Genomic DNA, 54657 nt, shown 5'->3' with positions numbered 1-54657 from the left:
CCAAGCTGATCACTTGGCCATACGCTCGACTTGTACACAATACGAGCGTATGGGTGGCAGTACATGCGACCAGTCGAGGATCTGACAGCCAAGGCCCGGATCAGGGACACGGCCCTGCGACATTTCGCCGAGCACGGGATGAAGGGCGCGACCCTGCGCGCCATCGCCGACGCCGCCGGGGTATCGCTGGGCCTGGTCCAGCACCATTTCGCCTCCAAGGAGGGGCTGCGGGACGCGTGTGACGCGTACGTCGTGGCGTACATCAGGCAGGAGGTGGAGGAGGGGATCGACAAGGGCAGGCTGGACGATCCCGCCTATGTCGAGCAGACCCGGCTCAGCTCGCCTCCCGTGCTGCGGTACCTGGCACGGGCCCTGGTGGACGGCTCGCCCGCGGCGGCCTCCATCTACGACCAGCTCGTCGCGGTCACCGAGGAGTTCCTGGCGGGACGGGAGGACGCGCGCGGCCACGCCGCCGTGTTCACGACCATGCAGCTCGGCATCTACGTGCTGCACGAGCACCTGTCCCGCGCGCTCGGCACCGACATGTTCACGCCCGAGTCGATGTCGCGCGTCGGCTCGGCGCTGCTGAACATCGTCTCCCCCGGCTTCGTCGGAGCCGACCTGATCAACCAGGCCCGTTCAGGGCTCGATCGCTACACCGCCGGGCGGGAGAACGACGATGACTGACGTGCTGCACATCGAGGACCTGCGCAAGTCGTACGGACGGGCGCACGCGCTGGACGGGCTGAGCATGTCCGTCAAGCAGGGAGAGGTCCACGGCTTCCTGGGCCCCAACGGCGCCGGCAAGACCACGACGCTGCGGATCGTGCTCGGGCTGCTCAAGGCCGATTCCGGCGTCGTACGGCTGCTCGGGGGCGATCCCTGGACGGAGGCGGTGACGCTGCACCGGCGGCTGGCGTACGTGCCGGGCGACGTCACGCTCTGGCCCAACCTGACCGGCGGCGAGATCATCGACCTGCTCGGCCGCCTGCGCGGCGGGCTCGACCCGCGCCGCCGCGCGGAGCTGGTCGACGCCTTCGAGCTCGACCCGGCGAAGAAGGGCCGCGCCTACTCCAAGGGCAACCGGCAGAAGGTCGCTCTCGTCGCGGCGCTCTCCTCCGAGGTGGACCTGCTCATCCTCGACGAGCCCACGTCGGGCCTGGACCCGCTGATGGAGTCCGTCTTCCAGGAGCAGGTGGCCGGGGCGCGTGAGCGCGGCGCGACAGTGCTGCTGTCGAGCCACATCCTGGCCGAGGTGGAGACGTTGTGCGACCGGGTGACGATCATCAGGTCCGGGCGGGCCGTGGAGAGCGGCACGCTGGCCGACCTGCGCCACCTGTCCCGCACATCGGTCTCGGCCGAGTTGGCCGCACCGCCCGGCGACGGCCTGGCGCACCTGCGCGGCGTGCACGACCTGCGCGTCGAGGACACGCGCCTGCGCTGCCAGGTGGACGCCGACGGCCTCGACGGGCTGCTCACCACGCTGGCCGGACTCGGCGTACGCGGCCTGACCAGCCGCCCGCCCACCCTGGAAGAGCTGTTCCTGCGCCACTACGAGGGGGCCGCGCGATGACCGGCACCGGCGCGCTGATCCGGCTGATCCTGCGCCGCGACCGGCTGATCCTGCCGGTCTGGATCGTGGTGACCGTGCTCGTCCCGTACGGCGTCGCCTCCGGGGCCGCCTCCCTCTACACCACGCCGGAGTCATTGCTGAAGTACGCCGAGGAGGCCATGGCCAACACCGCGCAGGTCGCCATGCGCGGCGTCGTGTACGCCCCCACCCTCGGCGGCGTCACCGCCTGGGGCGCGGGCATGTCGGGAGCCCTCGTCGCGGCCCTGGCCAGCCTGCTCGTCGTCATCAGGCACACCCGTACCGAGGAGGAGACGGGGCGGCGTGAGCTGCTGGGCTCGACCGTGGTGGGGCGGCACGCGGGGCTGGCGGCGACGCTGGTCGTCGTGCTGGGAGCCAACCTGGTGGCGGCCGTGCTGCTGGCGGGGGCGATGACGGCGCTCGGGCTGCCGGTGGCGGGCTCGTTCATGCTGGGCCTGTCCACGGCGGGCGTGGGGGTGGCCATGGGCGCGGTCGCGGCCGTGGCGGCCCAGTGCACCACGGGCAGCGGGGCCGCGAGAGGGCTGGCGTTCGCGGCGCTGGCCGTGTTGTTCCTGGTGCGGGGGGTTGGGGACGCGCGCGGGTCGTGGTTGTCGTGGGCGTCGCCGTTCGGATGGGCGCGGCTGAGCCTGGCCTACACCGGGGATCGGTGGTGGGTGCTGGTGCTGTTCGCCGGGTTCTCCGTGGCGCTGGTGTGGGTGGCGTACCTGTTGGCGGCGCGGCGGGACCTGGCGGCCGGGCTGCTGCCTGACCGGGCCGGGCCGGGGAGTGCCGCCGCGGCGCTGCGCAGCCCGTTCGCGCTGGCCTGGCGTAGTCATCGGGGCCCGCTCCTGGCCTGGACGGCGGGGTGCGCGGCGGTCGGGGCGCTGCTCGGCAGCGCGGTCGACGGGGCCCAGCAGCAGATCTCCGGGCTGTTCTCGGGGGCGGACGCGTTGTTCACGTTCAGCCTGCTGGTGCTCAGCCAGGCCGTCTCCGGCTACGCGATCTCGGCGGCGCTGCGTCCCAGGGCGGAGGAGCGTGACGGGCTCGCCGAGCTGCTCCTGGCCGCCGCTCCCGCCCGCGTCCGGTGGGCGATGGCGCACCTCGCCTTCGCCGTGGCCGGGCCCGCGCTGATGCTCGCCGTCACGGGGGTCGCGATGGGGCTCACGTACGGGGCCGCCGTCGGCGACGTCGGCGGCGAGCTGCCCGCCCTGCTGGGCACCGCGCTGCTCTGGCTGCCCGCCGTGTGGGTCATGGCGGCCCTGGCCACCGCCCTGCTGGGGCTGCTGCCCCGGGTCTCGGCGGCCGTCGCGTGGGGGCTGCTGGGGGTGTTCCTGCTGGTGGAGCTGGCGTTCGAGTTCGGGCAGGTGAACGAGGGGGTGCTCGGCCTGTCGCCGTTCTCGCACATTCCCAGGACGCTGCTCGGCGCGCCGCTCGACCTTGTGCAGCTCGTCGCCCTCCTGGCGCTCGCGCTCGCGCTGGCGGGGGCCGGGATGATGGGCCTGCGCCGCCGCGACATCACCGCCTGAAAGCCTCAACCTGCCCGAAACCACAAAAAGGCCTCCGGGCGTTCCGGGGGCCTTCTGTGTGGATTTCTAGCGTGGAGCGATCCAGGTGGCGCTCGCGGCGGCCACCAGGGTGCCGTCCATCTCGTAGATGCCGCTCGTCCCGTACATCTTGCGGCCGTCGCGGCCGGTCGGGCGGGCCACCACCGAGTAACGCCCGCCGGGCGTGACCGGGCCGTTGATCTGCACGACCAGCCGCCCGAGCAGCGCGCTCTCACCGGGACCGAAATGGGCCCAGCCGGTGATGCAGTCGAGCACCGCGCCCACGATCGAGGCGGGCACACCGTCCTCGCCCGACACCGTGAACGGCACCCGCCATCCGGCCGCCACCAGCTCCGAGCCCTCCACGGGACCGGGGAAGATGCGCAGGCCGTCGCCGGGCTCGCGCAGGCCGCAGGCGAAGCACTCGGCGAACGGGTGCGCCGTCAGGCCCGCGAAGCCGGCCTCGGCGCGGGCCGCGTCGTTGAACGGCACGAACCCGGGCCCCTCCAGGTCCTTGGCCACGGGAATGGCCTCGACCAGCAGCTTGTCGCCGTGCGACAGGGACACGGAGTTGGCCACGTGCTCCAGCCGCAGCTCGGTCTCCAGTGGCGTCGGCGCATGCAGCGTGACCTCGACGGCTGATCGACCACCGTTCAGCGCCTCCGCCATGGTGCCCGCGATCCAGCCGCCGTTGGCGACGCCCACGGGACCACGGAAACGCTCGGGAACGGTCAACACGGTCTGCAGGGCAGCCGTCGTCATGCCACACCCTCCTATATCGCCACACAAGGCGAGAAGTCCGGAAATATCATAAAGAGCGGGCCAATTTTACTGGACGCCCGGTTTGCCAAGATGCTGGGGGTCCTGATCGGTCGCTCCGTACCACTCCATAACGCCTCAAGGGGGCCCGAAACTTCCCTGCCCCCCGGGTATTGCGACACTAGGCGTCGCACATCGCTGAGATGTGACTCGGGGGTCAGAAGCAACGAAAATCGGCCTCACTCCGAACTGCGTGTGGGAGTGAGGCCGATCAAGGCGTTGGCAGTACCTTAACGGGGTTTCCGGTCTCCCGCGACCAATACCCCGATTCCGGCGGGCAGGGGTGCGCGTTCTCGCCCAACCTCGGAGAGTCTGGTACCACGCGGCCTATGCTGGCCGCGGCAGAGGAAGTGTCGGCGATCTTGCGGGGTGGGGTTTGTGGGGGAAGCGAGGGTGCGGTTTCCGCCGGGGTCTCTGGTGATCCTGACCGGGTTGCCGGGCGCGGGCAAGACGACGCTGCTGCGCCGCCTGTACGGCATGCACGGCACGGAGACCCTGCCCGTCACGGCGGGGACGGTCGTGGTGATCGACTCCTCGCAGGCCAAACAGCACTGGTACGGCAGGCTCGGCTGGGCCCCCTATCCGGTGCGCCGCGCCGTGGTGTTCGTCACCCACCTGACCCGCATCCGCCGCGCCCTGTCCCTGGGCCACTCGGTCGTCGCCCACAACCGCGGCTGCGCCCCGTACGTGCTGCGTGGTTTCGCCTGGCTGGCCCGCCGACACGGCGCGGGCTTCCATCTCCTCCTGCTGGACGCGCCGCCGGAGGCGGCGGTGGCGGGGCAGCACGCCAGGGGCCGGGTGGTGGCCGCCAGGACGTTCGCGCGGCACCAGCGACGGTGGGACAGCCTCATGACGCGGGTCAAGGACGGCGACCCGGCCCCGGCCATCGGCGCGCTCGTCGTGGACCGCGTGGAGGCCGGCCTGCTGGAGGCCATCGTTTTCGACGAGGCCCACGTCAGTAATTAGCGGTGCCATCGTGTCGATCCGGGCGAGTCGCGTTCGTGTAGATGGTGAGAGGCCACGAAAGGAAAAGCTCATGAAGCAGTACGTGCTCACCATGTTCCAGCCCGACGGCGACCCGCCGGGACCCGAGGTCCTCGGCCCGGTCATGCGCGACCTCCACGCCCTGGAGGAGGAGATGAAGGCCGCCGGGGCGTGGGTCTTCTCCGGCGCCCTGCGGCCGGCCGGCCAGGCCGCCGTGACGCGGCTGCGGGAGGGCGAGGTGCTGACCGTCGACGGCCCCTACACCGAGGGCAAGGAGCACATCGGCGGCTTCACCGTCATCCGGGCGCGGGACATGGACGCCGCGCTGGAGTGGGCCCGCAAGATGGCAAGGGCGGTGGCCCTGCTGCCGATCGAGGTCCGCGAGTTCCAGGGCTGAGCGGAGACCGGAGACCCGGCCGCGAACGGCGGCCGGGCCCCGTCACGCTCAGAGCACCGGCAGGTAGCGGTCGAGCTCGAACTCGGTGACGGTGCGGCGGTAGTCGCGCCACTCGCTGCGCTTGTTGCGCAGGAAGAAGTCGAAGACGTGCTCGCCCAGCGTCTCGGCCACCAGCTCGCTGCGCTCCATGACCTCGATCGCGTCGTTGAGCGAGCCGGGCAGCGGCTGGATGCCCAGGGCGCGGCGCTCGGCGCTGGTCAGCGTCCAGACGTTGTCCTCGGCGGCGGCGGGCAGCTCGTAGCTCTCCTCGATGCCCTTCAGCCCGGCCGCCAGGATCAGCGCGAAGGCCAGGTAGGGGTTGCACGCCGAGTCGAGCGAGCGGAACTCGATGCGCGTCGAGCCGCCCTTGTGCGGCTTGTACATCGGCACCCGGACCAGGGCGGAGCGGTTGTTGTGGCCCCAGCACACGTAGCAGGGGGCCTCGCCGCCCTGCCCGGCGATGGCCTCGGCGCCGCCCCAGAGCCGCTTGTAGGAGTTGACCCACTGATTGGTGATGGCGGTGATCTCGGCGGCGTGCCTGAGCAGCCCGGCGATGAACGAGCGCCCGATCTTGGACAGCCGGTAGTCGGAGCCGGCCTCGTAGAAGGCGTTCCTGTCGCCCTCGAACAGCGACATGTGCGTGTGCATGCCGGAGCCCGGGTGCTCGGTGAACGGCTTGGGCATGAACGAGGCCCAGATGCCCTGCTCCAGCGCGACCTCCTTCATGACCAGGCGGAAGGTCATGATGTTGTCGGCCGTGGTGAGCGCGTCGGCGTAGCGCAGGTCGATCTCCTGCTGGCCGGGCGCGCCCTCGTGGTGGCTGAACTCCACCGAGATGCCCATCGACTCCAGCATCATGATCGCCTGGCGCCGGAAGTCGTGGCCGGAGCTGTGCGGCGTGTGGTCGAAGTAGCCGCCGGAGTCGATCGGCTCGGGCCGCTGGCCCGGCTCGGGACGGTTCTTCAGCAGGAAGAACTCGATCTCCGGGTGGGTGTAGAACGTGAAGCCCATGTCGGCGCACTTGGCGAGGGTGCGCTTGAGGACCCAGCGCGGGTCGGCGTGGGACGGCGAACCGTCGGGCATGAGGATGTCGCAGAAGATGCGCGCCGCGCCCGGGGTCTCGCTGCGCCAGGGCAGGATCTGGAAGGTGGCCGGATCGGGCTTGGCGAGCATGTCGGATTCGTAGACGCGGGCGAAGCCCTCGATGGCCGAGCCGTCGAACCCGATGCCTTCGGCGAAGGCCCCTTCGAGCTCGGCAGGCGCGATCGCCACGGACTTGAGGGTGCCGAGCACGTCCGTGAACCACAGCCGGATGAACCGGATGTCGCGTTCCTCGAGCGTGCGGAGCACGAACTCCTGCTGGCGGTCCACAGCATCCCCTCGTTCGACAGGTAGTACAGGTTATGTACCAGCATGCCGTGTCCGTGTTTCGCACACGTTACGGGGGGTGCCGGTGCGAGCCTCGCTGACAAAGGGCCCGCCCAGACTTACTGTGATCACGCAGTCAGTCTCGGGGGAGGCATTGGTGGCTATCGACCTGCTCAATCACAAGCTCGATCGGGCGTTCGACCACATCGACGCGAGCGGCAACGGCGTCGTCGAGCGTGAGGATCTGCTGGGGCTGGGCGCCCGCATCCTGGTGGGCTTCGGGGAGTCCCCCACCTCGGTCACCGGGGCGAGTCTCGTGGACGGCTTCGACGGCATCTGGGCGACCCTGTCGCAGGCGCTGGAGCGCGACGGCGACTCGGGCCTGGCGCGGCCGGACTTCCGCAGGGGGATGACGGCGGCGTTCGTCAGAGGTGACCTGTACGACCCGGTGTTCAGGCCGGCCACGGTCGCGGTGGCGGAGCTGTGCGACGCCGACGGCGACGGGAAGATCGGGCCGGCCGAGTTCCGGACCATGTTGTGCGCGTTCGGGGTGGCCTACGACGACGTGGACGAGGCGTTCGACCGGCTGGACCGGACGGGGAGAGGCTCGCTCACCGTGGACGAGCTGGTCCTGGCCGCCGCCGACTACTACCGCAGCGAGGACCCCAACGCCGCCGGCAACTGGCTCTACGGGCCCCTGTGAAAAGCCCAGTGAAGAGCACCGTGAAAAGCACCGTGAAGACTCCGGTGGAGAGCCCGGCCGAGAGCCCTGCGAAGAGCCCGGCGAAGAGCCCGGCCAAGAGCGCTGTGAGCGGCGCCGCGACCACGACCGTGCTGGCCACGGTACGCACCGCGCTGCGCTCGGCCCTGACGTCCGTGCTGCCCAGGCCGCGCAGGGGCGCCCCGGCCGCGCTCGCGCTGCTGCCGCTGACCGAGCGGGTGCCCGCGATGGCGGCGCCGTGCCGGATGCACCCCGCCGTGTACGCGATCGAGGCCGCGGTCATCGACTGGGCCAGGAGGACGGGCCTGCGCGCCGATCCCGAGGTGGGCTACCACCGGATGGCCGGCCGGGCGTTCGCCGAGTTCGACGCGGCCGCCGCGGCGCTGTTCGCGCAGTGGCTGACCTGGCTGTTCCACCTCGACGACGAGCTGGACGAGCGGTCGGGCCCGCTGGACATCTTCCACGGCATGCTCAAGGGCGCCGCGCGCCATCCTCTGGAGGCGGCCTTCGCCGACCTGTGGCGGGTGACGAGCGTGCGGATGAGCGACGGGTGGCGGGCCAGGTTCGCGGTCGGGCTGCAGCGTCAGTACGACGCCTGCCGTACCGAGGCGGAGAACCGGGCGGCGGGGCGGATGCCGACGCTGGAGGAGTACCCGGCGCTGCGCAGGGGCACGGTGGGCCCCTACCTGTACGACCTGGTGGAGCCGTGCCTGCGGGTGGAGGTGCCTGTCTGGATGCACGAGTCGGAGCCGTGGCAGCTGCTGGTGAACGCCTGCAGCGACGTCACCGCGTGGTGCAACGACGTGGCCTCGCGGCCGAAGGAGCGCGGCGACGCGCACAACTTCGTCGTCCTGGCGATGCGCCAGCTCGGGCTGAGCGAGCGGGAGGCGACGGCCTGGGTGCTCGACCGCATCGCCGCGCGCTGCCAGGACATGCGCAAGGCCGCCAGGCGGCTGCCGCTGGACGACCTGGAGCCGAAGACGGCCAGGGACGTCAGCAAGGTCGCCTGCGCGTACCTGGCCGCGCCCAGGGCCCACCTGGACTGGCTGCTGGAGTCGAAGCGCTACGCCTGAGCGAGCGTGTCCCCTCAGGCGTAGGTGGCGCTACGCCTGAGCGAGCATGTCCCCGGCGGGGGTGCGGCGGTAGACGACCTGTTTGCCGAGCCGCATCCCCACGGCCAGCCCGCCGCCGCTGAGCACGCCGAGGTGCTGGCTGACCGCGCCCGGCGTGAGCGCCATGCGGGCGGCCAGGGCGGAGGTGGTGGCGGGCTCGGCGAGCGCGAGCAGGATCTGCGCCCGGCTCCTGCCGATCAGCGCGGCGAGCGCGCCAGGCGCGGGCGGCGGGCCCTGCTCCCACAACGTGCCGACGCCCTGCACGGGGTAGACGAGCGTCGACTGGTACGGCGCCGTCATCACGGCCACGGCGGGCCAGTAGAACGCGCTCGGCACGAGCACGAGCCCGTCGCCGTGCAGCCCGCCCGACTCGCACCAGGGCCGGTCGATGAGCAGCCGCTCCCCCGTCCACACCACGGCGGGGCCGAGCCCGGCGAACAACTCGTGGGCGCCGCCCTGGGCGAGCTGGCGCGAGCGGCGCAGGACGTCGCGTTCGAGCAGGGCGTACACGCGGGGCCAGAACTCGGCGAAGCACGCCTCCCAGTACGCCTCCAGCGCGTCGGCGACCCTGGCCACACCCGCCGCGGGGTCGGCCGTGAACCGTTCGATCACGGCCGGGTCCGTGCCCAGCACCATCGCGGCCTCCTGCCCGGCACGGAGAGGGTCGCTGCGCCTGACGCGGTCGAGCTCGGCGGCGAAGTCGGGCATCGGCGTGTCGGGCGGCGGGGTGATGAAGTCGGCCAGGTAGCCGGCCGGCGGCACGAGCGCGAACAGTTCGGCCAGGTCGAGCCCGGCCAGCCGGGATCGTACGGCCTTGAGCCAGGGCAGGTGGATCGACTGCCTGGCGGGCTGCTGGAGGGTGCGCAGGCTGGCCACGAGCTCCCACATCGGCGAGAACGCGAACCGGATGCGCGCCACGTCCTCCGGCCTCATCGCCCAGGTTATGGACATCCTTTTAGTGTGCGCTAAATCGTTCGCGCGGCGAAAGCGGAAATCTCACTCTTTATCGCGTGTCGAGCGCAACGATCGAGAAGCCGTCCTTCCTCAAGTCCAGGCTGGGCGGGCTGCCCCGCCCCTTCTGGGCCCTGTGGGGCGGCACGCTGGTGAACCGTCTGGGCACCATGGTCATGCCCTTCACCGGCGTCTACCTGACCCAGAGCCGCGGCCTGTCCGTCACCGCCGCCGGCCTGGTGATGGGGGTGTTCGGGGCAGGCTCGCTGCTGTCGCAGTTCGTGGCGGGCGTGCTCACGGACCGGATCGGACGGCGGGCCACGCTGTCCGGCGGCATGCTGGCCACGGCCGCGGCCATGCTGGCGCTCGGCTACAGCGCCTCGCTGCCGGCGATCCTGGCCTCGATGTTCGTGCTCGGCCTGGTGATCGACGTCTACCGACCGGCCTCGAACGCCCTGGTCGCCGACCTGGTCTCGCCCGAGGAGCGGCCCAGGGCGTACGGGCTGCTGTTCTGGGGGATCAACCTCGGCTACGCGGTCGGCATGACGGCGGGGGGCTGGCTGGCGGGGCTCGGGTTCGTCTGGTTGTTCTGGATCGACGCGCTGTCGAGCGTGGTCTTCGCCGTGCTGGTGTGGCGGGCGGTGCCCGAGACCAGGCCGGCGGGCAGCCACAAGTCCGGCGGCTTCGGGGTGGTGCTGCGCGACCGCGTGATGGTCGGGTTCACGCTGGTCGCGCTGGGCAACGCGCTCGTCTACTCGCAGACGATGACCATGCTGCCGGTGGCGATGACCCAGGTCGTGAAGCTGTCCCCCGGGGAGTTCGGGCTGGCCATGGCGCTGAACGGGGTGCTGATCGTCATCGTGCAGCCGCTGGTTTCGGAGTGGCTGGGGCGCAGGGACCCGGCCCGTACGTTCGCGCTGGGGCTGGCCGTCATGGGGGCCGGGTTCGCGATGACGGCGTTCGTCACCAGCACGCTCGGCCTGGCGGTGACGATCGCGGTGTGGACGGCGGGTGAGATCGTCACGGCGGGCATCCCGGGCGCGGTCGTGGCCGCGCTGGCGCCGGCCGAGCTGCGGGGGCGGTACGCGGGGCTGTTCGGGTTCGCGTGGTCGTTGTCGGCGGTGCTGGCGCCGCTGCTCGGCGGGCCGCTGCTGGAGCTGGGGGCGGGAGTGCTCTGGTTCACGATCGGCGGGGTCGGGGTGGCCTCTGCCGCCGGGATGTTGCTGCTCGGGCCGGCGATCAGACGCCGCTGACCGCCGCCGGCCTGTTCCTGGCGGAGGCGGACCGGGTCGCGGGGATCACCGACCCCGCGCACGGGCTGCCGGCGACGCTGGACACGCTGCGCGAGGGGCTGGCGGTGACGGGCGTGGCGGTCGGGCTGCGGCTGGTTTCCCCTGTGAAATTTCGCCATATACCCGAACTCGATCTCCCTCTACAGTTACGCCTGACATGTTGACCTTCACCGCTCTGGGACCGTTCCAGGCCTGGGCCGGCGGCACCCTCCTCGACCTCGGCGGCCAGCGGCAACGGGCGGTGCTCGCGCGCCTGCTCGTCGCCGGCGGCCGCGCCGTGCCCGTGGGCACGCTCATCGACGAACTGTGGCCGGGCGGCCCGCCGGCGCAGGCCCTGTCCACGATCCAGGGCTACGTCTCCCGGCTGCGCCGCGCGCTCGAACCCTCCCGCGCGCCCCGCGAGGAGGCCGGGGTGCTGGTGTCCGCGCCGCCTGGATACGCCCTGCGGGCCCGTACCGAGCAGGTGGACGCCTGGCACTTCGAGGGCCTGGTGAAGACGGAGGGCTCGCCCGCGCGGGTGTGGGCCGCCATGGAGAGCGCGCTGGGGTTGTGGCGGGGGCCCGCGCTGGCCGAGTTCGGGGAGCTGAGCTGGGCCGCGACCGAGGCGGGGCGGCTGGAGGAGCTGCGGCTGATCGCGGTCGAGCGGCGGGCGGGGGCCGGGCTGGCGCTGGGCAGGGAGACGTCGCTGGCGGCGGACCTGGAGGCGCACGCGTCGGCGTACCCGCTGCGGGAGGAGGCGTGGCGGCTGCTGGCCGTCGCGCTCTACCGGACGGGGCGCCAGGGAGACGCGCTGGCGGCGCTGCGCAGGGCGCGCGCCGTGTGGCGGGAGGAGCTGGGCCTGGACCTGTCGGCCGGGCTGCGGCGCCTGGAGGCCGACATGCTGGCCCAGCGCCTGGAGGAGCGCCCCGTGGCGGTCTCCGGGGAGCTGCGGGTGCTGGTGGCCGACGACCAGGCGCTTGTTCGGGCGGGGCTGCGGGCCATGCTGGAGAGCGAGCCCGGGGTGGCGCTGGCGGGCGAGGCCGCCGACGGCGAGCAGGCGATCGCGGGCGTCCGCGACACGAGGCCCGACGTGGTGCTGCTCGACATCCAGATGCCGCACCTGGACGGCCTGGCCGCCGCCCGCAGGATCCTTGCCGGGGAACGACCGCCGAAGGTCGTGATGATGACCACGTTCGGCAGCGACGAGAACCTGTACGCGGCGCTGCGGGCCGGGGTGAGCGGGTTCGTGCTGAAGACGTCGGCGCCCGAGCAGTTCGTGGCCGCGATCAGGGCGGCGGCGGCCGGTGACGCGCTCATCGACCCGGCGGTCACCACGCGGCTGATCTCGGCGTTCGCCGGGCGCGCCGACCCGGCCTCTCCCCCGGCGCTGGCCGGGCTCTCCGACGACCGTCTCGACGTGCTCAAGCTCGTCGCCAGGGGGCTGAGCGACCGGCAGATCGGGCAGAGGTTGTCGTTGCCGGAGGAGGAGGTGAGTCTCGTGGTCAAGTCGTTGCTGGAGCATCTGGGGTTGTTCGACCGGGCGCAGCTCGTGATGGCGGCGTACGAGACGGGGTTGGTCACTCCGGGAGCGAAATAAATCACTTTTCGTCGCTTTGACGATAAAAATCCCGCCGTACTAGGCTGGTCGCGTGGCCCAACTGCGCATTGCCCTGGCACAGACGAACCCCATTGTCGGCGACCTGAGCGCCAACGCGGACCAGCTGGTCGCGTGGACCCGCGACGCCGCCGACCGCGACGCCCACCTCATCGTCTTCACCGAGATGTTCCTCACCGGCTACCCGGTGGAGGACCTGGTGCTGCGCACGTCCTTCGTGGACGCCAGCATCAGGACGCTGGAGGAGGTGGCGCGCAGGCTGGAGCGGGAGGGCCTCGGCGACCTGCCGGTGGTCGTCGGCTACGTGGACCGCGCCGGACTGGCGCCCCGGGTGGGGCAGCCGAAGGGCGCGCCGCTGGACGCCGCCGCGCTGCTCCACAAGGGCGAGGTGGTCATCCGCACGGCCAAGCACCACCTGCCGAACTACGGGGTGTTCGACGAATACCGCTATTTCGTGCGCGGCGACCGGCTTCCCGTCTTCCGGCTGCACGGGGTCGACGTGGCCATCGCGGTGTGCGAGGACCTCTGGCAGGAGGGCGGCCCCGTGTCCGTCGTGGGGCAGGCGGGGGCCGGACTGCTGGTGGTGCCGAACGCCTCGCCGTACGAGAAGGAGAAGGACGACGTACGGCTGGAGCTGTGCGCGCGGCGGGCCAGGGAGGCCGGGTGCGCGCTCGTGTACGTCAACCAGGTCGGCGGGCAGGACGAACTCGTCTTCGACGGCGACTCGATCGTGGTGAACGGTGAGGGCGAGCCGGTGGCGCGGGCGGGGCAGTTCAAGGAGGAGCTCCTGGTCGTGGACCTGGACCTGCCCGTCTCGGAGGCCCCGGCAGGCACCTTCCCGTACGACGCGGGCGACGGCTCCACCATCACCGTCGAGCGCCTGGTGTTGTCGTCCGAGCCGGTCGAGCCCTATCCGGCCGTCGCCGCCAGGGTCGCCGAGCGGCTGGACCCGCACGCCGAGGTCTACTCGGCGCTGGTGCTCGCGGTGCGCGACTACGTGGCCAAGAACGGCTTCCAGTCCGTCATCCTGGGCCTTTCCGGCGGGATCGACTCGGCGCTGACCGCCACGATCGCCTCCGACGCCATCGGCCCCTCGCGGGTCAACGTGGCCCTCATGCCCTCCCGCTACTCCTCCGAGCACTCGCTGGCCGACGCCGAGGACCTGGTGGCCAGGCAGGGGGTCACCTCGCAGGTGGTGCCGATCGCGGAGATCGTCAACGCCTACGAGAAGGAGATCGACCTGTCCGGCCTGGCCTCCGAGAACCTCCAGGCCCGCGTGCGCGGCATGATCCTCATGGGCCTGTCCAACGAACACGGCCACCTAGTGCTGACCACCGGGAACAAGAGCGAGCTCGCGACCGGCTACTCCACCCTGTACGGCGACTCGGCCGGCGGCTTCGCGCCCATCAAGGATGTGCCGAAGACGATGGTGTGGGAGCTGGCCAGGTGGCGCAACGGCCACTCCGGGTCCGGGTTCCTGCTGGAGGCCGAGCGGCCGATCCCGGAGAACTCCATCACCAAGGAGCCGAGCGCCGAACTGCGGCCCGACCAGCGCGACACCGACTCGCTGCCTCCGTACGAGGTGCTGGACCGGCTGCTGGACGACTACGTGGAGAAGGACATGGGGTCGCAGGAGCTCATCGCGGCCGGGCATGATCCGGCGCTGGTGACGCGGGTGATCCGGCTGGTGGACCTGGCCGAGTACAAGCGCAGGCAGTATCCGCCCGGCCCCAAGATCACCCCGAAGAACTTCGGGCGCGACCGGCGCCTGCCCATCACCAACCGCTGGCGGGAGACCACCGGCTGAGCTCTTTACGGCCAGGGCTCTTTACGGTCAGAGCTCTTTACGGCCAGGACCCTTTGCGATCAGGACCCTTTGCGGTCAGGCTCTTTGCGGTCAGAACCCTTTGCGATCAGGGCTCTTTGCGTCAGGGCTCTTTGCGTCAGGGCTGGGCGGCCGTGAAAGCGAGCGAGGCGATCGCCAGCGCGAGGAAGACGCCCGGGTAGACCATGTTGTGGAACACCCGGGCGCGGATGTGCACGATGACCGCGCCCAGGAAGAACACGACCAGTCCTGCCGCCGCCGCCAGTCCGATGAACCGCACGCCCAGGAGGCCGAGGAACAGCCCGGCGACTCCGGCGGCCTTCAACGCGCCCAGCAACGGCACCCAGGACGGCGCGATGCCCAGTTCGCCCGAGTTCGCCAGGACGAACCTGGCCCGGGCGAAGTCGGCGATGGCGGCCCCGAGATTGGCCACGATCGTGATGACGATGACGTACATCCTGGTTCGACCCCTTTAGTCGGCTTCTGGGGAAAGCCTCGCCGAGTGCCGTCTTGGTCGTCCAATACCTGCATCTATAACCTGATGGAATGGATGTGGACACCCGGTTGCTGCGCTACTTCGCCGCCGTGGCCGAGGAGGGCAGCCTGACCCGCGCCGCCCAGCGCCTCTACGTGTCCCAGCCGGCCCTGACCAAGCAGATCAAGCAGCTTGAGGGCCTGCTCGGGGTGGCGCTGTTCACACGGTCGCGGGCGGGGATGGCCCTCACCGAGCCGGGCCGGGCACTGGCCGAGCGCGTACCCGGCCTGCTGACCGCCTGGGACGGGGCACTGCGCGAGACCAGGCGCGCGGCCGGGCGGGCGGCCCGGGTGCTGCGGGTCGGCTTCCTGGCCAGCGCCGCCAACGAGGCGACGCAGGACATCGTCACGGAGTTCGCCCGGCGGCGGCCGGGGTGGCGGGCCGACATGCGCCAGGCGTCCTGGTCGAACCCGACCGCCGGTCTGGCCGGCGGCGACGTCGAGGTCGCCCTGCTGCGCCTGCCCTTCCCCGGCCAGGACGCGCTGCGGGTGGAGGTGCTGTTCACCGAGCCCCGCTGGATCGCGCTGCCCTCCTCGCACCCGTTCGCCGCGCGGGACCTGATCCCGTTCCGCGACCTGTGGGACGAGCCGTTCGTCGCGGCCCCGGCCGAGACGGGCTCGTGGCGGGACTTCTGGGTGGGCGCCGACGAGCGCGACGGCCGCCCGGTCCGCATCGGCGCCGTGGCGGACCAGCCCGACGAATGGCTCAGCGCGATCGCCAACGGGTACGGCATCGCCCTGGCGCCCGAGTCGGCGGCCCGCTTCTACGCGCGGCCGGGCATCACGTACCGGCGGGTCAGCGGCGTCACGCCCACTCAGGTCGGGGTCGCCTGGGCGCCCGCCGACGATACCAACCCGATCGTCCAGGACTTCGTCCGCTGCTGCCTCGAACACCGCCCCTGAAGCTTGCCGGCCGCTGCTGCCTCGGGCACCGGCCCTGAAGCTTGCCGGCCGCTGCGCCGTGGGGGGCACCGGCCCTGAAGCTTGCCAGCCGCTGCTGCCTGAGGCGCAGATCCTCAAGTTTTGCCGGTCGCTGCCGCCTCAGGCGCAGATCCTCAAGTTTTGCCGGTCGCTGCCGCCTCAGGCGCAGGTCCTGAAGTTTGTCGGTCGCTTCTGGCACAGTTGCCGCGTGGCTCAACCCCTGAAAGAAATGATCAACGTCGACTCCGTGTCGGTGCTGGCCGACGGGCTGGCCGCCGCCTGGGCGCCCTTCCCCCGCGCCCGCTTCGTCGCCCAGGCGCTGGCCGGGCTCGACGGGCTCGAACTCAAGGCCCGCGTCGCCCACGTCGCCGCGGCCCTGCACGACGCGCTGCCGATGCCGTATCCGCAGGCGGCCGGGCTTGTGCGCGAGTGCGCCTCGCGGGTGACACTGGACATGTGGAGCGGCTGGCCGGCCACCGAACACACCGCCACCCGGGGGCTCGACCATTTGGCCGACGCGATGGACACGCTGGCGGTGCTGACTCCGTACGCGACGGGCGAGTTCGCCGTACGCCCCTATCTGGAGCGTCACCGCGACGACGCATTCAAGATCATGTACGGCTGGACGGAGTCCCCCGACGAGCACCTGCGCCGCCTGGCCTCGGAGGGTTCGCGCCCGCGGCTGCCGTGGGCCGGGCGGGTCGGCTGGCTGATGACGCCAGGCCCGACGCTCCCCCTGCTCGACCGGCTGCGCGACGACCCGAGCGAATATGTCCGCCGCTCGGTCGCCAACCACGTCAACGACCTGGCCAAAGACCATCCCGCGACGGCCCTCGACCTGCTGGCGCGCTGGCGGTCCGACGGCGGCTCACACGTGGAGAAGGTGCTCCGGCACGCGATCCGCGGCCTGCTCAGGGCCGGCCATCCTGAGGCGCTGGCCCTGCTGGGCGCCACCCCGGGCAGCGGCACGGCCGACGCGCTGACCTTGGAGTCCGAGACCGTCGCCGTGGGCGGAAAGCTGACCTTCACGGTGACCGTCACGGCGGGGGCGGCGGGGCCCGTACTGCTGAAATACGCGGTGCGGCGGGCGGGCTCGCGTCGCGTCTTCCACCTGGGGCAGCGAGACGCGGTCGGGTCCGGGGAGACGTTCACCGTACGCAAGAGCCATTCGTTCCGGCCGGTCACGACCCGCGACGAGCCGCCTGGTGCGAGGGAGCTCGATGTGATCGTCAACGGGCGGGTGGCGGCGACCATCCCGTTCACTCTGGTGCTCGGGCGCGACGACGACCAGTCCGACAGCGGGGTTCGCACAGACAGCCAGCTTGCAACCGGCACCCAAGGCACTTCCGCACACGACGGCCGGGCCAGACACACCACTCCAGTGGACGACGGCGTGGCAGGAATCGGCACCCACCTAGGGACCAGCCAGTCCTATGACCGTACTGACGCAGGTGACGACAAGACCCGAGACGCCGCTCGCGCAGGCGACAACAAGACCCCAGACACCGCTCGCGCAGGTGGCGGCAGGACCCGAGACGGCGCTCGCGCAGGTGACGGCAAGACCCCAGACGGCGCTCGCGCGGAGGAGGGGCTGCTCCGGTGACGCGAGACGTCGACCTGCTCCGAATCGAACTCGGCGTCATCTGGCGGCTCGACGAGCGTGGCCGCCTGCCCGGCCCTGAGGACATGGTGTTCGGCGTGGCGGCAGACGGCATCGTCGCCGCCGTGTCGGCCGGAGTGCCCGACCCACTCGCCGATCGCCTCCTCGACCTCGCCGCCCGGGGCAAGCCCTCTCCCTTCGGCACGCCCCCGGACGTACTGGAAGACTGCCGCGCACTCCTGGGCGGTGACTCGGTCTCGGTGTCAGGCGGGCCGAGCTACGCGGTGAACCCGCCCGTCCGGTACGACGTCCCGGTTGAGGTCCTCAGGTCGGACGATCCCGCGCATGTCCGGCGCGTACGCCCCTTGCGGCCCGACAACTGGGAGCCCGGGGAGTGGGACGAGCTGTGCGACGGCGGCGAAGGAGCGCCATGGGCGATGATCGTGGAACACGGCCAAACGACCAGGCACGCGGAACCAGCCACGCACCGGGAAACAGCCAGACAGAGGGAACCGGCCAGGCACGAACAGGCACCCGAGGGCGGGCACGGGGAACCAGCCACGCACGGGGAACCAGCCAGACAGGGGGAACCGGCCAGGTACGGGGAACCGGCCAGGCACGAGCAGGCACCCGAGGGCGGGCACATAGCCGGACACGAACAGGCGGCCCGGGTCAGCGGCTTGGCCGGAGGCAGGCAGGTGGTGGCCATCTGCCACAGCGCCCGCAACACCCCGGCCGGAGCCGAGGCGGGCACCTGGACCTCTCCTGCGTACCGGGGCCGCGGATACGCCGCCATCACCACGGCCGCCTGGGCAGAGCTGCTGCCCGGGATCCAGCTGTTCTACAGCACGAGCGCGGACAACCACTCCTCCCAGCGGGTGGCCGCACGGCTGGGGTTGCGAGGCATCGGCTGGCTATGGAAACTCACCGTCTAACTGAGGAGCCGCACCCTGACCAGAGAACCGAACCCTAACTGAGGAGCCGCACCGCTTGTCGCCCCGCTGCAGACCTGGCTCCGCAGCGGGGCAGCCCCACCCGGGAGAAGGCCCATCCGGGACAAGGCCCTCACGGGTGAGGCTGCCCCGCCGGGCCAGCGTCACGGGCGGATGACGAAGGGGCGGTGGACTGGGATGCTTGGGCGCCGTTCGGTGAGCACCACGCCTCTCAGCACCACGCCCATGAGTAGCCATGAGCGCCGTGCCCGTCAGCACCACGGCCGTCAGCGCCACGCCCATGAGCACCCATGAGCACCTATGAGCACCTATGAGCGCCGTGCCCCTCAACACCACGCCCCTCAGCGGTTGGCGAGGGTCATAGTGTCGTGCCGATCAGGAGGCGTCCGTGTGGAGGGCTTCCAGTTCCCACTGGTCGCGCGGTTGGGTGTGCAGGCGCCAGTAGTGGTCGGCTATGTCGTCCGGGTCGAAGGCGGTGCCCGGCGCGACGGGTCCCGCCACGGTGACGCTGGCCGCGTGGACGCCGGACGGCCCGTATTCCTCGTCCAGCATCGCCACCAGCGTCCGCACGCCGGCCTTGCCCAGTGACAGGCTGACGTACTGGGCCTTGGGCTCGGGCATGCCGCCGGTGACGATGAACGTGCCGCCGCCGCGCCGGGCCATCGCGGGCGCCACGTGGGCGGCGGCGATGAGGGCGCCCACCACGTTGACGGCCCAGGCGTCGAGTTGCGCCCGTACGTTCGCCTCCCCTGGCGAGTCCGGGCGGATGATCGCGGCGTTGTACACCACGGCGTCCGGCGTCCCGAACTCGCCCGCCGCCGCGTCCAGCGCCGCGCGCAGTTCGTCCTCGTCGGCGCAGTCGGCCCGGTACGTGCGCACCCCCTCCAGGCCGAGGTCGTCGCCGGTACGCGAGACGAGGCCCACCGCCAGGCCCTCCTTCGCGAACCGGCGGGCGACGGACCGCCCGATCCCCGGCCCCGCCCCGATGATCACAGCTCCCGGCATCGATCCGCTCCTTCACGTTGTTGCGACTGACAGTCCGGACGTTAAGGCGTCACATCGATGTGAAGGTCAAGGGAACGCATGAGGATCGGTGACCTGGCGCGGGAATCAGGCGTGAGCAGGCGCTTGCTCCGCTACTACGAGGAGCAGGGCCTGCTGCGGCCCCGCCGGCTGCCCAACGGCTACCGTGAGTACGCCGACGCGGACGTGGCCGCCGTGCGCCACATCCGTACGATGCTCGCCGCCGGCCTCCCCACGACCGTCATCGGACGGCTGCTGCACTGCGTCCACGACGACGGCGAGCGGATGGTGCCCACGGCCTGCCCCGGCATGGTCACCAACCTGCGCAGGGAGCACCGCCGCATCACGGAGACCATCGAACGGCTCCAGACCTCCCAGCAGGCCCTCGACACCATGCTCACCACGGTGCTCACCACCGGCCTGGACCAGCGCTGACGCCTGACCCCACACCGCCACCGCCACCGCCACCGCCGACGCCACCGCCGACGCCACCGCCGACGCCGAGACGCCGAGACGCCGAGACGCCGAGACGCCGACGACGCCAACGAGGCCAAGCGCCTCAAACGTCACGCAAGGCCAAGAGCCTCAGACATCCCACCGGGAGGCCGGGATCCGGCCGGACGGGAGCGATCTGGCGGCGGTTCACCATGCCAGGAACGTGTTGTGGAGCGTGCGGGGGAACGCGGCGTTCCTGGCGGCGCAGGGGCGGGGTGAGGCGGAGGTGGGCGCGTACCTGTCCCGGTGGGCGCGTACCTGTCCCGGTGGGCGCTCCACGGCGACGGTGAGATCGCGTCTGCGCTGGGGCTGCTCAAGCCGTCGGCGATGGGACCGTACATCTTCGGATATTTCCATGGATGGGAGCTGCTGCGCCCCTGGGCGGACGGCCCCGGGCGGGTGCGGCGGCTGCTCACCGAGCAGCTACTGCCCGCCGACATCACCCTCCAGCGCGCGCCGCGCGATCAGCTGCTCGATGCCGTCGAGCAGCAGGTCGAGGCCGAAGCGGAAGTCGTCGTCGTCCACCCAGCCCGCGGCGCCGCGCAGGGCGCCGGAGCGCACGGCGGCCGACAGCGCCGGGTAGGTCTCGGGGTCGAGCACACCGGCCAGCACCTCGCCGTAGTCGGCCGCCCCCTCGATCCCGCTCTCGCCCAGCTCGGGGAACCCCGTGGCCGCCGCGTGCGTGAGGGCCGCGTCGGTCAGCACGTAGCCGGCCAGGGCGCTGGCCACGTTGATCTTCTCGCCATCCTCAAGGCCGGTGCCGGCGAGCACCGCCAGCGCCCGGTCCAGCCAGAGCAGCCGCCGTGGGCCCAGGGGCGGGGCGAACCGGGTGATCGACAGCAGCCAGGAGTGCTCCAGCACGAGGTCCCGCTGGGCCTTGGTCCACAGGGCGAGGTAGTCGCGCCAGTGCATGCCCTCCGGCTCGGGCGGCGCCGGGGCCACGCTGTCGGCCATGGAGGTGAGCAGGTCCTCCTTGCTGCCCACGTACCGGTACAGCGCCGTCGCCGCCACCCCCACCCGCGAGGCCACGCCGGCCATCGAGACCCCGGCCAGCCCGTCGGCGTCGGCGATCTCGATGGCGGCGGCGGTGATCGTGGCCAGATCCAGCCGGGGCCGCGGCCCCCTTCGCGGCACCGGTTCACGACCCCACATCCGGCGCAGCATGGGGGGCAGGTCCGGCTCCATCTCTTGACTCACTCCTAGGATTCTGCATTACCTTAAAACTATGAACGTCATACACAGTAGGGCATTCACAGATGCCATTCTCGCCCGGGGGCTCACCAAGTCCTTCGGCGACACGCGGGTGCTGGCCGGGATCGACCTGACCGTGCCCACGGGGTCGCTGGTGGCGCTGCTCGGGCCCAACGGGTCGGGGAAGACGACGGCCGTACGCATCCTGACCACGCTGCTCGCGCCGGACGGCGGCACCGCGACGGTGGGCGGTCACGACGTGCGGCGGGAGGGCGTGGCGGTGCGCCGCGCCATCGGGCTGACCTCGCAGCAGGCCACCGTGGACGATCTGCTGACCGGGCGGGAGAACCTGGAGTTGTTCGCCGGGCTCTGCCATCTGGGCTCACGCCGGGCCAGGCAGCGGGCCGGGGAGCTCCTTGAGCGCTTCTCCCTCGCCGACGCCGCGGGCCGCCGGGCCGGCACATACTCCGGGGGCATGCGCCGGCGCCTGGACCTGGCGGCGAGCATGGTGTCGGCGCCGCCGATCCTGTTCCTCGACGAGCCCACGACCGGGCTCGATCCGCGCAGCCGTGCCGAGTTGTGGTCGGTGATCCGCGAGTTGCTCGGCTCCGGCACCACCATCCTGCTCACCACGCAGTATCTGGAGGAGGCCGACCACCTCGCCGACCGCGTCGTGGTGATCAACGGCGGGCGCGTCGTGGCCGACGACTCCCCCGCCGCGCTGAAACGCCAGGTCGGCGCCGAACGTCTGGCACTGCGGCCGGTCCGGGCCGCCGACCTGCCCCGGGCGGGGGCGCTGCTGGCCGGAGCCCACCTCGACGCCGAGGCCGGGGAGGTCACGCTGGCCGTACAGGATCCCGACCACCTGCGGCGCACGCTGGAGTCGCTGCACGCGGCCGGCATCCCCGTCGAGCACGTCGAGCTGCGCACCCCGACCCTGGACGACGTCTTCTTCGAGCTCACGGCGGCCGCGGCATGAGCGTCCCGCTCACCGCGGCCGGCGACCTGCGCCGCCTGGTCGTCCGCGACCTGCGCCGCGAGCTGCGCGTCCTGGACGGCCTGATCGTGAACACGGCCCTGCCCGTGATGATCATGATCCTCTTCGTGTACGTGTTCGGCGGCGCGATCACGACCGGCTCCAGCGGGCTCGACTACATCGACTTCGTGGTGCCCGCCGTGCTGCTCATGTCCGGCGGGTACGGCGCCGCGCTCACCGCCGTGACCATCTCCGACGACATGACCGGCGGCATGATCGACCGCTTCCGCACCCTGCCCATCAGCGGCTGGGTGGTCCCCGCCGGGCACGTCGTGGCCTCGGTGATCCGCAACGTGGTCTCGTGCGCGATCGCGCTGGCCGCCGCGCTCCTGCTCGGCTTCCGCCCGGACGCCACGCTCGCCGACTGGGCGCTGGTGCTGGCCCTGGTGGCCGGGTACGTGCTGGCGATGTCCGTGCTGGCGGCGGTCTGGGGGCTGCTGGTCAGGTCCTCGCAGGCGGCGGGGGCGTTCAGCTTCGTGGTGCTCTTCCTGCCGTACGTGTCGGACGGCATCGTGCCGGCCGAGACCATGCCGGGCGTGCTGCGCGACTTCGCCTACAACCAGCCGTCCACGCCGATCATCGAGACGATGCGGGCCCTGCTGCTCGACCTGCCCATGGGCTCGTCCGGGGCGGTGGCGGCGGCGTGGCTCGCGGGCACGGTCGTGCTCGGCCTCCCGGTCGCGGCCCTGCTGTTCCGCCGCAGGACCGCTTCAGGCGGCTAACAGGAGGGTCAGGCCGCCGACCGTGTAGCAGATCATCAGCACGAACAGCGGGATCTGGCCCGCGACCGCGCGGGCGGGCGGCAGCAGGCGGACCGAACGGTCGTGGGCGGCCACCACGCCCGCGACGTGCCCGATCACGATGGCCAGCACCTGCACGGTGGCGATCACGGCCGGGGCGACGGCGTTCTGGTCCGCCTTGACGTCCAGGCCCAGCGCCAGGGCGATCGTGTACCGGCCCTCGATGGCCAGCAGCGAGAAGTAGTGCGCGACCAGGTAACCGACGGCGATCGGCAGCAGGGAGTGGGCGAAGCGGGCGGCCAGCCCTCTCGTGCCGCCGATCAGGCCGGCCATGCCGATGCAGGCGGTGTACAGGGCGGCCACGCCGGCCATGGCCGCCAGCAGGCCCAGCGTGCCCAGCCCGGTGCGGCCGAGCGGGCCGGACTGCAGGGCGTCCACCCAGGCCGGGGCCGAGGAGAAGCCGTCGTAGCCGGTACCGCCGAGCAGCACGCAGACCGTGGCCACCAGGCCGGGGGCCGGTTCGATGGCGTCGAGGCCGTCGAACGGGTTCCGCAGCACGCGCCTGCCGTCCGCCCGCCTGCCGAGCGGAGACAGGTGGCCGATCAGGGTCGAGTACACCTCGAACGGGTCGGCCCGCTCCAGCCAGGCGTGGCCGTGGACGAGGGTGCCGGCGAGCTGCGCGGCGGCGTACAGGGAGAGGAAGATCAGCAGGGTCGGCGGCGTGGCGGGGTCGGGGGCGACCAGCTCCATCCAGGTGAACGCGAGCAGGCCCGCGGCGGCCGGCCAATACCCGAGCCGCCCCGGGTACGGGCGGCGCGGCCTGTCCGGCAGCAGCCGGAACGGGTTCAGCGACCGCCACACCGGCCCGAACAACAACGACGCCGGGACCAGGCCCACCCAGAAGAGCACATACACCAGGTACGGGCCCGCGTTCCCCTCTGCTGGGCCGATCGCCAGCCAGCCGATCGTGTAGGCGGCGGCCAGGAGGGCCAGGATGCGGGCGGGGCGGGGCGGCAGGCGTACCGCGATCAGGCGGCCCGCCCGGTCGCCGCGGAAACGTGAGTCGGCCCAGAGGAGGCCGAGGGCCAGGAACGAGACGACCAGGGCGGCGAAGGCGCCGGCGTAGGCGTAGAAGAGCGGGATCGGCAGATCCGACCGCGCCCCGACGCCATGCGCGAGCACTCCCGCCGTCCCCGGGCCGCTCACGTGCGCGAGCATGCCTGTCGCGCTCGAAGCGGTCACGTCGGTGAGGGCGTCCGTCGCTCCCGAAGCGCTCATAGGATGCTCGCCGTCATCGGACCGCCAGCTGGGTCAGGACGAGTTTGCTCCCGTGCGTCTCCACCTCGAACACCCCGGTCAGGTCCGCCGTGAACCGCAGGGTCGCGGGCACCCCCGGCCGGAGTTCGGCCGTGAGGTCGTATCCGTGGACGTGCACCTCGTCCGCCGCATCGCTGGTGACGGTGATGGTGACCGGCCGGCCCTTGCCCACCTCCAGCCACCCGGGGGGCGGGCTGACCCGGCCGCCCGCGATCGTGATCTCCGCGTTCGCCCGCCCGCTCGGCGCCCCCGTCGCCACCTGATGGCTGTTCCCCGGATTCCGATGGGTCTCCGACAACGGCCCGCACCCGGTCAGCAGCACACACGCCAGCACCACGCACGAACCACGCCGGCGCGGGCACCCTCTCACGCGGGGACCTCGGCCTCGGCGGTCCGCTCCACCTCGGCCCGCCCGCGTCTGGGCGCCAGCACCACGACCGCGCACAACACCCAGAACCCGGTCACCACCCCCCGAATCCATCCCGGCCCCAGTGGGATGACCGGAATCAGGTACACCAGCCGATCGAACGCGTCCACGCAGGCCAGCGCCCCCACCACGATCGTGAACCAGCCGAACACCGGCCGCCCGGCCCGCAGTGCCCACCCGAGGCACAACCACCACGCCCCCATGAGCAGCAGCGCCACCCCGGTCTGCATGGCACTGCTCGCGACCGCCGCCACGACGTCGAGCACCAGCCCGAGCGCCCCCGCCACCGTCCCGGCCACGATCAGCCGATGCCCGCCGCCGGCCCGCAGGCCGCCGTGTCGGCGGGCGTATCGGCGGGACCGCCACCAGAACAGGCCCGCCAGCAGCCCCAGCACCAACGACCCGCCCAGCGCGAGCTGAGCCTCCACCTTCGCCGGCCCCGACGCCCCGAACCAGTCGCACCCGGCGGGCAGCCGGGCCTCGGAGGCGCTGAAGTCGGCGCACAGATACAGCTTGGTGAGCTTGACCGGCTCGGCCAGCACGCGGCTGGCGCCGCCGGACAACGCGGGCGCCGCCGCCGCGCAGACCGGCAGCACGACGGGCGTGGACGCCCCCGTGTCCCCCTGCCAGCAGTTGCCCGTGCCCTGCCCGTCCCACCACACGTCCAGCCCGTTCGGCCGCCGCTCCCCCGACGGACCCACGCCGAACACGTTCCCCTCGTAGCGGTTGAAGTCGGAGGTGTCGGCCTGCCTGGCCAGGTCGTTCTCACCCCTGATGAACGCCGGCACGCCGAAGAGATGGAACGCCGCCCGCCGGTGCCCCCAGATCCGGTTGTTCGCGAAGACGTTGTAGTTGCCGCCCGCCACGATCACGCCGGTCCCGGGCGGCACGCCGACCTGCGAGCACACCACGCCCCGCTCGTACCCGCGCTCGGCCGTGGGCTTGGCGCAGGTGCCGTCGCGGGTGTACCGGTAGTAGTCGCGGTTGTTGTCGTAGATCTTGTTGTTCTCGAACTTGGCGTGGTTCTGCGGCAGGCCGGGGTGGGAGGGCCAGAGGCTGTCCATCGTGGCGCCGACCATGTTGTCGTAGAACTCGTTGTCGTGCACCCAGAGCGAGTCGCCCGCGGTGCCCGAGTAGCCGAGCGCGTTGTCGTGGCTCTTGCAGCGGCGGATCTCGATGGCGTACCGGGGGACGGTGTGGCCCTTGCCCTCGTTCAGGTTGGAGGCGCTGCCGGGGTAGAGGCCGCCGTCGCCGTTGCCGTACGCCTCGCAGTCGGTGTACAGGCCGTGGTCGCTGGCGAAGGTGAGGAAGCCGTACTCGTCGTTCCAGCGCGTCAGTACGTGGTCGATGACGAAGCCGTCGGTCTCCAGGACGTACACGGAGTTGAACGTGGTGCGCTGCGCGGTGAGGTTCCTGAAGTAGACGCCGTCGGTCCGGTCGGCGCGGATGGCGTTGAGCTTGCGGTACTCGGCGTCGATCACGACGTCCAGCGGCCCTGCGCCGGTGCCTTCGATCTGGAGGTCCTGCTTGCCGAGGATGGCGACGAGGTTCTGGTTGTGCGGGCACTGGAGTTGCTGTTCGTAGCTGAGGATCTGGTAGCCCCAGGTCGACCAGCGGGCGGGGAGTTGGGCGCAGTCGCCGGTGGGGGCGGTCTGGCTGGGTTCCTCCCGGTAGAGTCCGGGCAGGATGGCGATCGTCATTCCGGGCCGATCAACCCGATCAACGGCCTCCTGTACGTGTCGCGCCCCTTGTCGCTGACATTTCGCGAAAAGGTCGAGGTTGCGGGCTTTGAGCCCAGCCGGAAAATTCGCGATTCGACGCTCGAAGTCGGCTTTGTCGGTCTTACACACCAGCAGATCGGGCTCGCCCATCCGCAGGACAGGCACCGTACCCGTGCCGTCAGGAAGCGTGACCGGCCGCTCCTCGTGCGCCAGGGCGGCACCGCCGGGTAACAGCAGCCCGGTCGCGAGCATGACGACGATCGCGATTTTTCGTATGGGGGGCATGGCCGCGAGACTAGAACAAGGCTCACGTTCTGCCTAGACGATGATCGTACAGATATGAATGGACCCCACGGAGGCGGCCATCCGTGCGCCTCCGCAGGGTACCCAGGATGCTAACCACCCACGCCTACATTCGATCTCAAGACGTCGCGAACCCGTACCGACAACGCCCATCACAGACCCTTCCCCAAACGAACGGGCCCGTCAGGGAGAGCCCGTCACCGTCAGGGGGCCCGTCACCGTCAGGGGCCAGACACCGTCAGGGGGCCAGTCCGGCCAGGACCGCGTCCACGACACGTTGGGCCAGGTCAGCCGGGAGCTCTCCGGCGGGTCCCCACTTGGTGTGCCAGAGCATGGCACCGGAGATCAACGCCTGGCTCATGTCGACGTCCAGATCGGGCCTGAGCTCGCCGGTGGCGATGCCGCGCTCGATCACCGCGCGCATCGCTTCCCTTCGAGGCTCGACGGCACGCTTGATGAAGCGCTCCATCAGCCGGGGATAGCGGTCGGCCTCGCTCATCGCGATGTTCATCACGCACCGGCCACGGGGCTCGCCCGTCTCCTTGCGCATCGCGTCGACCAGGCTGATCAAATCGTCCCGAACGGACGTGCCGGTCAGGGTCGGCAAGGGCGCCTTGAGCGTGGCGAGGGCGTCGACGACCAGGTCCTCCTTGTTGGACCAGCGCCGGTAGATCGTCGTCTTGCCGACGCCAGCCCTCGACGCGATCGCCTCGATGGTCAGCTCGGACACTCCCATGCCCTCGCCGATCAGGTCGAGGGTCGCCTCGATGATCGCCTTCTCGGCCTTCTCGCTGCGCGGGCGGCCCGCCGGGCGGGCAGTCCCTGTTTCCTGGATCGACATCGCGGCCTCACCATACATGTCCAGCGCAGACGCGCTGTGTTTCCGGGCTGGGAGGCAGCGCGTGTTCACGCCCGCCCCCTCCATATTGTCCCCGTAACGATCGGTACGTCTCCATCGCCATGCCCTTTACCCACCCGAGCCGTCTCATCCATCACACCCGGCCCAGTCGTCGCGTCCCTTTCCCCGCCGAACCACCATCCCCCTCGCTCCACCGAACCACCGCCAGGCCACCCGGCTGAGCTATTGCCCCGGCCGAGTCGCCACGCCGGTCACCCGGCCGAGCCGTCACGTCGCCTTCGTTCGCCCGGTCGAGTCGCCCTCCAGGCCACCCGACCGAGCCCTCATCGTCGTTCTCCCGGTCGAGTCGCCGGGATGGTTCACCCGGCCGAACCGCCGTGGTCGTTCCCCGGCCGGGTAGCCACCGTCTTGTCCCACCTGGCGGAGTCACCCTCCTGCCCTCACCCAGCGGAGGACGACATCGCCGGTTCCTTGTGCTCAGCGTGCTTGGCCGGGCGCGCCTTCCCGGGCATCCACACGGCCACCACGGCGATGCCGAGCAGCCCGATCACCGCCGACACCAGCGCTGTGACGTGCATGCCGTCGATGAAGGCGTTGAACGCCGGCTGCACCAGCGCCTGCCCCTTGGCACCCAGCTCCTGTACGACGCCCATGGTCGCCATGATCGACTCACCGGCCGCGTGCTGCGCGCCGGCGGGCAGTTCGGCCAGCGCGGGCGCGATCTCGCCGCGATAGCTGGACGACAGCACCGATCCGAGTACGGCCACACCGAGCGCGCCGGACACCTGCCGGATGGTGTTGCTCATGGCCGAGCCGACACCGGCCTTCTCCCTGGGCAGCGACTCCATGATGGCGGTGGTCGCGGGCGGCATGATGTTGGCCATCGCGGCGCCCTGGACGAAGAAGATGACTTCGATCAGCACGATGGGCGTGTTCTGGTCCAGGAGCGCGTAGCTGCCCAGCGCCATCGTCACCACGATCATGCTGACGGTGGCCGACAGCTTGGCGCCGAACCGCTCGTTCACCCGCTGGCTGAGCGGCGCGAAGATGAGCTGCGCCGCCGCGAACGGGATCATCAGCGCGCCCGCCTGGATCGGCGTGAACCCCAGCACGATCTGCAGGTAGAAGGTCAGGAAGAACATCCCGCCCATCATCGCGAAGAAGACGATGCCCATCATGCCGATGGCCGAGCTGAAGCGTACGTTGGCGAAACTGCGCACGTCGAAGACCGGGTGGTCGATGCGCCGCTCCCACCACACGAACCCGGCCAGCACCGCCAGCCCGAACAACGTCGGCACCAGCACCTCCGCGCTGGCCACGGTGGCCAGTTCGCCGCCGCGGATGATGCCGTACACGATGGCCACCAGACCGATGATCGACAGCACCACGCCGACGGGGTCCAGCCTGGACGGCTTCGGGTCGCGCGACTCGGGCACGATGGTGGAGATGAGGATCATGCTGATCACCACGATCGGCACGTTGACCAGGAAGACCGAGCCCCACCAGAAGTGCTCGATCAGCAGTCCGCCCGTGATCGGCCCGATCGCCACCGCGAGCCCCACACCACCGGCCCACACGCCGATGGCCTTTCCTCGCTCACCAGGCGGGAAGACATTCGAGATGATCGCCAGCGTCGCCGGCATGATCGCCGCGCCACCGATCCCCATCGCGGCCCTGGCCAGGATCAGCTGCATCGGATCCTGGGCATAGGCGCTGGCGAGCGAGGCCAGTCCGAACAGCGCCATGCCGATGAACAACATGCGCTTTCGCCCGGTCCGGTCGCCGATCACACCGAACGTGAACAGCAACCCGGCGAACACGAGCGTGTAGGAGTTGATCGCCCATTCCAGCTCGCTCTGGGTGGCCCCCAACCCGACCGTCTCGTCCGCGATGGTCTTCATCGCCACGTTGAGGATCGTGTTGTCGAGCACGACCGCCAGCAGACTGAACACCAGTACGCCGAGGATCCCCCAGCGGCGTGGATGTCCTGTGTTCGGGTCCATGAAAACTTTCCTTAATTTCGATACGTCTAAGTTTCGCAACGTCACCGTATCGCAAGTCATTCCGATACGCAACGGTCCCGTTTCGTAAACCCCAGGTAAACTCTCCCCCTCCCCCACCCAACAAGCAGGGTGAGACCCATAACCCCAGCTCAGACCCCCTTCACCAGACCCACCACACCAACCGCGCCCCCCAACGCGGTGACCCACAACACAACGACCGCGGTCCAGCGGCAGCCGCTCTTGTGGAACGGCCCCGTCCGCGAATGACCTGCAAGGCGACGTGACTTTCATCGCAGACCGATGACCGGCCCTCGCCCCAGACCGGTGCGGCCCTGAGCCGGTGCGGCCCTGAGCCGGGTACGCCCTAACCCTGTGTGGCAGTGAGCCGGTGCGGCCCTGAGACAGGTGCGGCCCCTGAGCCCGCGTGCCCTGAGCCCGCGTGCCCTGATGCCGAGTGCGGCCCCTGAGCCGGCGCTGCCCTGAGCCGGTGTGCCCCTGAGCCGGTGTGCCCCCTCGTTGCAAGCAAGCACGTGGCCCAGCGCAAGCCCATGGCCTTCGCCCTCTGGGCTCAAGCCTCCGGCCTCCAGGTTTCAACGTACGGAACCCTTGCATCGAGGGCGGAGCCCCGATCTCAGGAGGCGTTCGCGCACCGGGAAAGCCCCCGCTCATTCCCGGGCAGGTGCGGTCACCGCTGGTCCGGCCGTTGTCACGGCTGGGCCGATCTTGAACGGCGCCAACTCCGAGGCCACCGGCCGGCGGCGCCAGAACGGGAGGGCGACCAGGACCATGGCCACCCCGACCAGCCCTGCCACCACGAACGCCCACTCCGGCCCGCTCCCGTCGATGACGGCGCCCGCGATAGGAGCCGACACCGCGCCGCCGACCAGGAGCGCCGTGCTCTGGAGGCCCATCGCCTCGCCCCGGGCCCCGCTGGGCACCCAGCGGCTGAGCACGTCGCCGGTGGACGACAGGGACGGTGCGCAGAGCAGCCCGGCGGGCAGGAGGGCCAGGACCAGCCAGTGCCAGCTACCCCCGACCAGGCCGACCGGAATCGTCAGCAGGCCCATGGCGGCGATCAGGGCCAGGGGTGACGCGCCCCGGGACAGGCCGCCGTACACGAAAGCACCGATCAGGGAGAAGACGCACCAGATGGCGACCGCGAGCCCGACCCATACGGTCTGGCCGGCGTGGTTCATGGTGGCGACCAGGGCCAGCTCGCTCGCGGTGAGCACGAACGTGGCCGCGGCCACCGTGCCGAGCAGCGCCACGAACGCCGGGGTGAACCACTGACGCCTGGGCACCCGCGGCGCCTGCTCCTCGACCTCCTCGACCGAGCGGGTGGGCGGGTTGAGCAGGATCAGGGCCACGCCGGCCACCGACATGCCGACTCCGATGATCGTCATCGTGACGCCGCTGCTGAGCGTGGTGATGCCCGCCACGGCGAGCGCGGGACCCGCCATGTACGACAACTCGACCAGCATCGAGTCGAGCGCGAACCCGCTGCGCCGCTGATCGACGGGGACCATGGCGGCCAGACACTGCCTGGTCACGCTGAAGACCGGCAGCGCCAGCAGTCCCGCCACCGCCGCCGCCACGACCAGGACCGGGAACGGTAACGCCCATGCGCACGCCCAGAACGCCGCCGTCGCCACCGTGGTGACGATGAGCACGGGTCGCAGGCCGTGCTTGTCGACTAACCTTCCCGACAGCGGAGAGCCGATCGCCATGCCGATCGTGCTGGCCATCGCGATGATCCCGGCCTTGCCGTATCCGAGCTTCATCACCTCGGCCACGTGCAGGGTCAGCGCCATGCCGGTGGCCGTGTTCGGCACTCTGGCCAGCAGCCCCACCAACAGCAGGGTGGGGATGCCCGGGATCTTGAGCAGTCGTCGGTACGGGTCGAGAGCCATGATTTTTCGTTACCTCCGCGGGTGATTCTGGCAAGAGGTACCGACAGTTTCGCCACTGGTTTTCGAGCGTGGAGGCCCGCAGGCCTCCCCGCCGCGTGACAGCCCGCAAACCTCCCGGCCGCGTGACGGCTCACGCCTCTCGACGGCCCGTGCCAGCCCACGCCTATCCAGGCGGTTTGCCAGCCTGCGCCTCTCCACGCGGCGTGAGAGACCGCGAGTCGTCGTATGCGGCGCGGACCCCAGCTCGGCGCGGACCGCAGCTCAGCGCGGACCGCAGCTCGGCGCGGACCGCAGCTCGGCATGGGCCGCAGGTCGGCATGGGCCGCAGGTCGGCATGGGCCGCAGGTCGGCATGGGCCGCAGATTTCAGTACATGACACGCCGTAGGTCTCTGTGCGTGATAAGTCATGCATTTCGTACGACATAGTGCGCGTGACATCATCGAAAGGAGTCCGGGGACGCCACTGGGGCGCCTCGAGACGTTTTCTGGAGGGTTACCACATGTCCTCTTCAACCACCCTGTACGGCGGCACGTCCGGACGCCGGGTCACCGTCCGCGACCTCACCGCCGCCAAAGAGCGCGGAGAGCGGTGGCCGATGGTCACCGCCTACGACGCGATGACGGCCAAGGTGTTCGACGCCGCGGGCATCCCGGTCCTGCTGGTGGGCGACTCGGCGGCCATGGTCGTCTACGGCTACGACTCCACATTGCCCGTCACGGTCGACGATCTCCTGCCTCTGACGGCGGCCGTCGTACGCGGTTCTTCGCGTGCCCTGGTGGTCGCCGACCTGCCGTTCGGGTCGTACCAGGCCTCTCCGCAGCAGGCGCTGGAGTCGGCAGTGCGTTTCATGAAGGAGGCGGGCGCCCACGCGGTCAAGCTGGAGGGCGGTCGCCGGGTGTTGCCGCAGGTCGAGGCGCTGGTCGCGGCGGGCGTGCCGGTCATGGCGCACCTAGGGCTGACGCCGCAGTCGGTGAACGTCATGGGCGGCTACCGCGTGCAGGGGCGCGGGCAGGCCGGTGACGAGCTCATGTCGGACGCCAAGGACCTGGAGCGGGCCGGGGCGTTCTCGGTGGTGCTGGAGTGCGTACCGGCGGATCTGGCGCAGCGGGTGACGACGTCGCTGGCCATCCCGACGATCGGCATCGGGGCCGGGGCGGCGACGGACGCGCAGGTGCTGGTGTGGCAGGACCTGATGGGGCTCACGCCGCGCCCGGCCAAGTTCGTCAAGCAGTACGCGGATCTGGCCAGCGAGATGGATCGCGCCGTACGGGCCTTCGCCGATGACGTGACATCCGGGGCGTTCCCGGCGCCGGAGCACACCTACAGCTAACCGAGCAGCTAGTCGGGCAGCTGATCGGGCGCGCGGGGGCCGCCCGTCCGCCACCACACCTCAGGCGGACGGGCGGCCCCCGAAGGCCCGGGGCGCCGGACCGAAACTCCACGCCAGCCGGGCTCACGGCGCCGCTACAGCCAGCTCAAAGGCGCCAGGTCAGCCGGACCTCAAGTGCCAGGTCAAGGCGCCGGGTCAGCCAGCTCGAAGTGCCAGATCAGGCGGGCTCAAGATGCCAGGTCAAGGGGCCGGTATCAGCCGGGGCAAGGCGCGGGCACCAGCCGACGCTCAAGATGCAGACGCCAGCGGACGCTCAAGTGCGGGCACCAGCCGACGCTCAAAGTGCAGGCGCCAGCCGGTGACCAGGGACCGGGCGCCAGCCGACGCTCAAGGCGCGGGCGCCAGCCGACGCTCAAGGTGCCAGGGCCAGCCGGCGCTCAAGATGCCAGGTCAGCCGGTGACCAAGGTGGCGGGGTCGGTGTTCGAGCCACAAACCACCACAACCACCCGCTCCCCCACCTCCGGCCGAAGAACACCCGACAACACCGCCGCGTACGCGGCCGCGCCCGCGTACTCAGCCGCCACCCGATACCGAGCCCAGAGCTCACGCCGAGCGTCCACGATCGCCTCGTCCGTCACCAGCACACTCTCCACCCGGGGCCCGGACAGGATCCCGAAGGCCAGCCCGCCGAGCTTGGTGGCGCCCAGCGCATCGGCCCCCACCCCGCTGACCTCCACCGGCACCGGCTCGCCCGCCTGGAGCGCCGCCCGCAACGTCGGGATCCGCTCGGGTTCGACGGCCACGATGCGCGGGCCGACGGCGCCCACGGCGATGCCCGCCGCGAACCCACCCCCGCCGACGGCCGCCACCACGGTGTCCACCTCGCCGATCTGCTCCATGAGCTCCAGCCCGGTGGTCCCCTGCCCGGCGATCACCTCGGCCTGGTCGTAGGCGTGCACGGGCAGGGCCCCGGTCTCGGCGCCCCGCTTGGCGGCGGCCTCGGCGGCCTCGGAGTAGATGGCGCCGGTCTGCGTGATGTCCGCCCCCAGGGCCTTCAGTCCGGCCACCTTCACGGGACTGGTCACCTCGGGCACGAAGATCTCGGCCCGCACGCCCAGCGCCCGCGCCGCGTAGGCCACCGCCAGCCCGTGGTTGCCCCCACTGGCGGCGATCACCCCGCTGCCGGGCAGCTCACCGGCGGACAACATGCGGTTGAACGCCCCGCGTACCTTGAAGGACCCCGAGTGCTGCAGCAGCTCCAGCTTCAGCCACAACCCGGGCGAGACCTCCATGACGGGCGTGCGCAGCACGTGCCCGGCTATCCTCTCGGCGGCCGCCCTGACCTCTTCGTTCGTCACAGCACTCATGATGTGAGGCTATGCCAGCGCCTGGGCCAGGTCGGCCCACAGGTCGTCGGGGTGCTCGATGCCGACCGCGACGCGCACCGTGCCCTCGCCGATGCCGCTGCGCCGCAGCTCGTCGGGGCTGAGCGAGCGGTGGGAGGTGGTGGCGGGGTGCAGGACGAGCGTCTCGACGCCGCCGAGCGAGGGGGCGAGCAGCGCGAGGCGTACGGAGCTCATGAACTTCTCCCCCGCCGCCCGCCCGCCGGCCAGGTCGAACGAGAACACCCCGCCGAACCCGGACAGCAGCTTGCCCGCCAGCTCGTACGAGGGATGCGTGGCGAGCCCCGGCCAGTGCACGGCCGCGACGGCGGGGTGCTCGGCGAGCCGGGTGGCGAGGTGGCGGGCGTTGGAGCAGTGGCGTTCCATGCGCAGCGCCAGGGTCTGGAGCCCGCGCAGCGTGAGCCAGGCCGCGAACGGGTCGGCCGAGGCCCCCAGCTCGATCGCGAAGTGCCACACCCTCTTGTAGAGCGCCTCGTCGGCGAAGACCGCGATCCCGCCCACGACGTCGGTGTGCCCCGACAGGTACTTGGTGGTGGAGTGCAGCACGATGTCCGCCCCGTGCTCGAACGGCCGGCCCAGCATGGGCGTGGCGAACGTGTTGTCCACCACGGACAGGATCCCGAGCTCCCTGGCCACGGCGCACATTCCGGGCAGGTCGGCCACGAGCGTCATCGGGTTGCTGATGGTCTCCAGGTAGAGGAGCTTCGTCTCGGGCCGTACGGCGGCGCGCAGGGCGGCGGGGTCGTTCTCGGGCACGTGGGTGACGGTGATGCCGAACCGGCCGGTCAGCTCGTTGAGCATGGCGGCGGTTCCCCCGTACAGGGAGCTCTGGGCCACCAGGTGGTCGCCGGGCTTGAGCAGGCCGAGCAGCACGGTGTTGATGGCGCCCATGCCGGAGCCGGTGGCGATGGCGTTCGTGCCGCCCTCCAGCCCGGCCACGGCCAGTTCGAGCGAGCGCACGGTCGGGTTGGTGTAGCGCCCGTACACGTACGCCCCGTCGGGACGCCCCATCGACTCGGCCATCACGGCGGGGTCGTCGAAGACGAACCCGGAGGTCTGGTAGATGGGCATGGAGATCGGGCGGCTGCCCTCGACGGACGGCCGCGGCACGTGCACAGCGCGGGTTTCTGGCCGGAAATCGTTCATATGGTTAAGGATTCCCCTCAAAGAGGCCCGGCATCAGAGCCAATACCGCAGAATTGGTCCATGAATGGGACCAATCTCGACGACCTGGTCGATCTGCTGGGCCGGTGGGCGTCGGGCCGCGGGCCTCTCTACCTGCTGCTCGCGGCCCGGCTGCGGGCGCTGGTCGACGACGGCGTGCTGCCGCCCGGCGAGCCGCTGCCGCCCGACCGGGTGCTGGCCAGGCGGCTGGCGGTGGGGCGGGGCACCGTGGTGGCCGCGTACGACCTGCTCCAGCAGGAGGGCCGCGTCCTGCGGCGCCAGGGCAGCGGCACCAGGGTGGCCGCGCTCGACCTGCCCGCCACGAGGACGGCCGACGGCGTGCCCGCCAATCCGCTGCTGCAGCACATCCTGCACCCGCCGGACGGCGTGGCGCTCCTGACCTGCGCCGCCCCGCAGGACCCGCCGCCCGCGCTGTTCGAGGCGTACGCCGAGGCCGGGGAGCGGCTGACCGGCGTGCGCGAAATGGGCTACCAGCCGGCGGGGAACCGGGAGCTACGGGTGGCGCTGGCCGCGTACTACACGGGGCGGGGCGTGCCGACGGCGCCGGAGGAGATCATCGTGACGACGGGCGCCCAGCAGGCGCTCACGCTGCTCACCGGGCTGCTGGTGACGCCGGGGGACACGGTGATGACCGAGACCCCGACGTACCCGGGCTCGCTGGAGGTCTTCCGGCACGCGGCCGCGGTCGTCAGGCCCGCGGCGAGCATCGAGGACCTGCGCGAACGTCCCGCGCTGGCCTATTTCGTCCCCACGGCCCGCAACCCCGACGGCGCCATCATGGACAACCCGTCCCGCAGGCGGCTGGCCACGCTGGCAGTCGAGCACGACGTGCCGCTGATCGACGACGAGGTACGCGCCGAGTTGTGCTTCTCCGGCGAGACGCCGCCACCGCTGGCCCGGTACGCCAGGGGCGAGCAGGTGATCACGGTCGGCTCGCTGAGCAAGCTGATCTGGGGCGGGCTGCGGGTGGGCTGGATCCGCGCGGCGGCGCCGCTGGTCTCGCGGCTGGCCCGGCTGCGCGCGGTGCACGACCTCGGGGGCGAGATCTTCAGCCAGTACGCCGCCGTCGCGCTGCTGCGCCGCCTGGAGGAGATACGAGCCGAGCAGGTCCGCACGCTCCGCGCCCGGCACGACCACCTCTGCGCCGAACTCCGGGCCCGCCTGCCGTCCTGGACGTTCGAGCCCGCGCTCGGCGGCCAGACCATCTGGGTACGCGTCCCCCGCGGCGACGTCGACTCCTTCGCCCAGGTGGCGCTCAGACACGGGGTCGCGGTGCCGCCGGGCAGATCCTTCGACCCGCTCGGCGGGCACACCGACCGCATGCGGCTGCACTACCTCTTCCCCGAGGACGAGCTTTCGCGAGCGGTGAACAACCTGGCCCTGGCCTGGGCCTCCTACGACGGAGCGGGGCGCTCGGTCTCCCGCCACCCCCTCGTCGTCTGAAAGGGTGGGGTTCATGCAGACGACGTTCGTACTCGTGCACAGCCCCTCCGTCGGGCCCGCGACGTGGGCTCCCGTGGCCGAGTCGCTGGAGCGCCGGGGGCACTCCGCCGTCGTGCCCGACCTGACGGGTCTGACCGCGGGCGGGGCGCCTTACTGGCCGAGAGTGGTGGAGACGGTGCGGGCCGCCACGCCCGACACCCCTGTGGTGCTGATCGGGCACAGCAACGCCGGCTTCTTCCTGCCGGTGATCAAGGAGGGTCTGGGCGAGCGGGTGGTGGCCTGCGTGTTCGCCGACGCGCACATCCCGCCGAGTGAGGGGCTGGTCAAGACGGCCGAGGAGGGGTTCCTGCCGTTCCTGCACGATCTGGCGGGCCCTGAGGGGGTGCTCCCGCGCTGGACCGACTGGTGGGACGAGGAGGACGTGGTGGCCATGCTGCCCGATCCCGCCGTGCGGGTGCGCGTGGCGGCCGAGCAGCCGCGGTTGCCGCTCGACTACTACACGCAGCCGATTCCGGTGCCCGCCGGGTGGGACGAGGTCAGGTGCTCGTGCCTGTGGTTCGGGCGCCCGTACGACAAGGTCGCCGAGGAGGCGGCCCGCCGCGGCTGGCCGGTGACCCGGCTGCCCGGCCTGCACCTGCACCAGCTCGTCGATCCCGAGGGCGTCACCGACGCGCTGCTCAAGCTCTCCAGGAAGTCGTGAATTCCTCACTGTCGCCCGCGATCACGCACGGCGACAGTGGATCGCATGACAGCGATCGAAGTGAACGGGCTCCGCAAGAGCCATCAGGAATTCGAGGCGGTGAAGGGCATCTCGTTCGAGGTGCCCGAGGGGGAGATCTTCGCGCTGCTGGGCAGGAACGGCGCGGGCAAGACCACCACGATCGAGGTGCTGGCCGGCTTCCAGCGGGCCGACGGCGGCTCCGTGCGGGTGCTCGGCCTCGACCCCTGCGCCGAGCGCGCGGCCGTACGCCGGCGCACCGGCATCATGCTCCAGGAAGCCGGGTTCTTCCCTGAGCTGACGGTCGCCCAGACCGTCGACACCTGGCGCGACTTCACCGCCGCGCCCCGCCCGCGCGAGGAGGCGCTCGAACTGGCCGGGCTGACGGCCAGGTCTGGCACCCGTGTGCGCCAGCTCTCCGGCGGCGAGAAGCGCCGGCTCGACCTGGCGCTGGCCCTGCTGGGCCGCCCCGAGGTGTTGTTCCTGGACGAGCCGACCACCGGCATGGACCCGGAGGCCCGCGCCCGCACCTGGGACGTCGTGCGCGACCTGGCCGCGCGGGGCACCACGATCCTGCTGACCACGCACTACCTGGACGAGGCGCAGCGCCTGGCCACCTCGATGGCGATCATGGACGAGGGCCGGATCGTGGCCTCCGGCGGGATGATCGAGACGCTCGCGGCACGCAGGGGCCAGGTGGCCTTCCTGATGCCCGCCCACCTCGACCCCGGCGCTCTGCCGCTGCCGGTCACCCTGGAGAAGGGCCGCGCCGTGTGCCGCGCCGAGGACCCCGACCTGGCCGCGCAGACGCTGCTGACGTGGGCCGCCGAGCGCGGGCTGCGCCTGAACGACCTGGAGGTCCGCGCCGCCACCCTCGAAGACCTCTTTCTCGACCTCGCCAGGACCAAGGAGGACGCCCGATGAGTCTCACCGCCGCCTACCGTCTCGGCACCCGCCTGTTCTGGGGCGACAGGGCCATGCTGGTGGCCTCCGTGGTCACGCCGGTCGGCCTGGCCGTCGGGATGCCCGCGCTCATGCGCCACGTCACCTCCGACGGCGTCGCCAACGCCACCTCGATCTTCCAGAGCACGATCTCGCTGCTGCTGTCGATCACCGCGTTCATGAACATCGCCGTGGTCATGACCAACCGCCGCGACCAGCTCATACTCAAGCGGCTGCGCTCCACCCAGCTGACGGACGGCCAGATCCTGCTCGGTCAGATCGCCTCCACGGCCACCCAGACGCTGGCCATGATCGTGCTGTGCACGGTGGCCGTGCGGGTCGTGGCCGGCGTTCCCTGGCCGGCGAGCCCCCTGGCGTTCGCCGCCGTCTCGATCGCGGGCTCGGTCGTGCTGTCCCTGCTCGGGGTGGCCTACACGGCCGCGATCCCACGCGCGGAGCTGGCCGGCGCCTACACCACGCCCGCCTTCCTGGTGGCCGGGGTCTCGGCGGGGGCGATGGGCCCCATCCCGCTGCCGTCGTGGCTCCAGCAGGCCCTCGACCTGCTGCCCACCTCGGCCGTGGTCGACTCGATCAGGACCGGCGCTCTGGCCGTGCCGTTCGTGATCCTGGCAGTGTGGACCGTGGTCGGCCTCGTCGCGATCAGGCTGTGGTTCCGCTGGGAACCGCGCCGATCCTAGAGCCCGTCATAATCGTTGTCGTGGCTGCCTCCTCCGCCCGCGCCCGACGGCTCGCCGCCTGGCTCATCACGGCCGTAGCGTGCCTCTACACGGTGATCGCGCTCGTCTACTTCCTGCAAGGGGTGTTCTACGGCACGCTGGCCGTGCTGGTGTTCCTCGGCGTGGTCGCCACCCACTACGTCAACATGCGCGCCGGGCTGCGCGGCGCGCGGCCGCCCGCCTTCCCCCTGACGGTGGTGCTGCAGGCGGTGGTCACCTACCTGCCCGACGTCCTGTTGCCCGGCGGCATGTCGGCGCTGACCGCCCCGCTGCTGGCCGGGACGCTGCTGGTGTCGCTGCGGCTGCTCTGGGCCGGGCCGCTGGTCGGGCTGATGATCCTCTACGAGACCTCGGCGCTCTGGTGGGGCATCGAGGCGGCCTACGTGACCTTCTTCTACGCGGCCACCGTGCTCACGACGGGCGCCATGACCTACGCGCTGGTCCGGTTCGCCCGGGTGACGGCCGAACTGGAGGAGGCCAGAGCGGAGCTGATGGAGACCGCGGTGCTCAAGGAGCGGCTGCGGATCTCCCGCGACCTGCACGACGGCCTGGGCCGCAGCCTCACCGCGATCGCGCTCAAGGGCGACCTGGCCGGCCGCCTCATCGAGCGCGACCCGGGCTCGGCCCGTACGGAGATGGGCGAATTGGTGCAGGTGGCCAGGGACGCGGCCCAGGACGTACGCCAGGTGGCCAGGGGCTATCGGGCGATGTCGCTGGCGGGCGAGGTGGACCGGGCGGTGGCGCTGCTGGAGTCGTCGGGGGTGGGCGTCCAGGCGAACCTGGCGGACGTGCCGCTGCCGGGCCGCTCGGAGGAGGCGCTGGCCTGGGCCGTACGCGAGGGCGTCACCAACGTCCTGCGCCACAGCCGGGCCACGACCTGCACGATCACCACGTCGCTGCAGGGCGGGTCGATCCGGCTGGAGGTCGCCAACGACGGCGCCCTGGCCGAGCCGGGCGCGGCGGGGACCACAACGGGCGCGGGCCTCACGGGGCTGGCCGAGCGGGCCGCCCAGGCGGGCGGCTCCTGCGCCTCCGCCCTGACCGGCGAGGGCGGCTTCCTCCTCGCGGTGGAGGTGGCGGCGTGATCAGGGTGCTGCTCGCCGAGGACATGCACATGATCCGCGCCGCCCTCACCGCCCTGCTCCGCCTGGAGTCCGACATCGAGGTGGTCGCGGAGGTCACCCGCGGCGACGAGATCGTCCCGGAGGCCCTGCGGGTACGCCCCGACGTCGCCGTCCTGGACATCGACCTGCCCGTCGTGGACGGCATCACCGCCGCCGCCACGCTCCGCGAGCGGCTGCCGTCGTGCCGGATCCTGGTGCTCACGGCCATGGGCCAGCCCGGCCACGTCCGCAGGGCGCTGGCCACCGGCATCGAGGCGTTCCTGGTCAAGGACGCCCCCGGCGACCGGCTGGCGGAGTCGATCAGGCGTACCGCGGCAGGGCTGCGCGTCCTGGACGCCGAGCTGGTCTCCTCGGCCATGGAGTACGGCGAGAGCCCCCTGACGCCCAGGGAGGCCACCGTGCTCAGGGAGGCGGCCAGAGGCGCCTCCGCCGAGGAGATCGCCTCCCGCCTCCACCTGTCCCCCGGCACCGTGCGCAACTACCTGACCGGGGCGATCGCGAAGACGGGAGCGCGCAACAAGATCGACGCCATCCGGATCGCGGAGGACGTGGGCTGGTTGTAGGTCAGATGTCGGTGATCCGCAACCCGGCGTGCGCCTTGTAGCGGCGGTTGACGGAGATGAGGTTGGCGGTGAACGCCTCGACCTGGTGGGCGTTGCGCAACCGCCCCCCGTAGACGCCCCGGACTCCCGGGATGACCGCCGCCAGCGCCTGCACCGTCTCCGTGGCCTCGCGGTCGTCGCCCAGGACCAGCACGTCCAGGTCCACCTTGTCCACCGCCGGGTCCATCAGCACCACGGCCGACACGTGGTGGAAGGCCGCCACCACGCGGCTGTCCGGCAGCACGGCGGCGGCCTGCTGGGCGGCGCTGCCCTCTTCGACCGGCAGCGCGTAGGCGCCCTGCTTGTCGAACCCGAGCGGGTTGACGCAGTCCACCACGATCTTCCCGGCCAGCTCGCCGCGCAGGGACTCCAGCAGCGCCTTGTGCCCGTCGTACGGCACCGCCACGATCACGAGATCGGCCCGGGCTGCGACGGCGGCGTTCTCGTCGCCCGTCGCGCCCGCCCCGATGGTCTCGGCCGCCTCCTGTGCCCGCTGGGCGCTGCGCGAGCCGATGAACACCGGATGCCCGGCCAGCGCGAACCTCCGCGCCAGCCCTTTGCCCTGGTCACCGGTGCCGCCGAGGATGGCGATGGAAAGCCCCTTCACATCTGTCATATCCAGATCATGCCAGGCCCGTCCCGCTCGCCGTCCCCTGGGGCGGCGAGCCTCCCCAGGGGACCTCAACGCGAATGACCTAGCAGTTGCCGAACGCGGGCAGCCCCAGGATCCGCAGGGCGAGCCATTCGATGGCCAGCGGCCCGCCCTCGATGGCGCCCGTGACGTGGTCGGGCGCGGGCAACGCGGTCCACCGCACGTTCACGCCGGCCCGGCAGTACTCCGAACGCAGCGTGGACCCCACCGAGAGCGGAATGATCTGATCCCCCCGCGCGTGGTAGAGGAACATCGGCACTCGCGGCGCCGTGGCCCCCAGCCGGTTCTCGGTCATCCTGGTCACCCACTTGGGCTGGTTGAGCAGGTCGATCGGGCTCAGGTCGGCGAAGCGGAGCCCTGCGAGCTTGCTGAGGTCGCCCACGCAGTCGTCGGCGGCGTCGGCGAGCAGGACGCGGCCCCGGTCGTTGAGGTCGGCTTCGAGGTCCAGCTCGGGGTAGGCGGCGTCGAGCCCCACCCCGGCCGCGGCGGCGAGCCCGAAGTCGGGCCCGCCGTCCAGGTGCCGCGCGACGGCCCGCAGGTCGGCGGGCACCCCGCCGGCGGCCACGCCGCGCAGCCGCAGCTCTGGCGCGTACGTGGGCTGGAGCTGCCCGGCCCACGCGGCCGACGCCCCGCCCTGCGAGTACCCCATGACGCCCACGGACGCCCGGTTCGACAGCCCGGCTCCGGAGACGCGGGTGGCGGCCCTGATCGAGTCGAGCACGGCGTGCCCCTGCGACACCCCGGCCATGTACGTGTGCCCGCCGGGCGTGCCGAGCCCTTCGTAGTCGGTCATCGCGACCGCGTACCCCTTGAGCAGGAACAGGCTCACCAGCGCGAGCTCGGCCTCCCGCCCCTGGCTCATGCTGACCGAGGGGGCGCACTGGTCGCCGAGGCCGTGGGTGCCGACGGCGTACCCGATGATGGGCCGCGTGCCGAGCGGGTAGCCGGACTTGGGCACGAGCAGGGTGCCGGAGACCGTGTTGAGGGCGCCGGTGGAGGAGGTGGAGTTGTACAGGAGGTGCCAGGCGTTGACCGGCACTTCGAGAAGTTTGCCCGGGAGCAGGTAGACGGTGGTGGGCTGGGCGGAGACCACGTCTCCTGGGGTCGCGGCCCGTGCGGGGGCCGCGGTGAACGACATGATCGATAACAGGATCATGGACATGCTGACGCGCACACGTAAGGTCATGTGCCGCCCCTCTCCGTGAGGACCACTCTTGGGACGGCGGCGCCGCGAGCCCGATCGTTACCCGAGGGTAACTCGATGTCAAGGCCCGAAATGACCGGGAAACACACCCTGTGTCAACACATCACTCCCGAATCAGCCACCCCGTCGATTCCCGTCAGGCACCATGGAGACATGGACTCAGGATCGGTGGCCCTCCTGCGCGAACTCCTGGCCGAGACCGGCTGGCTCGAACGCGCCCGCGAACTGGGCCTGGCCCTGCGCGCCACCCGCTCGCCCGGCGGCCTGCTGCTGGTGGGGCCGCCCGACGACGAGCCCTGGCACGTGACCGCGCACCTCGCCGACGAGGCCGAGTTCTCCGGCCTGCCCCAGCTCGCCCCCACCCTGATCCGCTGGACGCCGCCCCCTGACGCGCCCGCCCACCTCCGCGTCGGCCTCGACCGCCTGGAGCAGGCGGCGCGCGGGGAGACGCTGTTCGTGCTGTCCGAACAGCAGGCGCCGGTCCCGCTGCTCGAACGAGTGGACGACGCCCGGCGTACGGGGGCGACCATCCTGGCGATCGAGGGCGCCGACCGCGAGCTCACCGCTCTGGCCCACGACGCGATCGCGGTGCCCAGGGAGGGCCTGGTGACGTTCGACGGGGCCCAGCACCTGGTGAGCGCGGCGGCCGGCGAGGCCGAGCAGCGGCCCGGCCTGCGCGAACGCCTGGCCCGCCTGCTGGAGAAGGTCAGCGGCCCCCAGGTGACGGACTAGGCGACCGGCTCGCCGAGGCGGCCGCGCAACCTGGCCTCCAGGCTCGCCGTGGTCTCCTCGATCACGCCGATCACCACGGCCTGCACCGGGTCGGGCTCCCCGGAGCGGGTGCGGCTGACCCGGGTGACGATGTCGACCCTGCGCGCCCCCACATCGCGGATCTCGCTCACCCGCACCTCGCCCTCCGGCACGTCCAGCAGCGCCAGCGCGGGCACGATCGCCACCCCGTGCCCCGCCGCCACCAGCGCCAGCGTCGGCCCGAACTCGGTGATGACGTGCACCTTGCGCGGCTCGTAGCCGTGCAGCCCCGCCAGCCGCTCCAGCGCCTGCCCGCACGCCTGATTCGGCTCACCCGCCACCCAGGGCCGCCGCAGCAGGTCGGGGACCGTGGACGGCGGGTCGGGCCAGTCAGGCGGCAGCACGACGCGGTATTCGTCCACGTACAGCAGCCGCGTGCCCAGTGACGGCTGCGACAGGGCGGGCAGGCCCATGTCCAGCTCGGTGATGAGCACGTCCACCGAGCCCAGCCGTAGCTCCTGCAGCGCCGGCTGCCCGTAGATCTCGTGGATGGTCGGCGTGATCTTGGGATGGCGTACGGCCAGCTCCCGCATGGCGGGCACCAGCACGTGCTTGATCACGGTGGGGAAGGCGGCGATGCGCACGGGCCCGGCCAGCCGCTCGGTGAACCGGGTGAGCTCCCGCTTGGCCTCGATCAGCTCCTCCTCCACCCGCTCGGCATATCCGGCCAGCACCCGGCCCGCCGGCGTGAGCGAGACGCTGCGCTGGGAGCGGTCGATGAGAGGGAGCCCGACCTCGCGTTCGAGCTGGGCGAGCTGCTGGGAGACGGCGGAGGGCGTCAGGTAGAGTGCCTCGGCGGCCCGCATCACGCCACCACGCCGGGCGACCTCGTGCAGGACGCGCAGTCGCCTAGGATCGATGTCCATACAGCTCAGCTTACGCCAGACCTTTAAGTTTCTTTATTTGTGCTTTACCTCCGAGGGTCTCGACAATGTCGTCCATGGATCTCCTGCTCGCCGCGGTCGGCTGGATCGGCGCCGCCCTGCTGCTGATCGGCTACGCCCTCGTCTCCTCGGCCCGGCTGTCGGGCGACGGGACGGCGTACCAGCTGCTCAATCTCGCCGGATCGGCCGGGCTGATGGTCAACAGCGCCTACAGCGCCGCCTGGCCGTCGGCCGGGCTCAACCTGGTCTGGGCCGCCATCGGCACCGTGGCCCTGGTCAAGCTGGCGCGGGTGGGGGTGGCGGCCAAATGATCGTCGAGCTCAGCCACCGCATCCACGACGGCATGATCACCTACCCCGGCGTCCCCGCGCCCCGGCTGGGGGTGCACCTGAGCCGGGAGGACTCGCGGGAGGTGTACGCGCCGGGCACGGAGTTCCACATCGGCACGATCACGCTGGCCGCCAACACCGGCACCTACCTGGACACCCCGCACCACCGCTACGCCGACGGCCCCGACCTGTCGCAGGTCCCGCTCGCCAAGCTCGCCGACCTCCCCGGCCTGGTCGCACGGGCCACAGCGGGTGAGCGCGCGGTGCACGTGGACCGGACGCTGGACGTACGGGGCCGCGCCGTGCTGATCCACACGGGCTGGGACCGCCACTTCGGCACGGAGGCGTACTTCCACGACCACCCCTACCTCTCGCCGGAGTCGGCCGCCTGGCTGGCCGGGCAGGGCGCGACGCTGGTCGGGATCGACTCCCTGAACATCGACGACACCCCGCCGCATGGTGAACGCCCCGCTCACTCGATCTTGCTGGCGGCGGGGATCCCCCTGGTGGAGCACCTGACGGGCCTGGAGGCGCTACCCCCCGACGGTTTCCGCTTCCACGCCGCGCCACCGATGGTGGCCGGCATGGGCACGTTCCCCGTCAGGGCGTACGCCGTCGTGCCCTGATGTCAGTCTTCGTCCTGGTCGGCCTCGTCCCATGCCTTGTTGCGGTCGGCGGCACGCTGCAACGCCCCTGCCGCCTCCTGCTCGGAGGCGTAGGGACCCATCCGGTCCTTGTTGGGGCAGCCCTTGTCGGGCTCGACCCGCATGTGCTTGAGACAGAACCACCATTGGCCTTCGCTCACGAGGTCAATTCTGCCCCGTAGACTCATGTTTCATGACGACACTGCTCCAGCCAGGGCGAGTTTCGCCCGTGCGAAAGGTCCCCGCCCACATCGAGCGGCCGGAGTACGTCGGCAAGAAGCGCCCCAAGACCGGTGAGTCCGATGTGAAGAGCCCCGAGATGATCGAGCGCATGCGGGTGGCGGGCAAGATCGCCGCCCAGGCTCTCGCGGAGGTCGGCAAGCACATCCAGCCGGGCGTCACGACCGACGAGCTCGACCGGATCGGCCACGAGTTCCTGCTCGACCACAACGCCTACCCGAGCACCCTTGGCTACAAGGGCTATCCGAAGTCGTTGTGCACCTCGATCAACGAGGTCATCTGCCACGGCATCCCCGACGACACGGTGCTGCGCGACGGCGACATCGTCAACATCGACATCACGGCCTACATCGGCGGCGTCCACGGCGACACCGACGCCACCTACCTGGCGGGCGAGGTCGATGAGGAGTCGCGGCTGCTGGTGGAGCGCACGCACGAGGCGACGATGCGGGCCATCAGGGCGGTCGCGCCCGGCCGTCAGCTCAACGTGGTGGGCCGCGTCATCGAGGCCTACGCCAAGCGCTTCGGCTACGGCGTCGTACGCGACTTCACCGGCCACGGCATCGGCACCAGCTTCCATTCCGGTCTCATGGTCCCCCACTACGACGATCCGTCGCTGCGGGTGGAGCTGGTGCCCGGGATGACGTTCACCATCGAGCCGATGCTGACACTCGGCACGATCGACTACGAGATCTGGCCGGACAAGTGGACCGCGGTGACCAAGGACCGCAAGCGCACGGCCCAGTTCGAGCACACGATCGTCGTCACCGACACGGGCAGCGAGATCCTCACCCTCCCCTGACCGCCCAGGACCGTGACCCGGGGGCCCGGCTCAGGAAACGAGCCGGGCCCAAGCCTCAGGACCGGTTCACCGGGCTCGGGGCACCACCCCGGTCACCGTCGTGCCCTCACCGCTCACGCTGTTCACCGACAGGCTCCCGCCGAGCTCCGCGAAGGCCGCCCGCATCCTGGGGATCCCCCGTCCCGCACCCGCCCCATGAAAGCCCTGGCCGTTGTCGCTGACGGTCATGCGCAGGCCGCTCCTGCCGACCGTCACAGCGATGGACACGGTCCGGGCCCTGCTGTGCAACTCGACGTTGGACAGAGCTTCACGCATCGTGGCCATGACGCCGCTCGAGACGCGCGACGGCACATCGGTCGAGGGCAGCGCCCAGGTCTCGACCGCGATGCCAGTCCGCTCCGACCATTGGGCCAGATAGGTCTCGAGCGCCTCGGCCAGGCTCTGCCCCCCGCGCATCCGTGTCTCTTCCGACAATTGGTTCTCGCCTTCCTCGGCACCCGGGCGCGGCGCCGGTCCCCACTCCGGCGCTCCCAACCGCGTGGTGCGCACATCCCCCCTCAAGGCTTGCGCACGCTAGCTGATGGGGTTATGCCCGTCTCCCCTGATAGAAAGGCTACCTGGCGGTCCAGAGACTTGTAGACGGAAGGTAGAAGGCCATGACCGAACGGCTACTCGCCCTTGTCAGCACGGTTGAGACGGGCGAGATAGGCGTTGTAGGAGTCAAGTTCTGGATCTCCAGCGCCGACCCGATCCGCCCTTCGGTCGGCGCGCCGCGCCTGCCTGTCATCGTCCTTGTACCACTGGACGGCGATGGCCAGCAGCACGATGAGCGTCGGGATCTCGCCGAACCCCCACGCGATGGCCCCGCCGTCGCGCTGGGTCTGCAGCAGGGTGTCTCCCCAGGTGCGCCCGAGTTGCTCGTACCAGCCTGAGGCGACGACCGCGCCCATCATCATCAGCGCGATGCCGAAGAAGGCGTGGAACGGCATGGTGACGAAGAGCATCAGCAGCCGCCCGACGTACGGGAGCCGGTTGGGCCCTGGATCGACCCCGATGATCACCCAGAAGAACAGGCACCCGCTGAGCAGGAAGTGCAGGGTCATCCAGATGTGCCCGAGGTGCTCGTTCATGGCCGACTCGAACAGCGGGGTGAAGTAGAGGGCGTACGTCGAGGCGACGAAGATGGCCGTCGCCACCACGGGATGCGTGACGACCTTGGTGAACCGGCTGTGCAGGATCGTGGTGATCCATTCCCGCGGCCCTCTGTCGCCCCGCTTGGCGGCCGGCTTGAGCGCGCGCAGGGCCAGCGTGACGGGCCCGCCGAGGACCAGGAAGATCGGCACCACCATGGACAGCGTCATGTGCTCGATCATGTGGACGTCGAACATGACCTTGGCGTATCGGGCCAGCCCGCTCTGCGTGCAGAACACCAGCAGCGCCACGCCCGCGTACCAGGAGGCGGTGCGCCCCCACGACCAGCGGTCGCCGCGCCGCCACAGCCGCACCAGGCCGACCCCGTAGAGCCCGCCGAGCGCGGCGGCCACCACGGCGAAGAACAGGTCGAACCACCACATGGAGAAGATGTTGCCCAGGGTGAGCGCGGGCGGCAGGGGGAAGCCGAGCAGTTCGAAGGCCCGGTCGGCGGGGAGGCTGAACTCGGGCGGCGGCGTGCGCGACAGCGCCACGGCCACGCCGACGGTGGCGAACATGAGCACCATCTCGCCGCCGGCCAGCCGGGTGAACGCCCGCGGCTTGCCCGCCCCCAGGTCGGCGAGCGTGCGCTGCCGGTGCCAGTAGCCCACGTAGCCGAGCAGCACGAATGCCACGATCTTGACCAGGGCCAGCAGGCCGTATTCGGAGGTCCACAGGTCGGAGACCGCGCCCAGCCGCGCGACCAGCGCGAACAACCCGGACAGCCCGACCCCGGCGTAGCACCACAACGCCATCCGGGAGAACCGCGCCGCCGCCGCCTCGAGTTGCGGCTGCCGGCGCAGCGCGTGCAGGGCCAGCACGCCGAGCCCGCCCACCCACAGAGCGAGCGAGAGCAGGTGCAGCGAGACCGACGAGGTGGCCAGGTCGTGGTTGGGCGAGGAGGAGGTGTGCCCGGTGAGCGGCGCTGGCAGCAGGGTGACCAGGGCGAACGCCAGCAGTCCCGCCGCGGCCCCGGCGGTGATGGCGCCGCGCGAGAACAGCGCGATCGCCACCCCGAACAGCACGACGAGCGTCAGCGCGACGCCCTGCGTGGTCTGGGTGGCGTAGCTGGTCAGGATGGTGCGTTCGAGGATCTGGGGCACGGTCCTGCCGATGGACTCGGCCGCGCCGAACACGATGGACAGGAACGCCGCCGCGGCCCACACCAGAGCCGCCCACGAGGCCGCCTTGACGTAGGAGACCGCGCTCTTGCCGAGCACGCCCTTGTCGTTGGGCAGCAGGGCGGCGGCCATCAGCAGCAGGCCGACCGTGATCACACCGGAGGCGTCCATGAGGAGCTTGGCCACCGGCAGCCCCCACCTGACGACCGCGCCGGAGTCAGGCAGTCCTGGGATGATCCGGGGGAAGGCCCTGCCTCCGGCGATCATGCCGATGACCAGGGCGACGATCGCGGCGGCCACGGCCGCGAGCGTGAGGCGCGCCGCCCGGCTCATGGCTTCTTTCTCCGCGCGCTGAGCAGGAAGCCGATGCCGACGCCGACGAGCGCGCCGATGACGATGATCAGCCAGACGGGGAACGTCGCGCCGCCCTCCTCGGCCGGCGTCTCGGCGGCCTGCCCAGTGGTGGCGTCGGCGGACGGCGGCGCGGCGCTGGAGGCCGGCGGCGACGCGGGAGGACTGCTGGAGGTCTCACCGGGGCTGGGGGACGGTGTCTCCGCCCCCTCCACCCGGAACGGGATCTCTCCCTCGATGGGGTGCCCGTCGGAGGAGACGACCCGGTAGGCGATCGTGTATTTCCCGTCGGGCAGCGGCCCGTCGACGGCCTGCGTGACCACCGCGCCGTCCACCTCCGGCTTGCCACTCTGGTGCTGGGCGTCTCCGCCGCCCCGCACGAGGACGAACGGCATGCGCACCTTGGCGCTGAACTCGAGCCTGACCTCGTCGAGGGACTCGATCTTGGCGCCCTTGGCCGGAGAACTGCTCTTCAGCGCGTCGTGCGCCAGCGCGGGGGCCGCGGTCCCCAGCACGAGCCCGGAAACGAGCCCAGGAACGAGCAGGGCGGCGGCGAGCATCGCGGTGAGGGCCGCGAACGGGGATCTCTTCATGGCACCCCCAAGGCTACCGACGCCACCGCCCGGTCCGGACGTCGCTCTACAAACCGGCGCAGGCCAGTGCGCGCTGGTACGCCTCCACCGCCCCGTCGGAGTTGTCGAGGTGATCCATGGCCTCGGCCATGGCGTACCACGTGGAGGCCGCGCGGCGGGAGTTGGGCAGCGGCGTCAGCCAGTCACGCACGGAGTCCACGTGCCTGGCGGCCTCCGTGGAGCGGCCGACAGCGCCGTAGACCTTGCCGAGCAGGAGATTGGCCTCGGCGCCCAGCACGTGGCCGAACTCGGGAACCAAATCCTTGCCGATCGTGGCGTGTTCGACGGCCTTGTCGAAGTCACCGGTGGTGTATTCGGCGTAGGCCAGCTCCACGTGCACACGGGCCCTGTCGGTCCGGCTGGTCGAGCTCTGCTCGTGCTCGATGACCGAAGCACGCAGTGCCTCGCGGACGGCCTCCACCTCGGCCGGCCTGGCCCTGAGGCGGCGCTGCAGGAGCGTGAGGCGCATCCTGGCGACGCTGCGCGGCTGGCCCGTCTCCACCTGCACGGCCATGGCCCGCTCGGCGAAGGACAGCGCCTCCTCGTTGTGGCCGGTGGCGTAGGCGACACTGGAGGCGTTCCAGTTGGCGGCCACGATCGAGCGCGGCGTGCCGAGCGCGTCGGCGGCGTTGAGCACCTCGGCCGCGAACTGACGGGCCCGCAGCAGGTCGCCGCGGCGCATGTAGGCCCCGAGCAGCGTGGCGGCCAGTTCGACGAGCTGGTCGGTCCAGGGCAGGCGGCCGTTGCCCGCCAGCATCTGCTCGCCCACCTCGACGGCCTCGGTCAGCCGCTCGCACTCCTTGTAGGCGCGGCAGAGCACCATGGCGATCTCGATGCGGCGCTCGGTGGGCTGCTCTTCCTCGCGCAGCCTGAGCAGAATGGAGATCGCCTCGTCGAGCTCTCCGCAGGCCTCGGTGGCCAGGGCGAGACCGAATTCGGTGTCTTGACGAAGCGCGGTGAGTCCTGTCAGGTTATTGTTCGCCAGCAGCTCGGCGAAGCGCGTGCGGGCCTCTAGGACCTCGCCGTTCTCGAGCGCCAGCCGCGCGTATCCGAGGGCCAGCTCGATGTCCTCCATCTGTTCGGCAGTGACGCCGTTGATCAGGTAGGAGAGCGAGCAGTCCAGCTTCTGGGCCAGCAGTTCCAGAACCGAAGGGGTCGGGGTACGCTTGCCACTCTCGATCAACGAGACGTAACTGTCCGACAACTCGGGATGCGCCAGCTGCGCCTGCGACAGGCCGCGTTGTCGCCGAACCGTCTTAATACGGAGTCCGACCAAGTCAGATGTGGTCACAGTCGTCGCTCCCTGGGAAAATAGTCCGAGCAACCCCACATAGGCGAGGGAGAGCCCCCATGCGTATGCGTTTTGCCCTGTCCGCACTGATCACCGCGATTGCGCTCGTGGTGACCATTGGAGGTAATGCTACGGCCGCGAGTGCCGATTCGTCTTCCCTCTCCTTCAGCATGGACGACAACGAGTGCTGCTGAAGCAGGAATCGGAGGGGGGCGGGCACGCGCACGCCTGACATCGGCCCGACACCGCACCGGGTCCAGGCACGACGGGACACCGCACTGACCCGCGAAGCGCTCGCCCTCTCCCTCGGGCAGGCACACGCCCCGCGCCAGACGTCAGTCTAGCGCGGGGCTTCTATATTTGATCTACATCGCGTTGTCCTCCCGCCCAGGGCGGCCAAGCGGTTACGCTGCCGGTTGACACCGGGTTGGGGCGGCAGCGGAGGCCAGCGTGAGCGAGGCAATCTTCATCCGCATCTTGGGCGCGGTATGCGCGGACCGCAGCGGCCTGCCCATCGATGTCGGCCCGGCCCGTCAGCAGACCGTCCTGGCCATCCTCGCCTCCTCCGCCACCCGTCCCGTGCCGATGGACCACCTGGTCGCCGGAATCTGGGGCGAGAGCGCCGCCCCGCGCAACGCCGAGCAGAGCGTCTACACCTACATCGCCGGCCTGCGCCGCGCCTTCGAGCCCGATCGCCGCAATCGCGAGCCGTCGCGGCTGCTGGCGGGCACCTCGGCCGGCTATGTCCTGCGCGTGGAGCCCCCGCAGGTGGACGCGCTGCTGTTCGCCGACCTGATCAGCCGCTCCCACCTGTCGCAGCGCGACGGAGATGACCGCGAGGCACTCCAGCGGCTCGACCAGGCCCTGAGCATGTGGCGCGGCACCGCCCTGAGCGGCCTGTCCGGGCCCTTCTCCGAGTCGGAGCGCGCCCGCCTGGAGGATCTGCGGCTGGCCGGGTTCGAGCGCCGCGCGGACAGCCTGCTGCGCCTCGGGCGCCACCAGGAGATCACCGACGACCTGCGGGACCTGACCCGGCGTCACCCCCTGCGCGAGCGGGTGCGCGAGCTGCTCATGACGGCTCTGTTCCAGTCGGGCCTGCGGGCGGAGGCCCTGGAGGTCTACGAGCAGGGCAGGGTCGTGCTCGCCGAGGAGCTGGGCCTGTCGCCGGGCGAGGGGTTACGGCGCTGCCACGAGGTGGTGCTGCGCGCCGACGCCGTCACGGCCACGAAGCCACAGGAGCCCATGGCCCCGCCGCACCAGTTACCCCGCCCCCTCGCGGGGTTCGTGGGCAGGGCACGGGAGATCATCCGGCTCAAGGAGCGGCTGGCGCCCTGGGACGACGCCCCGCCACATCCCCTGGTGATCCTCTCCGGACCGGCGGGCGGCGGCAAGTCGGCGCTGGCCACGCATGTCGCCCACCTCGTACGCGACCGCTTCCCCGACGGCCAGCTCTTCGTCAACTGCCGGGGCGCCACCCCTGAGCTTCCCGCTCTGACACCCCTCGACGTGCTCGGGCGCTTCCTGCGCGGGCTCGGCGTGCCGCCCGAGTCGGTGCCCACCGACCTGGACGAGGCGGCCGCCATGTGGCGCAGCTGCCTGTACGACCGGCGGGTGCTGGCGGTTCTCGACGACGCCGCCGACCTGGCGCAGATCCGGCCGCTGCTGTCGGTGCCCTTCGGCAGCGCCCTGCTGGCGACCAGCCGCGAGAGCATGATCTGGGGCGAGGACGCCTTCGAGGTGGAGCTGAACAGGATGTCCCACGTCGAGGCGGCGACGATGCTGGCCAAGCTCGTCGGCGCGGGCCGGGTGGCGGCCGACTCGGGAGAGACGGCCAGGCTCGTACGCCTGTGTGACGGCCTCCCCTTGGCCCTGCGCATCGCCGGGGCACGCCTGGCCGGCCGCCCGGACTGGAGCGTGTCGGCGCTGGCTGAGCGGCTGAGCGACGAGCGGCGCCGCCTGCACGAGTTGTCGGCCGGCGACCTGGCCGTCCGCTCCAGCCTGGCCGGAAGCCACACCGCGCTCGAACGCGGCTCGCGCCCCGTGGACCGGCTGGCCGCGCGCACCCTGGCGCTGCTCGGCCGGCTGCACGTACCGGAGGTGACCGCGGAGGCGGCGAGCGCGCTGCTCGGGATTGCGGCCGAGGAGGCGGAGGCGGCCCTGGAGCGGCTGACGGACGCCCACCTGCTCGACCGCGCCGCCCCCGGCCGCTACCAGCTGCACGACCTGGTCCGCCTCTTCGCCGGCGAGCTGCGGCCGGACGGAGCCCGCGAGGCGTTGATCCGCGCGCTGTCCTACTACGCCGCCTCGACGCGCCTGGCCAGCTCAGTGAGCGAGCCGCACCGCACGCAGGACGCGCCCCTGCTCGACGCCGTGCCGCATGCGGTCAGCGGCTCCGAGGAGGCGACGGCGTGGCTGTTCCAGGAGGAGGTCGTCCTGATGGCGGCGACCGTCCAAGCTCTGAACTCCCCCGACGACGAGGTCGCCCGGCTCGGCGTCAACATCCTCTTCGGTCTCCGCTGGCACCAGGAGCGGAACTATCGGATGGTGGAGAAACTGAACCTGAACGTCCTCGCGCTGCGGGTCAGCGAGAGGCTCGGCGACGACGCGAGCGCGCTGGTGGCGCACGACAACATCGCCAACGGCCTGCGCCTGACGAGGCGCACGGATGAGGCTCTCGAGCATCTCCAGGCGGAGCTGGAGCTGTCCAGGCGGCTCGGCGACGCCTTCTGCGAGATGCGCGCGCTCGGCAACCTGGCCACCGCCTACAACTCGGGCGAGCGCTTCCAGGAGGCGCTGCCCTGGTCGGAGCGCCAGCTCGTGCTGGCCAGGCGCATCGGCGCGCACGTGGGCATCCGGTACGCGCTGATGGCCATGGGCAACGCCCTTATGGGCGTGGGCCGCGCGGAGCAGGCACTCGAGGTGCTGTACGAGGGGCTGGCCGAGGCCGACAAGGCCGGTGACGCCGGCCACAAGGGGCAGATCCAACTCACGATCGGCGAGTGCCACCTGGCCCTCAACGATCCCAAGCACGCCCTCGATCATCTGCTGGACGCCCACGACCTGCTCACGACATCGGGTTACCGCATCCCGCTCGTACGCTGCCTGATCAACCTGTCGCAGGCGTGCCGAGAGCTGGACGATCCCGGCCGCGCCCTGGCCTGGGTCACCGAGGCGGCCTCCCGTGGCGGCGGGCACGGCAACGGCCGCTGGGAGCAGCGCCTCGCGGCGGAGCGGGAGGCCGTGCGCGCCGCCCGCGAGGCGACCTCCGGGATGTCTCGGTAGCCGCGAGGCGGCTAGCGAGAGGTCCCGGTGTCCCTGAGCGCCAGGAAGAAGTCGACCCGGTCGGCCATGGTGGACAGGTCCCTGCCGGTCAGCTCCTCGACCCTGCGGATGCGGTAGCGCACGGTGTTGACGTGCACGTGGAGCTGCTCGGCGCAGGAGTTCCACGACCCGGCGCAGTCGAGGTAGATCCCGAGCGTGCGCACCAGGTCGGACTGGTGCCTGCGGTCGTAGTCGAGCAGCGGCGACAGCAGCCGGGCGGCGAACGAGCGGCGAACGTCTCCCGGCACCGTGGCCAGCAGCAGCGCGTGGGTGTAGATCTCGTCGCTGGTCACCACCCCGCCGGCCCGGGCCTCGGCCAGCCGCCGGGCGTGCCCGGCCTCCTCCACGCCGCCCTTGACGGCGGCGGCGCCGGTCAGCGCGCCGCTGAGGCCGGCGCAGAGGCAGTTGCCCGGCACCGCGGCCAGCACG

General features: G+C 71.3%; 51 protein-coding genes. 28 read left to right on the top strand and 23 right to left on the bottom strand.

Going from position 1 to position 54657, the window contains the following annotated elements:
- Positions 1–63: 63 nt before the first annotated feature.
- The 3 genes from ACFPZ3_RS22225 to ACFPZ3_RS22215 are packed head-to-tail and all read left to right on the top strand — an operon-like array spanning position 64 to position 3117.
- Entirely contained in the window at positions 64–687 is a 624-nt protein-coding gene (locus tag ACFPZ3_RS22225; protein WP_379516111.1) for a TetR/AcrR family transcriptional regulator, read from the top strand.
- Positions 680–1573 (top strand): ABC transporter ATP-binding protein, encoded by an 894-nt coding sequence (locus ACFPZ3_RS22220; RefSeq protein WP_379516110.1) that lies wholly within the window; start codon positions 680–682, stop codon positions 1571–1573. Before ACFPZ3_RS22225 ends, ACFPZ3_RS22220 begins: the two co-directional genes overlap by 8 nt.
- A complete protein-coding gene (locus ACFPZ3_RS22215) occupies positions 1570–3117 on the top strand; it encodes an ABC transporter permease (RefSeq protein ID WP_379516109.1) in 1548 nt (515 codons plus the stop codon). The genes ACFPZ3_RS22220 and ACFPZ3_RS22215 overlap by 4 nt, the downstream gene beginning before the upstream one ends.
- Positions 3118–3183: 66 nt before the next feature.
- Here the strand turns inward: ACFPZ3_RS22215 and ACFPZ3_RS22210 are convergent, their stop codons facing one another.
- The gene (locus ACFPZ3_RS22210) at positions 3184–3897 is read right to left on the bottom strand and encodes a hypothetical protein (protein WP_379516108.1); all 714 of its coding nucleotides are present in this window, start codon (positions 3895–3897) and stop codon (positions 3184–3186) included.
- A gap of 450 nt (positions 3898–4347) precedes the next feature.
- On the opposite strand from ACFPZ3_RS22210, the gene ACFPZ3_RS22205 reads away from it, so the two are divergent.
- Together ACFPZ3_RS22205 and ACFPZ3_RS22200 are read left to right on the top strand one after the other, a co-directional pair.
- Positions 4348–4920: an AAA family ATPase gene (locus tag ACFPZ3_RS22205; protein WP_379516107.1), complete on the top strand. Its 573-nt coding sequence runs from the start codon at positions 4348–4350 to the stop codon at positions 4918–4920.
- Between the two features lie 70 nt (positions 4921–4990).
- On the top strand, positions 4991–5335 hold the full coding sequence (locus ACFPZ3_RS22200; RefSeq protein ID WP_379516106.1) for a YciI family protein: 345 nt from the start codon (positions 4991–4993) through the stop codon (positions 5333–5335).
- Positions 5336–5383: 48 nt separating this feature from the next.
- Here ACFPZ3_RS22200 and ACFPZ3_RS22195 read toward each other — a convergent pair whose 3' ends face one another.
- The gene (locus ACFPZ3_RS22195) at positions 5384–6745 is read right to left on the bottom strand and encodes a glutamine synthetase family protein (RefSeq protein ID WP_379516105.1); all 1362 of its coding nucleotides are present in this window, start codon (positions 6743–6745) and stop codon (positions 5384–5386) included.
- A 154-nt stretch (positions 6746–6899) separates the two neighbouring features.
- Here ACFPZ3_RS22195 and ACFPZ3_RS22190 point away from each other — a divergent pair, with 154 nt between their 5' ends.
- Entirely contained in the window at positions 6900–7445 is a 546-nt protein-coding gene (locus ACFPZ3_RS22190) for an EF-hand domain-containing protein (RefSeq protein ID WP_379516104.1), read from the top strand.
- A 20-nt stretch (positions 7446–7465) separates the two neighbouring features.
- Entirely contained in the window at positions 7466–8536 is a 1071-nt protein-coding gene (locus tag ACFPZ3_RS22185; protein ID WP_379516103.1) for a terpene synthase family protein, read from the top strand.
- Between the two features lie 30 nt (positions 8537–8566).
- Here ACFPZ3_RS22185 and ACFPZ3_RS22180 read toward each other — a convergent pair whose 3' ends face one another.
- Positions 8567–9526 carry a DUF5937 family protein gene (locus ACFPZ3_RS22180; RefSeq protein ID WP_379516102.1) on the bottom strand — a complete coding sequence of 320 codons (960 nt, stop codon included), beginning with the start codon at positions 9524–9526 and terminating at the stop codon, positions 8567–8569.
- 59 nt (positions 9527–9585) lie between these two features.
- Between ACFPZ3_RS22180 and ACFPZ3_RS22175 the strand changes: the two genes are divergently transcribed.
- The 3 genes from ACFPZ3_RS22175 (at position 9586) to ACFPZ3_RS22165 (ending at position 14219) form a co-directional block, all read left to right on the top strand.
- Positions 9586–10779 carry an MDR family MFS transporter gene (locus tag ACFPZ3_RS22175; RefSeq protein ID WP_379516101.1) on the top strand — a complete coding sequence of 398 codons (1194 nt, stop codon included), beginning with the start codon at positions 9586–9588 and terminating at the stop codon, positions 10777–10779.
- Positions 10780–10975: 196 nt separating this feature from the next.
- On the top strand, positions 10976–12394 hold the full coding sequence (locus tag ACFPZ3_RS22170) for a BTAD domain-containing putative transcriptional regulator (RefSeq protein ID WP_379516100.1): 1419 nt from the start codon (positions 10976–10978) through the stop codon (positions 12392–12394).
- Positions 12395–12446: 52 nt separating this feature from the next.
- The gene (locus tag ACFPZ3_RS22165; protein ID WP_379516099.1) at positions 12447–14219 is read left to right on the top strand and encodes an NAD+ synthase; all 1773 of its coding nucleotides are present in this window, start codon (positions 12447–12449) and stop codon (positions 14217–14219) included.
- Positions 14220–14355: 136 nt separating this feature from the next.
- Here ACFPZ3_RS22165 and ACFPZ3_RS22160 read toward each other — a convergent pair whose 3' ends face one another.
- The gene (locus tag ACFPZ3_RS22160) at positions 14356–14694 is read right to left on the bottom strand and encodes a DoxX family protein (protein WP_379516098.1); all 339 of its coding nucleotides are present in this window, start codon (positions 14692–14694) and stop codon (positions 14356–14358) included.
- 89 nt (positions 14695–14783) lie between these two features.
- On the opposite strand from ACFPZ3_RS22160, the gene ACFPZ3_RS22155 reads away from it, so the two are divergent.
- The 3 genes from ACFPZ3_RS22155 to ACFPZ3_RS22145 all read left to right on the top strand — a co-directional run bounded on the left by ACFPZ3_RS22155 (position 14784) and on the right by ACFPZ3_RS22145 (position 18227).
- On the top strand, positions 14784–15674 hold the full coding sequence (locus ACFPZ3_RS22155) for a LysR family transcriptional regulator (RefSeq protein ID WP_379516097.1): 891 nt from the start codon (positions 14784–14786) through the stop codon (positions 15672–15674).
- A gap of 226 nt (positions 15675–15900) precedes the next feature.
- Entirely contained in the window at positions 15901–17295 is a 1395-nt protein-coding gene (locus ACFPZ3_RS22150) for a DNA alkylation repair protein (protein ID WP_379516096.1), read from the top strand.
- The gene (locus ACFPZ3_RS22145; RefSeq protein WP_379516095.1) at positions 17292–18227 is read left to right on the top strand and encodes a GNAT family N-acetyltransferase; all 936 of its coding nucleotides are present in this window, start codon (positions 17292–17294) and stop codon (positions 18225–18227) included. The genes ACFPZ3_RS22150 and ACFPZ3_RS22145 overlap by 4 nt, the downstream gene beginning before the upstream one ends.
- Positions 18228–18620: 393 nt before the next feature.
- On the opposite strand, the gene ACFPZ3_RS22140 is transcribed toward ACFPZ3_RS22145, so the two are convergent.
- Positions 18621–19250: an SDR family NAD(P)-dependent oxidoreductase gene (locus ACFPZ3_RS22140; RefSeq protein ID WP_379516094.1), complete on the bottom strand. Its 630-nt coding sequence runs from the start codon at positions 19248–19250 to the stop codon at positions 18621–18623.
- 78 nt (positions 19251–19328) lie between these two features.
- Here ACFPZ3_RS22140 and ACFPZ3_RS22135 point away from each other — a divergent pair, with 78 nt between their 5' ends.
- The gene (locus ACFPZ3_RS22135) at positions 19329–19703 is read left to right on the top strand and encodes a MerR family transcriptional regulator (RefSeq protein WP_379516093.1); all 375 of its coding nucleotides are present in this window, start codon (positions 19329–19331) and stop codon (positions 19701–19703) included.
- A 483-nt stretch (positions 19704–20186) separates the two neighbouring features.
- Here ACFPZ3_RS22135 and ACFPZ3_RS22130 read toward each other — a convergent pair whose 3' ends face one another.
- Positions 20187–20960 (bottom strand): TetR/AcrR family transcriptional regulator, encoded by a 774-nt coding sequence (locus ACFPZ3_RS22130; RefSeq protein ID WP_379516092.1) that lies wholly within the window; start codon positions 20958–20960, stop codon positions 20187–20189.
- A 28-nt stretch (positions 20961–20988) separates the two neighbouring features.
- Between ACFPZ3_RS22130 and ACFPZ3_RS22125 the strand changes: the two genes are divergently transcribed.
- Both ACFPZ3_RS22125 and ACFPZ3_RS22120 read left to right on the top strand, forming a co-directional pair.
- Positions 20989–21933, top strand: a complete 945-nt coding sequence (locus ACFPZ3_RS22125) for an ATP-binding cassette domain-containing protein (protein WP_379516091.1) — start codon at positions 20989–20991, stop codon at positions 21931–21933.
- The gene (locus tag ACFPZ3_RS22120) at positions 21930–22712 is read left to right on the top strand and encodes an ABC transporter permease (RefSeq protein ID WP_379516090.1); all 783 of its coding nucleotides are present in this window, start codon (positions 21930–21932) and stop codon (positions 22710–22712) included. Before ACFPZ3_RS22125 ends, ACFPZ3_RS22120 begins: the two co-directional genes overlap by 4 nt.
- Here ACFPZ3_RS22120 and ACFPZ3_RS22115 read toward each other — a convergent pair.
- The 6 genes from ACFPZ3_RS22115 to ACFPZ3_RS22090 form a co-directional block, all read right to left on the bottom strand.
- Complete coding sequence (locus ACFPZ3_RS22115; protein WP_379516089.1) at positions 22701–24008, bottom strand: hypothetical protein; 1308 nt, start codon at positions 24006–24008, stop codon at positions 22701–22703. The two genes, ACFPZ3_RS22120 and ACFPZ3_RS22115, sit on opposite strands and share 12 nt — an antisense overlap.
- Before the next feature lie 13 nt (positions 24009–24021).
- On the bottom strand, positions 24022–24384 hold the full coding sequence (locus ACFPZ3_RS22110; RefSeq protein WP_379516088.1) for a cupredoxin domain-containing protein: 363 nt from the start codon (positions 24382–24384) through the stop codon (positions 24022–24024).
- Positions 24385–24413: 29 nt separating this feature from the next.
- Positions 24414–26480 carry a right-handed parallel beta-helix repeat-containing protein gene (locus ACFPZ3_RS22105; RefSeq protein WP_379516087.1) on the bottom strand — a complete coding sequence of 689 codons (2067 nt, stop codon included), beginning with the start codon at positions 26478–26480 and terminating at the stop codon, positions 24414–24416.
- Between the two features lie 256 nt (positions 26481–26736).
- Positions 26737–27339: a TetR/AcrR family transcriptional regulator gene (locus tag ACFPZ3_RS22100; RefSeq protein WP_379516086.1), complete on the bottom strand. Its 603-nt coding sequence runs from the start codon at positions 27337–27339 to the stop codon at positions 26737–26739.
- A 458-nt stretch (positions 27340–27797) separates the two neighbouring features.
- Positions 27798–29360, bottom strand: a complete 1563-nt coding sequence (locus tag ACFPZ3_RS22095; RefSeq protein WP_379516085.1) for an MFS transporter — start codon at positions 29358–29360, stop codon at positions 27798–27800.
- Positions 29361–30025: 665 nt separating this feature from the next.
- Positions 30026–31270: an MFS transporter gene (locus ACFPZ3_RS22090; RefSeq protein WP_379516084.1), complete on the bottom strand. Its 1245-nt coding sequence runs from the start codon at positions 31268–31270 to the stop codon at positions 30026–30028.
- 500 nt (positions 31271–31770) lie between these two features.
- Between ACFPZ3_RS22090 and panB the strand changes: the two genes are divergently transcribed.
- Positions 31771–32601: a 3-methyl-2-oxobutanoate hydroxymethyltransferase gene (gene panB / locus ACFPZ3_RS22085; protein ID WP_379516083.1), complete on the top strand. Its 831-nt coding sequence runs from the start codon at positions 31771–31773 to the stop codon at positions 32599–32601.
- Positions 32602–33051: 450 nt separating this feature from the next.
- Here panB and ACFPZ3_RS22080 read toward each other — a convergent pair whose 3' ends face one another.
- Both ACFPZ3_RS22080 and ACFPZ3_RS22075 read right to left on the bottom strand, forming a co-directional pair.
- Positions 33052–33969: a serine/threonine dehydratase gene (locus tag ACFPZ3_RS22080; protein WP_379516082.1), complete on the bottom strand. Its 918-nt coding sequence runs from the start codon at positions 33967–33969 to the stop codon at positions 33052–33054.
- A gap of 9 nt (positions 33970–33978) precedes the next feature.
- A complete protein-coding gene (locus ACFPZ3_RS22075; protein ID WP_379516081.1) occupies positions 33979–35151 on the bottom strand; it encodes a trans-sulfuration enzyme family protein in 1173 nt (390 codons plus the stop codon).
- Positions 35152–35211: 60 nt separating this feature from the next.
- Between ACFPZ3_RS22075 and ACFPZ3_RS22070 the strand changes: the two genes are divergently transcribed.
- The 6 genes from ACFPZ3_RS22070 to ACFPZ3_RS22045 are packed head-to-tail and all read left to right on the top strand — an operon-like array spanning position 35212 to position 40717.
- Entirely contained in the window at positions 35212–36633 is a 1422-nt protein-coding gene (locus tag ACFPZ3_RS22070) for an aminotransferase-like domain-containing protein (protein ID WP_379516080.1), read from the top strand.
- Between the two features lie 13 nt (positions 36634–36646).
- Entirely contained in the window at positions 36647–37333 is a 687-nt protein-coding gene (locus ACFPZ3_RS22065) for an alpha/beta hydrolase (protein ID WP_379516079.1), read from the top strand.
- Between the two features lie 45 nt (positions 37334–37378).
- Positions 37379–38275, top strand: coding sequence for an ABC transporter ATP-binding protein (locus ACFPZ3_RS22060; protein ID WP_379516078.1), 897 nt, complete (start codon positions 37379–37381; stop codon positions 38273–38275).
- A complete protein-coding gene (locus ACFPZ3_RS22055; RefSeq protein ID WP_379516077.1) occupies positions 38272–38991 on the top strand; it encodes an ABC transporter permease in 720 nt (239 codons plus the stop codon). Before ACFPZ3_RS22060 ends, ACFPZ3_RS22055 begins: the two co-directional genes overlap by 4 nt.
- 20 nt (positions 38992–39011) lie before the next feature.
- Entirely contained in the window at positions 39012–40115 is a 1104-nt protein-coding gene (locus tag ACFPZ3_RS22050; protein ID WP_379516076.1) for a sensor histidine kinase, read from the top strand.
- Positions 40112–40717, top strand: a complete 606-nt coding sequence (locus ACFPZ3_RS22045) for a response regulator transcription factor (RefSeq protein WP_379516075.1) — start codon at positions 40112–40114, stop codon at positions 40715–40717. The genes ACFPZ3_RS22050 and ACFPZ3_RS22045 overlap by 4 nt, the downstream gene beginning before the upstream one ends.
- A gap of 1 nt (position 40718) precedes the next feature.
- On the opposite strand, the gene npdG is transcribed toward ACFPZ3_RS22045, so the two are convergent.
- On the bottom strand, positions 40719–41372 hold the full coding sequence (gene npdG, locus ACFPZ3_RS22040) for an NADPH-dependent F420 reductase (protein WP_379516074.1): 654 nt from the start codon (positions 41370–41372) through the stop codon (positions 40719–40721).
- A 79-nt stretch (positions 41373–41451) separates the two neighbouring features.
- On the bottom strand, positions 41452–42594 hold the full coding sequence (locus ACFPZ3_RS22035) for a lipase family protein (protein WP_379516073.1): 1143 nt from the start codon (positions 42592–42594) through the stop codon (positions 41452–41454).
- Between the two features lie 171 nt (positions 42595–42765).
- On the opposite strand from ACFPZ3_RS22035, the gene ACFPZ3_RS22030 reads away from it, so the two are divergent.
- Positions 42766–43344, top strand: coding sequence for an NUDIX hydrolase (locus ACFPZ3_RS22030; protein WP_379516072.1), 579 nt, complete (start codon positions 42766–42768; stop codon positions 43342–43344).
- On the opposite strand, the gene ACFPZ3_RS22025 is transcribed toward ACFPZ3_RS22030, so the two are convergent.
- A complete protein-coding gene (locus ACFPZ3_RS22025; RefSeq protein ID WP_379516071.1) occupies positions 43341–44288 on the bottom strand; it encodes a LysR family transcriptional regulator in 948 nt (315 codons plus the stop codon). The genes ACFPZ3_RS22030 and ACFPZ3_RS22025 overlap by 4 nt on opposite strands.
- Before the next feature lie 74 nt (positions 44289–44362).
- Between ACFPZ3_RS22025 and ACFPZ3_RS22020 the strand changes: the two genes are divergently transcribed.
- Together ACFPZ3_RS22020 and ACFPZ3_RS22015 are read left to right on the top strand one after the other, a co-directional pair.
- The gene (locus tag ACFPZ3_RS22020; RefSeq protein ID WP_379516070.1) at positions 44363–44617 is read left to right on the top strand and encodes a CBU_0592 family membrane protein; all 255 of its coding nucleotides are present in this window, start codon (positions 44363–44365) and stop codon (positions 44615–44617) included.
- A complete protein-coding gene (locus tag ACFPZ3_RS22015; RefSeq protein WP_379516069.1) occupies positions 44614–45261 on the top strand; it encodes a cyclase family protein in 648 nt (215 codons plus the stop codon). The genes ACFPZ3_RS22020 and ACFPZ3_RS22015 overlap by 4 nt, the downstream gene beginning before the upstream one ends.
- 2 nt (positions 45262–45263) lie before the next feature.
- Here the strand turns inward: ACFPZ3_RS22015 and ACFPZ3_RS22010 are convergent, their stop codons facing one another.
- Positions 45264–45467, bottom strand: a complete 204-nt coding sequence (locus tag ACFPZ3_RS22010) for a hypothetical protein (RefSeq protein WP_379516068.1) — start codon at positions 45465–45467, stop codon at positions 45264–45266.
- A gap of 5 nt (positions 45468–45472) precedes the next feature.
- On the opposite strand from ACFPZ3_RS22010, the gene map reads away from it, so the two are divergent.
- The gene (gene map, locus ACFPZ3_RS22005) at positions 45473–46321 is read left to right on the top strand and encodes a type I methionyl aminopeptidase (protein ID WP_379516067.1); all 849 of its coding nucleotides are present in this window, start codon (positions 45473–45475) and stop codon (positions 46319–46321) included.
- 66 nt (positions 46322–46387) lie between these two features.
- On the opposite strand, the gene ACFPZ3_RS22000 is transcribed toward map, so the two are convergent.
- The 4 genes from ACFPZ3_RS22000 to ACFPZ3_RS21985 all read right to left on the bottom strand — a co-directional run bounded on the left by ACFPZ3_RS22000 (position 46388) and on the right by ACFPZ3_RS21985 (position 50907).
- Entirely contained in the window at positions 46388–46777 is a 390-nt protein-coding gene (locus tag ACFPZ3_RS22000) for a sensor histidine kinase (protein WP_379516066.1), read from the bottom strand.
- A gap of 212 nt (positions 46778–46989) precedes the next feature.
- Positions 46990–48966: a bifunctional copper resistance protein CopD/cytochrome c oxidase assembly protein gene (locus ACFPZ3_RS21995; protein ID WP_379516065.1), complete on the bottom strand. Its 1977-nt coding sequence runs from the start codon at positions 48964–48966 to the stop codon at positions 46990–46992.
- Positions 48963–49577, bottom strand: a complete 615-nt coding sequence (locus ACFPZ3_RS21990; protein WP_379516064.1) for a copper resistance CopC family protein — start codon at positions 49575–49577, stop codon at positions 48963–48965. The genes ACFPZ3_RS21995 and ACFPZ3_RS21990 overlap by 4 nt, the downstream gene beginning before the upstream one ends.
- Positions 49578–49623: 46 nt before the next feature.
- Complete coding sequence (locus tag ACFPZ3_RS21985; protein WP_379516063.1) at positions 49624–50907, bottom strand: helix-turn-helix domain-containing protein; 1284 nt, start codon at positions 50905–50907, stop codon at positions 49624–49626.
- A 450-nt stretch (positions 50908–51357) separates the two neighbouring features.
- Here ACFPZ3_RS21985 and ACFPZ3_RS21980 point away from each other — a divergent pair, with 450 nt between their 5' ends.
- The gene (locus ACFPZ3_RS21980; protein ID WP_379516062.1) at positions 51358–54189 is read left to right on the top strand and encodes an AfsR/SARP family transcriptional regulator; all 2832 of its coding nucleotides are present in this window, start codon (positions 51358–51360) and stop codon (positions 54187–54189) included.
- A gap of 11 nt (positions 54190–54200) precedes the next feature.
- On the opposite strand, the gene ACFPZ3_RS21975 is transcribed toward ACFPZ3_RS21980, so the two are convergent.
- On the bottom strand, positions 54201–54657 hold a 457-nt coding region (locus tag ACFPZ3_RS21975), incomplete at its 5' end, for a PucR family transcriptional regulator (RefSeq protein ID WP_379516061.1).

The organism is Nonomuraea insulae, assembly GCF_042656245.1.
The sequence above is the reverse complement of the archived record's forward strand: the minus strand, read 5'-3'. Positions and strand labels throughout refer to the sequence as shown.

Excerpts from the sequence above, each read along its gene's own strand:
- ACFPZ3_RS22225 (WP_379516111.1), top strand. The coding sequence starts at position 64 with ATGCGACCAGTCGAGGATCTGACAGCCAAGGCCCGGATCAGGGACACG.
- ACFPZ3_RS22220 (WP_379516110.1), top strand. The coding sequence starts at position 680 with ATGACTGACGTGCTGCACATCGAGGACCTGCGCAAGTCGTACGGACGG.
- ACFPZ3_RS22215 (WP_379516109.1), top strand. The coding sequence starts at position 1,570 with ATGACCGGCACCGGCGCGCTGATCCGGCTGATCCTGCGCCGCGACCGG.
- ACFPZ3_RS22210 (WP_379516108.1), bottom strand. The coding sequence starts at position 3,897 with ATGACGACGGCTGCCCTGCAGACCGTGTTGACCGTTCCCGAGCGTTTC.
- ACFPZ3_RS22200 (WP_379516106.1), top strand. The coding sequence starts at position 4,991 with ATGAAGCAGTACGTGCTCACCATGTTCCAGCCCGACGGCGACCCGCCG.
- ACFPZ3_RS22180 (WP_379516102.1), bottom strand. The coding sequence starts at position 9,526 with ATGTCCATAACCTGGGCGATGAGGCCGGAGGACGTGGCGCGCATCCGG.
- ACFPZ3_RS22170 (WP_379516100.1), top strand. The coding sequence starts at position 10,976 with ATGTTGACCTTCACCGCTCTGGGACCGTTCCAGGCCTGGGCCGGCGGC.
- ACFPZ3_RS22160 (WP_379516098.1), bottom strand. The coding sequence starts at position 14,694 with ATGTACGTCATCGTCATCACGATCGTGGCCAATCTCGGGGCCGCCATC.
- ACFPZ3_RS22155 (WP_379516097.1), top strand. The coding sequence starts at position 14,784 with ATGGATGTGGACACCCGGTTGCTGCGCTACTTCGCCGCCGTGGCCGAG.
- ACFPZ3_RS22140 (WP_379516094.1), bottom strand. The coding sequence starts at position 19,250 with ATGCCGGGAGCTGTGATCATCGGGGCGGGGCCGGGGATCGGGCGGTCC.
- ACFPZ3_RS22135 (WP_379516093.1), top strand. The coding sequence starts at position 19,329 with ATGAGGATCGGTGACCTGGCGCGGGAATCAGGCGTGAGCAGGCGCTTG.
- ACFPZ3_RS22125 (WP_379516091.1), top strand. The coding sequence starts at position 20,989 with ATGAACGTCATACACAGTAGGGCATTCACAGATGCCATTCTCGCCCGG.
- ACFPZ3_RS22120 (WP_379516090.1), top strand. The coding sequence starts at position 21,930 with ATGAGCGTCCCGCTCACCGCGGCCGGCGACCTGCGCCGCCTGGTCGTC.
- ACFPZ3_RS22115 (WP_379516089.1), bottom strand. The coding sequence starts at position 24,008 with ATGAGCGCTTCGGGAGCGACGGACGCCCTCACCGACGTGACCGCTTCG.
- ACFPZ3_RS22105 (WP_379516087.1), bottom strand. The coding sequence starts at position 26,480 with ATGCCCCCCATACGAAAAATCGCGATCGTCGTCATGCTCGCGACCGGG.
- ACFPZ3_RS22100 (WP_379516086.1), bottom strand. The coding sequence starts at position 27,339 with ATGTCGATCCAGGAAACAGGGACTGCCCGCCCGGCGGGCCGCCCGCGC.
- ACFPZ3_RS22095 (WP_379516085.1), bottom strand. The coding sequence starts at position 29,360 with ATGGACCCGAACACAGGACATCCACGCCGCTGGGGGATCCTCGGCGTA.
- ACFPZ3_RS22090 (WP_379516084.1), bottom strand. The coding sequence starts at position 31,270 with ATGGCTCTCGACCCGTACCGACGACTGCTCAAGATCCCGGGCATCCCC.
- panB (WP_379516083.1), top strand. The coding sequence starts at position 31,771 with ATGTCCTCTTCAACCACCCTGTACGGCGGCACGTCCGGACGCCGGGTC.
- ACFPZ3_RS22080 (WP_379516082.1), bottom strand. The coding sequence starts at position 33,969 with ATGAGTGCTGTGACGAACGAAGAGGTCAGGGCGGCCGCCGAGAGGATA.
- ACFPZ3_RS22075 (WP_379516081.1), bottom strand. The coding sequence starts at position 35,151 with ATGAACGATTTCCGGCCAGAAACCCGCGCTGTGCACGTGCCGCGGCCG.
- ACFPZ3_RS22070 (WP_379516080.1), top strand. The coding sequence starts at position 35,212 with ATGAATGGGACCAATCTCGACGACCTGGTCGATCTGCTGGGCCGGTGG.
- ACFPZ3_RS22065 (WP_379516079.1), top strand. The coding sequence starts at position 36,647 with ATGCAGACGACGTTCGTACTCGTGCACAGCCCCTCCGTCGGGCCCGCG.
- ACFPZ3_RS22060 (WP_379516078.1), top strand. The coding sequence starts at position 37,379 with ATGACAGCGATCGAAGTGAACGGGCTCCGCAAGAGCCATCAGGAATTC.
- ACFPZ3_RS22055 (WP_379516077.1), top strand. The coding sequence starts at position 38,272 with ATGAGTCTCACCGCCGCCTACCGTCTCGGCACCCGCCTGTTCTGGGGC.
- npdG (WP_379516074.1), bottom strand. The coding sequence starts at position 41,372 with ATGACAGATGTGAAGGGGCTTTCCATCGCCATCCTCGGCGGCACCGGT.
- ACFPZ3_RS22035 (WP_379516073.1), bottom strand. The coding sequence starts at position 42,594 with ATGACCTTACGTGTGCGCGTCAGCATGTCCATGATCCTGTTATCGATC.
- ACFPZ3_RS22030 (WP_379516072.1), top strand. The coding sequence starts at position 42,766 with ATGGACTCAGGATCGGTGGCCCTCCTGCGCGAACTCCTGGCCGAGACC.
- ACFPZ3_RS22025 (WP_379516071.1), bottom strand. The coding sequence starts at position 44,288 with ATGGACATCGATCCTAGGCGACTGCGCGTCCTGCACGAGGTCGCCCGG.
- ACFPZ3_RS22020 (WP_379516070.1), top strand. The coding sequence starts at position 44,363 with ATGGATCTCCTGCTCGCCGCGGTCGGCTGGATCGGCGCCGCCCTGCTG.
- ACFPZ3_RS22015 (WP_379516069.1), top strand. The coding sequence starts at position 44,614 with ATGATCGTCGAGCTCAGCCACCGCATCCACGACGGCATGATCACCTAC.
- ACFPZ3_RS22010 (WP_379516068.1), bottom strand. The coding sequence starts at position 45,467 with ATGAGTCTACGGGGCAGAATTGACCTCGTGAGCGAAGGCCAATGGTGG.
- map (WP_379516067.1), top strand. The coding sequence starts at position 45,473 with ATGACGACACTGCTCCAGCCAGGGCGAGTTTCGCCCGTGCGAAAGGTC.
- ACFPZ3_RS22000 (WP_379516066.1), bottom strand. The coding sequence starts at position 46,777 with ATGCGCGGGGGGCAGAGCCTGGCCGAGGCGCTCGAGACCTATCTGGCC.
- ACFPZ3_RS21995 (WP_379516065.1), bottom strand. The coding sequence starts at position 48,966 with ATGAGCCGGGCGGCGCGCCTCACGCTCGCGGCCGTGGCCGCCGCGATC.
- ACFPZ3_RS21990 (WP_379516064.1), bottom strand. The coding sequence starts at position 49,577 with ATGAAGAGATCCCCGTTCGCGGCCCTCACCGCGATGCTCGCCGCCGCC.